This is a genomic window from Flavobacterium gawalongense (assembly GCF_007097265.1).
Taxonomy (GTDB): Bacteria; Bacteroidota; Bacteroidia; order Flavobacteriales; family Flavobacteriaceae; genus Flavobacterium; species Flavobacterium gawalongense.
The window spans coordinates 1-57,671 of sequence record NZ_VJZP01000006.1 but is presented as its reverse complement, the minus strand read 5'-3'; the positions used below and the strand labels follow the sequence as shown (position 1 = coordinate 57,671).

At 35.4% G+C, this 57,671-nt stretch carries 41 protein-coding genes and 1 pseudogene (1 of these 42 running past the window's edge); 8 read left to right on the top strand and 34 right to left on the bottom strand.

The features are described 5' to 3' along the window. From FNW38_RS05195 to FNW38_RS05145, 11 genes are all read right to left on the bottom strand, one after another. Positions 1-2,468, bottom strand: partial view of an alpha-L-arabinofuranosidase C-terminal domain-containing protein gene (locus FNW38_RS05195; RefSeq protein WP_144064644.1) — the 5' portion only. 154 nt of this gene lie to the left of the window's left edge; the window shows 2,468 of its 2,622 coding nt (coding positions 1-2,468); it begins with the start codon at positions 2,466-2,468; its stop codon lies beyond the left edge, outside the window. A gap of 1 nt (position 2,469) precedes the next feature. Beyond that, entirely contained in the window at positions 2,470-3,501 is a 1,032-nt protein-coding gene (locus tag FNW38_RS05190; protein ID WP_218043826.1) for a family 43 glycosylhydrolase, read from the bottom strand. Beyond that, positions 3,474-5,933, bottom strand: coding sequence for a family 43 glycosylhydrolase (locus tag FNW38_RS05185; protein WP_144066634.1), 2,460 nt, complete (start codon positions 5,931-5,933; stop codon positions 3,474-3,476). The genes FNW38_RS05190 and FNW38_RS05185 overlap by 28 nt, the downstream gene beginning before the upstream one ends. Before the next feature lie 303 nt (positions 5,934-6,236). Continuing rightward, positions 6,237-7,373: a GntR family transcriptional regulator gene (locus FNW38_RS05180; protein WP_144064642.1), complete on the bottom strand. Its 1,137-nt coding sequence runs from the start codon at positions 7,371-7,373 to the stop codon at positions 6,237-6,239. A 907-nt stretch (positions 7,374-8,280) separates the two neighbouring features. Beyond that, a complete protein-coding gene (locus tag FNW38_RS05175; protein ID WP_144064641.1) occupies positions 8,281-9,768 on the bottom strand; it encodes a RagB/SusD family nutrient uptake outer membrane protein in 1,488 nt (495 codons plus the stop codon). Positions 9,769-9,790: 22 nt separating this feature from the next. Beyond that, positions 9,791-12,877, bottom strand: coding sequence for a SusC/RagA family TonB-linked outer membrane protein (locus tag FNW38_RS05170; RefSeq protein ID WP_185963083.1), 3,087 nt, complete (start codon positions 12,875-12,877; stop codon positions 9,791-9,793). 937 nt (positions 12,878-13,814) lie between these two features. Next, positions 13,815-17,978: a hybrid sensor histidine kinase/response regulator transcription factor gene (locus tag FNW38_RS05165; RefSeq protein ID WP_144064639.1), complete on the bottom strand. Its 4,164-nt coding sequence runs from the start codon at positions 17,976-17,978 to the stop codon at positions 13,815-13,817. 545 nt (positions 17,979-18,523) lie between these two features. Further along, a complete protein-coding gene (locus tag FNW38_RS05160; RefSeq protein WP_144064638.1) occupies positions 18,524-19,039 on the bottom strand; it encodes a cupin domain-containing protein in 516 nt (171 codons plus the stop codon). A gap of 219 nt (positions 19,040-19,258) precedes the next feature. After that, positions 19,259-19,930, bottom strand: coding sequence for a bifunctional 4-hydroxy-2-oxoglutarate aldolase/2-dehydro-3-deoxy-phosphogluconate aldolase (locus tag FNW38_RS05155; protein ID WP_143386294.1), 672 nt, complete (start codon positions 19,928-19,930; stop codon positions 19,259-19,261). Between the two features lie 10 nt (positions 19,931-19,940). Continuing rightward, positions 19,941-20,963, bottom strand: coding sequence for a sugar kinase (locus tag FNW38_RS05150; protein ID WP_144064637.1), 1,023 nt, complete (start codon positions 20,961-20,963; stop codon positions 19,941-19,943). A gap of 116 nt (positions 20,964-21,079) precedes the next feature. Beyond that, positions 21,080-22,453 (bottom strand): MFS transporter, encoded by a 1,374-nt coding sequence (locus FNW38_RS05145; RefSeq protein WP_143386296.1) that lies wholly within the window; start codon positions 22,451-22,453, stop codon positions 21,080-21,082. Between the two features lie 876 nt (positions 22,454-23,329). Here FNW38_RS05145 and FNW38_RS05140 point away from each other — a divergent pair. The 7 genes from FNW38_RS05140 to FNW38_RS05105 all read left to right on the top strand — a co-directional run bounded on the left by FNW38_RS05140 (position 23,330) and on the right by FNW38_RS05105 (position 30,077). Then, a complete protein-coding gene (locus FNW38_RS05140; RefSeq protein WP_144064636.1) occupies positions 23,330-23,797 on the top strand; it encodes a single-stranded DNA-binding protein in 468 nt (155 codons plus the stop codon). A 152-nt stretch (positions 23,798-23,949) separates the two neighbouring features. After that, the gene (locus FNW38_RS05135; protein WP_143386298.1) at positions 23,950-25,431 is read left to right on the top strand and encodes a Fic family protein; all 1,482 of its coding nucleotides are present in this window, start codon (positions 23,950-23,952) and stop codon (positions 25,429-25,431) included. Between the two features lie 673 nt (positions 25,432-26,104). Then, positions 26,105-26,569, top strand: a complete 465-nt coding sequence (locus FNW38_RS05130) for an Arm DNA-binding domain-containing protein (protein WP_144064635.1) — start codon at positions 26,105-26,107, stop codon at positions 26,567-26,569. Between the two features lie 392 nt (positions 26,570-26,961). Further along, complete coding sequence (locus tag FNW38_RS05120; protein ID WP_144064634.1) at positions 26,962-27,792, top strand: helix-turn-helix transcriptional regulator; 831 nt, start codon at positions 26,962-26,964, stop codon at positions 27,790-27,792. A 79-nt stretch (positions 27,793-27,871) separates the two neighbouring features. Beyond that, positions 27,872-28,435, top strand: a complete 564-nt coding sequence (locus FNW38_RS05115; protein ID WP_143386301.1) for an ester cyclase — start codon at positions 27,872-27,874, stop codon at positions 28,433-28,435. Between the two features lie 70 nt (positions 28,436-28,505). Continuing rightward, on the top strand, positions 28,506-29,339 hold the full coding sequence (ygiD, locus tag FNW38_RS05110; protein WP_143386302.1) for a 4,5-DOPA-extradiol-dioxygenase: 834 nt from the start codon (positions 28,506-28,508) through the stop codon (positions 29,337-29,339). Between the two features lie 69 nt (positions 29,340-29,408). Continuing rightward, entirely contained in the window at positions 29,409-30,077 is a 669-nt protein-coding gene (locus tag FNW38_RS05105) for an alpha/beta hydrolase (RefSeq protein WP_143386303.1), read from the top strand. Between the two features lie 1,047 nt (positions 30,078-31,124). On the opposite strand, the gene pckA is transcribed toward FNW38_RS05105, so the two are convergent. From pckA to FNW38_RS05020, 17 genes are all read right to left on the bottom strand, one after another. Then, positions 31,125-32,765, bottom strand: coding sequence for a phosphoenolpyruvate carboxykinase (ATP) (pckA, locus tag FNW38_RS05100; RefSeq protein ID WP_144066635.1), 1,641 nt, complete (start codon positions 32,763-32,765; stop codon positions 31,125-31,127). Positions 32,766-33,151: 386 nt separating this feature from the next. After that, complete coding sequence (locus tag FNW38_RS05095) at positions 33,152-33,691, bottom strand: TetR/AcrR family transcriptional regulator (RefSeq protein WP_143386305.1); 540 nt, start codon at positions 33,689-33,691, stop codon at positions 33,152-33,154. A gap of 34 nt (positions 33,692-33,725) precedes the next feature. Further along, positions 33,726-34,934, bottom strand: a complete 1,209-nt coding sequence (pcaF, locus tag FNW38_RS05090; RefSeq protein ID WP_144064633.1) for a 3-oxoadipyl-CoA thiolase — start codon at positions 34,932-34,934, stop codon at positions 33,726-33,728. Between the two features lie 11 nt (positions 34,935-34,945). Beyond that, positions 34,946-35,470 (bottom strand): FUSC family protein, encoded by a 525-nt coding sequence (locus tag FNW38_RS05085; protein ID WP_144066636.1) that lies wholly within the window; start codon positions 35,468-35,470, stop codon positions 34,946-34,948. A 62-nt stretch (positions 35,471-35,532) separates the two neighbouring features. Next, the gene (locus FNW38_RS05080; RefSeq protein ID WP_143386308.1) at positions 35,533-36,879 is read right to left on the bottom strand and encodes a 3-oxoacid CoA-transferase; all 1,347 of its coding nucleotides are present in this window, start codon (positions 36,877-36,879) and stop codon (positions 35,533-35,535) included. A gap of 3 nt (positions 36,880-36,882) precedes the next feature. Beyond that, positions 36,883-37,662 carry a 3-oxoadipate enol-lactonase gene (pcaD, locus tag FNW38_RS05075; protein ID WP_144066637.1) on the bottom strand — a complete coding sequence of 260 codons (780 nt, stop codon included), beginning with the start codon at positions 37,660-37,662 and terminating at the stop codon, positions 36,883-36,885. Positions 37,663-37,677: 15 nt separating this feature from the next. After that, the gene (benD, locus tag FNW38_RS05070; protein ID WP_144064631.1) at positions 37,678-38,466 is read right to left on the bottom strand and encodes a benzoate diol dehydrogenase BenD; all 789 of its coding nucleotides are present in this window, start codon (positions 38,464-38,466) and stop codon (positions 37,678-37,680) included. A 17-nt stretch (positions 38,467-38,483) separates the two neighbouring features. Further along, positions 38,484-39,503: a benzoate 1,2-dioxygenase electron transfer component BenC gene (benC, locus tag FNW38_RS05065; RefSeq protein ID WP_144064630.1), complete on the bottom strand. Its 1,020-nt coding sequence runs from the start codon at positions 39,501-39,503 to the stop codon at positions 38,484-38,486. Positions 39,504-39,513: 10 nt separating this feature from the next. Continuing rightward, on the bottom strand, positions 39,514-39,999 hold the full coding sequence (gene benB / locus FNW38_RS05060; protein ID WP_143386312.1) for a benzoate 1,2-dioxygenase small subunit: 486 nt from the start codon (positions 39,997-39,999) through the stop codon (positions 39,514-39,516). Between the two features lies 1 nt (position 40,000). Then, on the bottom strand, positions 40,001-41,350 hold the full coding sequence (locus FNW38_RS05055; RefSeq protein ID WP_144064629.1) for a Rieske 2Fe-2S domain-containing protein: 1,350 nt from the start codon (positions 41,348-41,350) through the stop codon (positions 40,001-40,003). A gap of 165 nt (positions 41,351-41,515) precedes the next feature. Further along, positions 41,516-42,442: a catechol 1,2-dioxygenase gene (gene catA, locus FNW38_RS05050; protein ID WP_143386314.1), complete on the bottom strand. Its 927-nt coding sequence runs from the start codon at positions 42,440-42,442 to the stop codon at positions 41,516-41,518. Between the two features lie 49 nt (positions 42,443-42,491). Then, entirely contained in the window at positions 42,492-42,782 is a 291-nt protein-coding gene (catC, locus tag FNW38_RS05045; protein WP_039109744.1) for a muconolactone Delta-isomerase, read from the bottom strand. 11 nt (positions 42,783-42,793) lie between these two features. Continuing rightward, complete coding sequence (locus FNW38_RS05040) at positions 42,794-43,915, bottom strand: muconate/chloromuconate family cycloisomerase (protein WP_144064628.1); 1,122 nt, start codon at positions 43,913-43,915, stop codon at positions 42,794-42,796. A gap of 355 nt (positions 43,916-44,270) precedes the next feature. Then, complete coding sequence (locus tag FNW38_RS05035) at positions 44,271-45,149, bottom strand: AraC family transcriptional regulator (RefSeq protein WP_143386316.1); 879 nt, start codon at positions 45,147-45,149, stop codon at positions 44,271-44,273. Between the two features lie 116 nt (positions 45,150-45,265). Then, entirely contained in the window at positions 45,266-46,651 is a 1,386-nt protein-coding gene (locus FNW38_RS05030; protein ID WP_144064627.1) for an MFS transporter, read from the bottom strand. 62 nt (positions 46,652-46,713) lie between these two features. Next, positions 46,714-48,024 (bottom strand): DcaP family trimeric outer membrane transporter, encoded by a 1,311-nt coding sequence (locus tag FNW38_RS05025; RefSeq protein ID WP_143386318.1) that lies wholly within the window; start codon positions 48,022-48,024, stop codon positions 46,714-46,716. A gap of 60 nt (positions 48,025-48,084) precedes the next feature. Next, a complete protein-coding gene (locus FNW38_RS05020) occupies positions 48,085-49,449 on the bottom strand; it encodes an MFS transporter (RefSeq protein ID WP_144064626.1) in 1,365 nt (454 codons plus the stop codon). 807 nt (positions 49,450-50,256) lie between these two features. Between FNW38_RS05020 and FNW38_RS05010 the strand changes: the two genes are divergently transcribed. Beyond that, positions 50,257-50,433 (top strand): helix-turn-helix domain-containing protein, encoded by a 177-nt coding sequence (locus FNW38_RS05010; protein ID WP_235890155.1) that lies wholly within the window; start codon positions 50,257-50,259, stop codon positions 50,431-50,433. Between the two features lie 130 nt (positions 50,434-50,563). On the opposite strand, the pseudogene FNW38_RS05005 reads toward FNW38_RS05010, so the two are convergent. From FNW38_RS05005 to FNW38_RS04980, 6 genes and pseudogenes are all read right to left on the bottom strand, one after another. Beyond that, positions 50,564-50,701 (bottom strand): annotated as a pseudogene (locus FNW38_RS05005) (xylose isomerase); the annotation flags it as partial. A 3-nt stretch (positions 50,702-50,704) separates the two neighbouring features. After that, a complete protein-coding gene (fbp, locus tag FNW38_RS05000; protein ID WP_144064625.1) occupies positions 50,705-51,724 on the bottom strand; it encodes a class 1 fructose-bisphosphatase in 1,020 nt (339 codons plus the stop codon). Positions 51,725-52,242: 518 nt separating this feature from the next. Further along, positions 52,243-53,118: an alpha/beta hydrolase gene (locus FNW38_RS04995; protein ID WP_144064624.1), complete on the bottom strand. Its 876-nt coding sequence runs from the start codon at positions 53,116-53,118 to the stop codon at positions 52,243-52,245. Between the two features lie 18 nt (positions 53,119-53,136). Next, positions 53,137-55,146: a glycoside hydrolase family 3 protein gene (locus FNW38_RS04990; protein ID WP_144064623.1), complete on the bottom strand. Its 2,010-nt coding sequence runs from the start codon at positions 55,144-55,146 to the stop codon at positions 53,137-53,139. 264 nt (positions 55,147-55,410) lie between these two features. Continuing rightward, positions 55,411-57,291 carry a beta-glucuronidase gene (gene uidA, locus FNW38_RS04985; protein ID WP_144064622.1) on the bottom strand — a complete coding sequence of 627 codons (1,881 nt, stop codon included), beginning with the start codon at positions 57,289-57,291 and terminating at the stop codon, positions 55,411-55,413. Between the two features lie 44 nt (positions 57,292-57,335). Continuing rightward, positions 57,336-57,671: SDR family oxidoreductase (locus FNW38_RS04980; RefSeq protein WP_144064621.1), on the bottom strand; the 336-nt coding region annotated here is incomplete at its 5' end.

Here is a 57,671-nt window from a genome sequence, read left to right as displayed (position 1 = left end):
TTTCCTAAAGAACTCAAATCCAGTTTGGCCTTCACTGACACAGGAAGCAAATTAACTAACTTTACGATATAGTCTCCTGATGCTTTATCGTGAACTACAGAAACAACAATACGTTTTTTTACAGCTTCTGATCTATCGGATAAATCCAATGAAGTGGGTATATAAGTGTCTCCTGCATTTTGTCCGAACAATTGCTGTACATAATAGCCAACGGTTGGTTTTACTTCTGTATTATTAAAATAAATCATATCCGGATTCCACTGGGTGAATTTCTCTTTAGCCAATAAAGGGGCATAAGAAGTCATGGCAACCACATCGCCGTTACGCTCTATATTTGCCAAGTGAAGCGCCTCAGCCAATGCCGACTCCAAGTTAGGACCTCCCTTAGCACGGGCTGCATATTCTCCCAAATATACCTTAGCTTTATTTCTATCGTAGCTATCATAAAAATCTTGATTATTAATATACCAACCCACAGACTGATAGCCATGCTCATCTACCATTGACAAGCCTAGTTTGTCTGCTATTTGCCAACCTTCTTCATAATCAGTTCCCTCTAAGAAAGGACCACTTGTTCCTATTACGGTAATTTCTGGATATTTCTCTTTGATAGCTTTGTAAATCATCGTAAATCGTTCTTCGAATACATCAGTTATCATGTCTTCATTACCCACGCCAATGTATTTCAAATTGAATGGTTTAGGATGCCCCGACTCCGAACGTATCTTACCCCATTTAGTGTCTACTCCTCCATTAGCCCATTCTATCAAATCCAAAACCTCTTGCACATATTCACCCATTTGCTCCATCGGTATTCCGCCTTGTTGTCCACCATTTGAATTTTGACAAGGTACTCCGGCAGCAACCACAGGTAAAGGTTGTGCACCTATATCTTCGCAGAACTGAAAATATTCGAAATAGCCTAAGCCTACAGTTTGGTGATAATCCCATATATTTCTTTGTGGTACACGAGCTTCCAATGGACCAATGGTATTTTTCCAACGATACATATTATTCAATCCGTCGCCATGTGACAAACAGCCTCCGGGAAAACGCATAAATTTTGGTTTTAGGTCGGCAATGGTCTGCGCCAAATCTGCTCTCAGTCCGTTCTTGCGACCTTTGAACGTTTTTTGCGGAAACAACGAAATCATATCCATCGCCACCGTTCCTTGAAAACGAGGATGAATTTCTAACTTCGCATCAGCAACGGTTTGAGTAGCCGTTAAAACAATCTCTTGTTTCTTCCAGTTTGCAGAGGTACAATTCAAGGTCTTTTCTCCACATACCTTCCCCTCTTTATCTACTAAACGAATCAGTACTTCTCCTCCTTTTCCTTCCAATATTCTACTAAATAGTGAGAAATTGTATTTATCACCAGCTTTTAAAGGAATCCCTTCAAAACCTTCACTTACTAAAGCTGCATCAGGACTTTCTAACTTTAATTTGGCATAATGTTTATTGTTAGGATGCACAGGTGATATACTGTCTATTGTCCAAGAAGCTCCTTTCCCTTTCAATTCCCATGCTTTACGGCTATTCCAGTCTTTGTCTTTTCCTTCTTTGTCACTCAATACATATTCAAAATCACGGTTTTGAATCAACTCGGCATAAAGTCCACCGTCGGCGGCATAATTTAGATCTTCAAAAAATACCCCAATCAACAGATCACTTATAGATTTGCTTTCGCTGGTATTTAAATTTACTTTGGCTTCTAGCTGTTTCAAAGAAGCAAAACGGCTACTATCATCCTTGGTTGATTCTCCATTCAATATCCCTTTGTAGGCAACCATTTGTTGTGCTTTCATTAATCCATCAACAACACTCCACTTCACCTTATGCACCGTTCCTGTCGCACTTTCTCCATTGATATTTAAAGTAGTACGTAGATTTGTATTTGCTCTGGAAGCTATTTCTTTCACCCCCGAAAAGTTTTTAAAATCTTGTGTAGTACCCGAATATATTTTCTCTTTTCCACTTAGTTTACCTATCCAGCTTACATCATAGCTATCTCCTTTTTTGACTGCCTCAATTGATAGACAATTATCATTCGACAACATCTTATTATACGATTGGCTTTTCCACTTTACTAGATCTTCCGAAGTTGTATGAGCTAAAAGTCCTTCTCTTTCGTTCAAGGTCCAGAAACAATGCCAAATTCCTTGTTCATCTCTCAACAAAAAAGGCTGTATAAGGGTTTTATCCCTGCCATAGTCGCTTTTCAAATACCTGTATTCAGATCCTATAGTATGCCATTTTTTCCCATCAGCACTCCAAGCAAACATTAAACCGTTTGCTCTTTTTCCATCCTGTTTTGTATAGGCAAATAAATAAACCGAATCTGGTTCTTTAGCCCAAATAGATGAACTGAACTGTGCTGTAAAAAAAATCAACAAGAGTATTAAAATCCTTTTCTTGTTATTCGTTTTTTTACTATCCCTAATTATTAAATCTTTTACTTTTTTCATTTTAAATCGTTGGTTTAACCTTTTTAATTGTTCCGTCTTTATTAAATTTTAATTTATCGATGCATACTTCGCGATTGAAACCTGCATCTTTACCCATTTTAATCGCATCAGGTCGTTGAAAACGATGGTATACAATATACCATTTGTCTTTTCCCGGTATCTGCAAAACAGAGTGATGACCTGTTGCAAATATGCCTTTCTTAGGTTCTTTTTGTATGATAACTATACTTTGAGAAGGATCTATAGGTCCTAGTGGCGATGCTGCCTTTACATACCGAACTTCATAATCTTCACTTCTTGTGTCATTTTTTGACCAGGAGAAATAATAAAAGCCATCGCGATAAAAAACAAATGGAGCTTCACTGTAATAAGTATCGTCTTTTATTATAATACGAGTGCTATTGGGTTTCACAGAAATCATGTCATCATTTAGCTCACAACCCGCCATAAAATAATTCCCCCAATACAAATAGGATTTCCCAGTTTTGGGATCAGTAAAAACATCCGGATCAATATTTTGTCCGCGATTCATTCCATCAGGAAATTTATCAATCAGCGGCTTTCCCGAATCTATAAAAGGTCCTGTAGGATGATCCGCTACAGCCACACCAATTTTTTTATTCGCAGTGAAATAATAGTAATATTTGTATTGACCGTTTTTGTCTTTTTTCTCTACAATACTTGGTGCCCAGGCATTGGCATTTGCCCATGAAACATCCTTTTTCAAATCTAATATAACACCTTCATCTTTCCATTTTTTTAAATTATCGGAAGAGAAAACTTTAAAATAGGTTCCAGACCAATTTTTAAATCCATCAGATGTTGGGTAGATATAATATTTACCGGTCTTTTCTGCATATAATACATGCGGGTCTGCGTACAGACCCGGCAATATTGGATTTTGAGCGTAAATACTAAATGCGCAAAGCAGTAGTAGTACTAGCTGAAGATTAATTTTTTTCATGATTCTTACATTCATTATACAATTTGGATTGAACCCTCTGTTTATTTGAATTCCAACTGAAGTTTCCATTTTTCAGCAAGCTTTTCTGCTTCTTCCTTAGTCAAATGAATTACTGCCGCATGCTTTGGAGAAGTAAAGTTTGTGGTTTTCATCACCCCTTCGTTGAAATGACCAAGGTCTTTGAAATTCACAAAATCAGAAGTTTCACTGAAACCAAAGTTATGAGGATCAATACCGTAAATATCGTACATCAACACCCATTTATCTTCACCAATTCGTTTCCATACAGTTGGAGCTTCACATTGTTTAGGTTCCGGATCATACCAACGTGGATCGTATTCATATCCTCCGTTTATTTGATCCGAAACAGCCTGCTTAATTCCGGCACTTCCATCATGTGACACATAAAACATTCTGTATTTATCCTTCACTTTTGTAATATCTGCATCAATGGCCGAAACTTTATAATCAGGATATTCAAACAACAATTGTGGCATTGATTCTAGTTTATCAAAATCATCGTTAACATACGCATAATACAATTTGTTTGCTTCGTTTTGAAAACGCATCGTAAAATAGATCATTAATTTCCCTTTTTCTTCATCATAGATTACCTCTGGCGCCCAAGCACAACCAATTTCGCTAAATGCCGCTGAAAATTCATTAAGGTAAATATTCTTGCGCTTCCAGTTAACCAAATCCCAAGATTTCATCAATACCAAACCTTTATTATTTCCCCAACCGTATTTTGCTTTATCACGCTCCCACTCGGTATCGCGGAAACCATCTCTTTTTGCAAATACGTGAAGGTCTGTCATGGCCAAATAAAATGCTCCATCAGGACCACGATAAATATGTGGATCACGAATCCCTTTTTGACTGGATATAGTATCGCCTCCAATTATTGGTTTACCATCATTTAATGCGGTAAAACTATATCCATCAGTACTCAAAGCCATGTGCAAACTATGTGTTTCATCTTTATGAAAAACCATCAAATAAGCACTCATGTCTTTCTCTGTAGGAGTAGCATTTGCATAGCGAAAATCTTTGAAAATGCTTTTCCCTTTTCCATAGGATATCAAACCTGGTCTCAAGGCATAAAATCCTTTGTAATTATTATGATGCATTTTAGAAACATCAATATCCTTGGCCACAACTGTCCACTTAAGACCGTCTTTACTCGCCGAAAAAGTGCAGTTGTTTCCTTTATTCAATATTTTTAAGAAGAAGTGTTTTCCAAATTTATTTGGTATTTTGGTATTGTGTTCCGCATCTTTATAAACGGTGAAATTCTTGCCGTCTGAAACAATACCCGAAAAAGCTTTTTCATTATAAAACAGAATTAATCCTGCCTGATTGTCTTTAGCAACTTGAACCTCAACCTGAGTTACATAAGATTTATCAGTTGGGGTGATCAATAATTTTCGTGCATCGGCTGGAGAATCTCCGTTTGCTTTTACCGTAAGTGATTTATTTTTTAACATAAGAGCTTCAGGCGCATATTCTTTCCAAAATGTCCATTGTAAACCCAGTTCAGAACCTTTGAAATCATCAGATAGATCAAGTCCTTGTTTTATTGTTTTATTTGATGCAATCGGATTTGCCTTTTTCGTGCTGCGATACCAACCATCTAAAGTCCACTCAATAGGCTCAATTAGTGTTTGACGCCCTAAAGTATGATAACCATTTGCATAAGCATGATACACAATCCACCAATTTCCGTTTACATCATCTACTAATGTACCATGGCCTTTTGACCACCAATTGTCTCTTTCACTATAAGTATGCACAATTGGATTATACGGAGAATTTTCCCAAGGACCTGTAGGATTCTTAGAACGTGCCACAACAACCATGTGACTTGTTGCCGGACCGGCTGTTCCTCCTTCGGCCGAAGTCATATAATAATACCCATCTTTATAAGTCAACTTAGGAGATTCTAAACACATGCATTCTGTTTTCCAACCTTTAGGATATACCCATCCCTCATAAACTGATTTGCGTTCGCCAATGGTACTTAAACCATCATCAGAAAGACGAATTACATATCCCTCATTAACATATAAAAAACGTTGACCATCTTTCCCTACCACATGCCCTGGATCAATACCCGGAACTTTCAAATCAATAGGTTTACTCCATGGTCCTTTGATATTATTGGCCCAAACAACCCAGTTTGTTCCCGCCGCAGGATAATAAAGATAAAACTTACCGTTGTGTTTTACAAGATCAGGTGCCATAGCTGAACCTTCATACTCGGGTATTACACGAGTAATGGGTTCCCAGTTTACCAAATCCTGAGAATGCCAAATCAAAAAGCCTGGCTTATAATAAAATGGAGAGTGTGTCATGTAATAATCCTTTCCATCACGTAGAATGGTAGGATCAGGATAATCTCCTGACAAAATAGCTTTTGGATATTCCTGGGCTATTACTGTTGAAGCACAACAAAAGATAATGGATAATAAAAGAAGAAAAAGTGTTTTAATTTTAATCATTTTTTAGTAATTGTTTAGGTAATAGAATTAAAATTATATTCTATCTATTGCAACCATAGCAGATAAAATATAATTTTTAAAAGAGATGTATAGTCGTTTAAATTATGGTAAATTGATTTAGTTTATTGTTAATTATATGAAAACCCATTAAATGATTTTGACTTTTAATTATATAAAATTATCGAATATAAATTTATTGACATATTGAGAGTCAATGTTAATACTGTTATTTTGCTTCAGTTAAGTTCAACCAACAACTCCAATTGATACTGTCCTTCATATTTTATCAAAAAATAAAAAAGATTACAACGATTTTCTTACAATAACATTAAACGGATTACTGATTTGTTCCCTTTCATTTTTTAAAACCATATTTGCAGCATGCTCTCCTAATTTATCGAAGTCTGTTGAAATTACGGTTATTCCATCAACCAATACTTCCTTTAAAGGAGTATCATTATAGGAAATGATTCCTATATCTTTACCAATAACAAAATCATTACTTTTAATTTGTTTAATCAGACTCACTAAATCCTCTTCTTCCAAATTTATATAAACGGTATGCTTTTTCATTTTCTCATTATCTGTGTCCTCAATAATACTGGATTCATAACCGTATTTAGTACAAAAATTTAAAAACCCAGTTTTTATTTCATTTGGCAAGCAACTATTTTTTGGAAAAACTAGTTTAATAGTATTATACTTTTTTGACAAAGGGTTCAGCTCCACCAGAGCTAAAAAAATATCTTTTTCAAAATCTTGATATACCCCGGCAATAGTACCCAGTTGATCCATTTTTTTATCAAGTAGTATCAACTTTTCTAATTGGATTTCTTTTTTAAGAAACGCAACAACATCGTGATCGTCATCAACATCGTGATCCTCAACAACATCGTGATCCTCAACAACATCGTAATCCTCAACAACATCGTAATCCTCAACAACATCGTAATCCTCAACAACATCGTGATCCTCATCAACAAAATGAGTATTCATAACATAATGTGTATAATCTTTAGATTTGCTGTTTAGTATATGCTTTTTGAATTGAGCAAAATCATTTTGATATATGTATAAATCTATTGTAGCAAATTCAGTAAGAATACTGGAAAAAGCATCATAATTTCTTTTTTGAGAAGGACTTAATTTATGGATTAATAAAAAAACCTTAGCTTTTAAATCATTTTTCACCGACTTTACATAATATCCTTTTCCCGGAACGGAATCTATGATATTATGCTCTTTTAGAAAAGCATATGCCTTAACAACCGTATCCCTTGAAATGTCATATTCAACCGCCAGCTTATTAACCGATGGTAATTTATCATTTAACTTCAAAGACCCTATTGTAGTGGCACTCATAACAGAATTAACAATCTGCTTATGCTTACGAACTCTAGAGTAATCATTAATTGATATTATATCTTTAAAATTTTCCATTTGAATACTGTTATTAAGATTTTCTAAAACTACATTCTTTTCTTTCCTCTTAGGTATACAACCCGCATCTCAGTTTTTTTATCGCTAGGTAACATTCCTTGAAAAGAACGCTCGCGACACCACCCTTTAAAGGTTGGCTTTTCATTTGGTTTTACAGCTGCCGATAGCTAATACCGGCAACTGCGATGTAAAAACACAAACCAACCAAAATTTGTTTCTTCAGATTCCAACCATCTTATCAATTCCGTTTCTTAAAACAGATTGATACAATTGCAATTGCATCTATTATTATTATTTTTATTTCACCTCTTAATTTTAGTTTTACAAAATGCACTCAGTAATAGCTTTTACTTAATTATGATGCACATTAAAAAATGTAATTATCGGTTTCAATGTTTCATTATGAACTTTAATATCACAAACCCTTTTATTTCACACTTACGATTCCGTTAAATTTACTTTACTATATCGTTAAGTTTACCTTATTAAGAGTTTACCAAATTTACTTAGAATGATTGCTTAGGACGATAAATTATAATTCATTATGCATAAATTATCATCCATTTTTAATGGTAAGTCACAAAAAAGTAGGATTTTTTTAATATAATGCATTTTTAAAGAAAAAATATTGCCAAATAAAAGATATAGGACAGTTCTTTAAATTAACCTAAAAAAGGGGGTGTATAAATTCAGTTTCATCTAAAAGCATATTTTGATGACGTAAAATAGAAGTCCAAATGGATTTATATTCAAAAAAATACAGAAATAAGCTGTTGAGGATAATCATTAAAAAGTCAGTCCGAAGTTTGATTCTTTTTAAAGAATAAACTTCGGACTGACGAAAATTAAACCTATAACTGACACTGAAAAGTAATATAAATTGACTGATAGTGACAATTTTTAAAAACTATTGCCAATTAGGGTTTTGTATCAAAACACCATTTGAGTTTGTAACAAATGTAGACGGAATTGGAAATTTACTGTTCTTATTATAATTAAAATTGGATCTGCCCAGATTATTCATAATATTGGTTGTATAACCAGGAACAACTTTTTCATAGCGAACTAAATCAAACCAGCGATTACCTTCAATAGCAAGTTCTACTCTTCGTTCTTTCCAAATAAGCTGACGCAATTGAACCTTATTAGTTTCCGTAATTTGTGGCAGTACACCAGCCTGCAAGAACGTTTTATTACCACGAGCTCTAAAACGCACCTGCTCCAGTGCATCAAGTGCATCTCCACTATTACCTAATTCATTGGCTGCTTCTGCATAAATAAGTAATAAATCGGCATAACGCAAAAATGGAAGGTTAAGCTGCTGCTTAAAAAAATCTGCATCAGGCCATTGTGTCGCTGGCCAAATAACTTTTTTATTCGCGTATTGAAACCCTGCTTTCCAGTTTATTGCCCCGGTGTAGCCTTCGATAGTTTCCCCTTTGTTAAAAATAGAAGCGGCTTTACGTGGATCATTAACTTCAAAACTGTTCACTAAATCATCAGATGGAGCAAAAAATGCACTTCCAAGGCCCGATCCCGGAATCCCCTGAAATTCTACATAAGGATTTCTTAAACGGCCTGCAATATTCTGATAGATGTAATGCCCCGGCATCATACTTTCAACGGAGTATTTGCCGTCTATAGAGAATAGATTTCTGTAGTTAGGATCAAGACTGTATTCGCCACTTTGTACTAACTGTTTTGCATACTTATAAGCATTAGTGTAATCCTGTCTGTAAAGATAAACTTTAGCCAATAATCCCAATGCTGTACCTTTGGTCACACGCCCTAGGTTGCTGGTTCCCCATACTTGTCTGGTAGGCAGATTCTCTGCTGCGTATTCAAGATCACTGATGATAAGCTTGTAAACATCTTCCTGTGGGCTTTTAGGAATATTAAATTCGTCCGCCGTTGGTACATGATCACGTATCACTACATCTCCAAAAACATTTACCAGATCAAAATGCCAATAGGCTCTAAAGTAACGCGCCTGCGCATTGTATTGTAAAGCTTTGCTGTCATTATACTTACTTGCCAGCTTTAAAACCTGGTTACAGTCATTAAGATACAGATACCATCTTTCCCAAAGACGCTCCATATATATATTGGAAGGGTTATTGGTGAAGGTATAGGCTGAGGTAAAATTGACATCAGCAGTATTCATTATCACATCATCCGAAGAAAATTCATGTGATGTGAAATACATGGTTCCCAATCTGAAGAAACGCCAGTTGACTGAAGAATATACCCTGTTTAGGGCGTCATCTATACTTTCTTCATCAGAAAAATAAACATCAGTAGTCAGCTGTGCCTCAGGAGTAACATCAAGGAAATCATCACAGGAAACCAAAAGGCTTAATCCGGCAATGGTTAATATATATTTTAGCTTTTTCATACTTAATGAGTTTTATTATTAATTAAAAATTAAGGTTCATACCAAATTGCATACTGCCTGAGATAGGAAAAGAATTATAGTCAAGCCCATCAGCCAATTCCGGAGTAAAACCTTTGTACTTAGTAAAATATAACAGATTGGCTCCAGTGAAATAAAATCGCAATCTGCTTATTCCTGTTTTTTCAATAACTGAATCTGGTAGCGTATAACCAAGGGTTGCATTTCTCAATTTTACATAGTTACCGTTGAACACCATAATATCGATGGTTCTGTTCATGTTTACAGATCCTGCAGCCAGACGCGGCATAGCTGCTCCGGTATTATCAGGAGTCCATGAATCCAACCAATCTGTATGCATATTATTGTTAGGCGAGGTAAAATCGTTATAAGAGTTATTCATCACCTTTGCTCCAAAACTTCCGGTAAAATCAAAATTAAAATCAAAATTTTCATACTCTGCATTCAAAGCAATACTCCCTGTAAATTTAGGGAACGGACTTCCAATATTAGTCTGGTCAACCGGAGTTATCTGACCATCTCCATCAGTATCCACATAAATCATATCTCCTAATTTCGCGGTTGTATGGTAAGCTGTTTTTCCCTTGCTTACTGCATAGGCATTCCAACTGTCAATATCGGCTTGTGTGCGATAAATCCCCTGGGTTTTGTAGCCATAGAAATAATTAAAGGGCTGACCTTCCTGTATGCGGGTTTGTAAATTTGTAGAGAATGTTGTATTGGTAGTAGTAAGGCCATTCCAGTCAACAACTTCATTTTTAAAAGAACTTCCAGTGAAGCTGACTCCATATTCAAAATTATTTTTGTTATCCTGCCATCCTATCATTACCTCATATCCTTTATTTTGTACTGAGCCGGCATTACTGTATGTCGGAGCTATACCTACAGAACCACCCTGTATAGGCAATATCATCAGTAAATCTTCTGTTTTGCGGTTAAAATAGTCAAATTCAAAAGTAAGTCTGTTATCCAGTGCAGTCATTTCCATACCTAAGTCAGCCTGAACATTGTTTTCCCATTTTACATTAGGATTATAATCATTTACGATACCGGCCCCAGGGTTCACCTGGTTGTTGAAAATCGCATGAAATTCATCGCTCTGTGTTACCAGTGCATAAGCTACGTTATTAAAAATTTTGTCATTACCGGTCATACCCCAGCTTCCTCTTATTTTTAAGTTGTCAAGCCAGCTTAGCTGTTTTAGGAAACTTTCTTCACTGATTCTCCAGCCTAAAGCTGCAGAAGGGAAATACCCCCATCTGTTATTGGGACCGAATTTTGAGGAACCATCGGCACGGATTGTTGCCGTAAACAGATAACGATCCTTTAATACATAATTAGTTCTGAACCAAAACGATTCTCTTGATGATTTTGCCGGCAGAAACGCATTTACTGTCCTGTTATTTATACTAGCCGAATATATAGAAACATAATCCAGATTATCCACAACATATTTTTTACCTGTGGCTCCCAGACCACGCAACTGGCTCGCTTCTGAACTCTGGCCGGCAAGCAGGTTTAGACGATGGCTTTCATTAAATTTTTTATCATAGGTTAGTGTATTGGTCCATAACCATGTATTATTAGTACTGTAGTTTTCAGTATAGCTGTTTGGATTATTGAATTGGAATGAAGGGTTTATGCTGTACTGCGGCAGAAACTGATCAAATCGTGTAAGCATCCAGTCTTCTCCAAACGATGTCTTAAACTGAAGTCCGTCTATAATGTCCCAGGTTCCCCACAAGTCCCCTACAAAACGAAGATTATTTGTATTGGCTTCCTTATTCAAATCTAATTCTGCAGCAGGGTTAATAAGATCATTGTTCTGCATCGGATTCCATGCTCCTAGATTGTTTTTAGGAGTAATAAGCGGTGAGCCTGAAAGAACAGAACGTACTGTTCTATAAGTCAATGCCTGACCTGTATTTGCGCTGCTGACATTGAAATTATGCCCGATTTTTATCTTGCTGCTCAGTTTGTAGTCATTATTGATCCGTAAGGTCCAACGGTTATAATCTGTATTGTTCCAAACCCCTTCCTGTTCAAAATACCCTAAGCTTATATTGTAGCTTACATTTTCAGTACTTCCTGAAGCAGATATCTGATGATCGCTCATCAAGCCCGTCCTGCTGATTTCGTCCATCCAGTTGGTTCCTTTTCCATACTGCGAAGGATTTTGGTAGGGCTGTGCCTGCCCGGCCGTGAAAGCAACTGTATTCATCAGCGTCGCATATTGACTTCCGTTGGCTACCTTGTAATTATCAAGTACAAATTGGCTACCGACACTTCCTGAATAGGAAATAATGTTTTTCCCTAATTTTCCTTTTTTTGTTGTAACCACGATTACCCCATTCGCTCCTCTGGAACCATAAATAGCTGTAGCCGAAGCGTCTTTCAATACACTCATTGATTCAATATCTTTGGGATTCAGCCAAGTTACATCATTTGTCATCATACCGTCTACTACATAGAGCGGAGAAGAATCGCTGTTGGTACCGATACCACGAATTCTAACTACAGGACTTGTACCCGGTGATCCTGATGACACTACAGTTAAACCACTTTTACCTTGTAATGCTTCCGCAGCATTACCTCCTCTGATACCATTAATATCTTTTGCTTTCACCGTCGTAACAGCACCAGTAAGATCTGTTTTCTTCTGCGAACCATACCCTATCACAATTACTTGTTGAAGTTGTTCAATGCTCAACGCACTGGATGTCATGGTTATATCAATTACTGATCTGCCCCCTACTTTAATTTCCTGCTGGGTCAAATCAATGGAAGAAAACACCAGTACGTCATTATCAGAACTAACTTCAATCTTATAATTACCTTCAAAATCCGTAACAACAGATTTGTTTGTTCCTTTTACGACAACAGTAACACCTGGAATTCCATTATTATCTTCAGAAGAGATTACCTTTCCTGTAACAATTTTTTCTTGTTCCATAACCATTCTGACCTCTATACTAGATTCAATAGTATTTTCTTTGGCCTGTAACAAGTTTGTCGACACCAGTGCCATGGATAGCACAGTTAAACTCCATCTTTTACTGAGTAAATTAGGAATCAGGTACTTTTTTCTCATTTTTTTAATCATATTTAGGTTAATTAAGGTTAATTCCGTTATTAAAGTAAACTTAAACAATTAAATTTTTAAATAAATTTTCGAGTTACTGACATAATGACTACTCAATGTTCCCGTGATTATTGAGGCTCAGAATTTATTGAAATGAAAAAGGATATATCTAAATTTTTTAGATACACTATCATCAATTCTCTACCTAAATATTCACTTATGTTACAAGTGTTTTTTAAGTAAGTAAGTCGAATAAATTATTTAAACAAAATTTTATTTAGATCCTTGCAATTATAGGTTGTTATGAAATTGACTTCTTATTTTGGTATACAGCTGCCGACATAAAAACATCGGCAACTGTTATGTAAAAAAACTACAAACCAACCAAAATTTGTATTTTGAATTCCAAACTCAACTTGTTAAAAAAATTAAAATCCAGAAATGTTTAATCTTTTCTATAATATCAATACTAATACCCATAAACTCATTGACAATTCATAATGCATTAACCTTAGATTAATAATTTATTGGCTTATCAACATATCAAAATTACCCAGAATAGCCAGATTTGAAGATAAATTATAATTCATTCTATATAAATTATCGTCTATTTTTAATGGTAAGTTACAAAAAAGTAGTATTTTTTTAATATAATGCATTTTTAAAGAAAAAATATTGCCAAATAAAAAATATAAGGCAGTTCTTTAAATTAACCTAAAAAAGGGGGTGTATAAAATTCAGTTTCATCTAGAAGCATATTTGATGACGTAAAATAGAAGTCCAAATGGATTTATATTTTAAAATAAGAAGGAAATAAACTGTTGGGGAATCATCATTAAAAAGTCAGTCCGAAGTTTGATTCTTTACAAAGAATAAACTTCGGACTGACGTAAATTAAGCGTTAATTATCCCCTAACGATAAGAAGACAATTAGAAATTATTGATCCTATTTTTGTTCCAGATACTGGGTAGGAGTTAAACCAAAAAGCTCTTTAAAGGTTTTGGTAAAATAGGCAGAAGAATTAAAGCCGCACATGTGTGTTATTTCTTTGACAGAATACTTTTTACTCAATAATAATTCCGAAGCATATTTTAACCTGACAGTTCTAATGAAATTACTCGGATTTTGTCCAGTGATAGAACTAATTTTTCTGTAGAATTGTGATCTACCTAACCCCAGTTCTTTTATTATATCTTCCAATGTAAAATCAGGATCAGAAATATTGTCGACCACAATTTTGGTAGTTTTATCCAGAAACATTTCATCAATCGAGTTTGTTGTAACTTCACTGGAAGGAAGAATACCGCCAATTGAGGCAAAACGTTCTCTTGCTCTTTTCCTAGCTTCCAGCAGGTTTTTAATTCTGGCTTTTAAAACATTTATATTAAATGGTTTGGAAAGATATTCATCTGCACCGGTATCATATCCTTCGATCCTATCCTCTTCTAAACTCCTAGCGGTTAATAATATAACAGGAATGTGACTGGTCTCTAAGTCATTTTTAACCTGTCTGCACAATTCAAAACCATCCATCTCCGGCATCATCACATCACTAATAACGATATCCGGATAATATTTCCTGACTTTTTCTAATCCAATGAGTCCGTTTGCGGCTTCCTTAACTTGGAACTGATTACTCAATTCGTTTTTGAGATGATTCCGTAGTTCTTTATTATCCTCAACAATGAGAACAACCGGTCTGTTTCCTTTTTCAGACTCCAAAGAAATTGTATCATCCTCTTCATTAGATATTGCAATTTCGTACTCAGCAGATGTTAAAGAGTTTCTGTCTATTTCGTAATTGCCTGTCTGATACAAACTAACAGACTCTTTTTTATCAGCGGGGAGATTCGCGGGCAATCTGACAATGAAGGTAGTTCCAATGTGATATTCACTCTCCACTACAATCTCACCTTTATGCAATTCAACTAAACTTTTAATAAAATTCAGTCCGATTCCAGTGCCTGTTTTAGAGGTATCCGCATGGAAAAATCGTTGAAAGACTTCTTTTAACTGTTCTTTTTTCAAACCTATTCCAGTATCTGAAACTCGGATTTCAAGTAGCCTTTCCCTCCTTAATTTTCTAAAAAACCATAATACGGTCTTACTCTTTTCTTGATTTAATTCGGAAAGAGACAATGTCACCGTGCCGCCTTTATCGGTAAATTTAACCGCATTTGACAGCAGATTGGTTAGAATTTTTTCAATTTTATCAGGATCGAACATTCCATAAATTTCTTTTTTTGACGCATCAAACACAAACCGAATACCTTTTGCCTTTGCCAGATCTTCAAACAACAAAAAAATGTCTTTACTGAACTTCACTATATTCATACGGGTAAGTTCCAGTTCAGTTTTTCCAAGATCCATTTTTCTCAAATCGAGAAGCTGATTTACAAGATGTAAAAGGCGTCTGCTGCTTCTTTGAATTATAAGTGCCGATTTTTTAACTTCCTCAGGATCGTTGTAAGCAGAGAGAATTTTATCAACAGGGTTTAAAATTAGTGTTAGGGGTGTCCTGAACTCATGAGAGACATTGATAAAAAAGTTTAATTTCATTTGATCTAATTCCTGCTCTTTGTCTTCTCTTACCTTTTTAGTATAATAATATATGGAGAACCAAAGTACCGAAACAAACGCCAACACATAAATGCTATAAGCCCACCAAGTTTTCCAAGGCGGTGACAGTACCGTAATTCGAATAGAAGATTTTCTAGCCTGCTCCCACTGCCCGTCGACAGAAGCCATCACTTCAAAAGTATAATTCCCCGGTTCCAGATTAGAATAATTGGCAATCCTACTATTTCCTGCATTAATAAAATTCTCATCCAACCCATTCATCTTATAGGCATATTTAACCCGTTCCGGGTTTTGGTAATTCAGCGCCACAAAACTGAAAGAAATGTATCCTTCATCATACTTAAGTTCTATTTCTTTAATCTTTGTTACAGATTTATTTAAGAGTATTCTGCCATTAACGGTATCACCCGCATTTATTTTCTTATTGAACAACCTTATTTCAGTTATAACCGGGTTTACAATATTTGATTTTAATGAAATATTGTTGGGATTAAAAATATTAAAGCCATTTATCCCCCCCACAATAATACGACCGTCTTGAATTTTGGCTATCGATTTACTTTGAAATTCAGTTCCCTGCAATCCGTCATGAGCATTGAAATTTTTAAAAGTTTGTGTTTTGGGATTAAGTAATGACAAACCTCCCTTCGTGGTGATCCACAAATTCCTGTTATTATCTTCCTGTATACCCACAACTAAATTATTAGGCAATCCGTTCAGCGAAGAATAGGAATGTTTCAAATTTAATTCAGGATCTAGTTCATATAACCCCATATCGGTTCCAACCCATATATTTCCTCTATAATCCTCGGTTATATAATTAATCCGGTTACCCTGAATGTTTTTTATTTTGATTTCAGTGAATTTTATTTTTTTAGGGATGTCTCCTTTTAGTTTGTTCAACACCGTAAAAGATAATCCCTGTGAGGTACCAGTAAAAAGGCGGTTTTTTGAATCAATAAAAACTGAAAACACAAAATTGCTTATTAAGCTTTGCGAATCACCCGGAATATTCTTGTATTGGTAGAATTTTTCATTAACAGGATCAAACAAATTTAAACCTGCGGTTGAAGTACCCAACCACAACCTTCCCTGAAAATCCTTTTCGGCACTCCAAACAGTGTTTTGCCCTATTGAGAAAGGATTATTCCGATTGTATTGATATGATTTAACGATTCCTGTATCGGTATAAAACTTGTTCAATCCACTATCCCAAGTACATACCCATAAAACACCATTATCCCCTTCCAACAGATATACAATTTTATCTGAACTCAACGAATTGGGATCTCCTGGTCTTGCCCTGAAATGCTTAAAAGTACCATTTTTCTCATCAAAAAGATTCAAACCACCACCATCAGTACCAATCCAAATTCTCTTTTTACTATCCTGTAACACCGATTGTGCGATTTTAGCACTCAGCCCTTCATTACTTTCCTTTTTATAAAAATAATGCCCAAAAGAGGTTTTAGACATTGCTAATTTATTAACCCCGGTATTATAGGTGGCAATCCAGTAAATCCCGTTTTTATCCTCCAAAACTTTTGAAGGCTGATTGTTTGACAATGAAAAAGGATCATAAGGATTGTATTTCAGGTGCTGGAGCAAACCTTTCTTTTTGTCCATCAGAAAAATTCCACCTCCATCCGTAGAAACCCAAACAATGCCTTTTTTGTCCTGATAAAGGTGAAAAATTGGAATACTTTTATTCTCAGGGGAAATATCTCTAAAACTCCGTTTCTTAGTATCAAACAAAAATAAATGGGAGATATCATTTCCTATCCAAAAATCCCCTTCCTTGTCTACAAGAATTTGCTTAGGCAAATGATTCAAATATTGACTGCCTTTGAAATCGATTGGAAATCTTATGAAATTATTAGTTTTAGGATTATACTTATGTAAATGGTTTCCTTTAGTTCCTAACCATATATTCCCACTATTGTCTTCTATAACATTAGTTACATCATCACTGTCTATCGATCCTTTATCTTTTGGATTATGGATATAATGTGTAAACTTAATGGTATCATAAGAACCGCCTCCAGTATTGTCCAGCAACAATTTAATAACACCATTTTTAGAAACTACCCAAAGCGTATTCGTTTTTTTATGGTACAGAAGACCATTTATAACTTCACGGAAATTTGCTTCGCCTGCCTTCTTCTGATATAAATCAATCTTATAGAATTGCTCTGTATTCTTGTCAAAAACATTCAATCCATTACCGGTTCCAATCCACAAACGTCCATAACCATCTTCAGTTATTACATTTATTCTATTATTACTGATTGAATGTGGATCGTCCAGAATAGTTCGGTAAACTTCAAATTCATAACCATTGTATTTATTAAGACCATCAATGGTTCCAAACCATAAAAAACCCTCACGATCCTGAAAGATATCAACGCAGGTACTACTCGAAAGCCCTTTTGATGTATCGAAATTTTCAAACTTTAAATTTGAAAATTGGGCATGAGAGAAACAGGTAACCAAAAAAAATAGAACCCAAATTAACTGTTTGCTTTTCATTACATTTCTTTCTCCAAGTAGTTTAAAATGAATTTAGTGTTCGTATTATGACTTTCAAAAATAATGAATAAAAAGGAAAAATTATAAGGGGAAATACTAAAATTTGTTATTTAACTCAATCCAAATCTAATTTTTAAAATAAAGTATAGTGCACTTAGCGGTTTTAATTTAGCCAATATATGGAAACCAAATAGTTATATTTTATTTATGTAAATAAATAATGTCCTTATAATAAACACTCTAATAATATCTATTAAAAGTAAAACTTCCCGTTCCGTGAAAATAAACTGACAAACCTTTTTTGTGATTTATTAAAAAACTATAAAAAAAATTCGTTATTGATATAAATCTTTTTAATTCTTTATTTAGTGAGTACCTACATCCGATACAATTTTTTATTTCATGCCTGATAATTTTGGTTTGTATTTGATTCTAATTGAAAAAAGTGCAGCTTGTTTAACATCACACTTTTCCTAATTAGAATCCCAAATTATTAAATCAGCTTACTAAATTTAAAACCACCATACACCATGTACTTTAAATCCTTATCTTCCAAAATCATCCTGTAAACGAACAATATCATCTTCATCAGATGGGTTTTCCGGATCTGTGTGTTGCCAAATTTCAGCTACAATCCCCCAAGAGTCCAAACCAATTAAGCGATGACGCTCTCCTTTTTCCATTTTAATAAAAGTTTCAGGAGCAAGTTTCTGAATCTCCCCTTCTTCATCAGTGGCACTTGTCTTTACACCTACAATGCCAGAAAGTATTTTCCAAATTTCAGATCTTCTAAAGTGATATTGCCAAGACAATCTTTTATTTGGGGCAACAACCAAAATCTTAGGACTTAACTTATTTGTAATCTGAATCTGCGACATTTCAAGATGTGGAAAAAATTTTACGGCAAAAGATTTTGCTTCACTTTCATCAATTACAAAAAAACCACCCCATGGCCTAGTTTGATCCTGCGTAATAACTGTAAAATTTTCTTCTTTTAAGAAATTAGCAATTTTTTCAAAAACTGCATCTTTTTTTAATTCTGGTGATAAATTAAAATCCATATTTTTATTTGTTTATTTTGGTGAATTTGTTTAGAAAAATAAATCGGGGCTTAGACTACCCTTATAGCCCCGAATAAAAAACTAAAAAAATCTAAAACATCTTATATCCACTCTGATTCAAGAATGGTTTTGTATTTCACTTTATTTTATAGTAAGCCCATATATTTCAACTAATTCTAACGAATTAGAATAGTTAAAAATGCAATGAAATGTTAAGGTTTACTTATTTCTGATTTTATCAATTATAGCTAAGGTTTCTTGTACTTTCAGCTTCAATCCATCATAATCTTTATTTGCCAAGATTTCATTAGAAATAAGTTGAGATCCAATTCCTACGCAAGTAACTCCTGAATCAAACCAACCTTTTAAGTTTTCTTCCGAAGTTGATACACCTCCAGTAGGCATGATGCTAGTCCAAGGACAAGGCCCTTTTATTGCTTTTATAAAATTAGGTCCGTAGATATCTCCTGGAAATAATTTTACAATCTCACAACCCAATTCTTCTGCTCGTGCAATTTCAGTAAGCGAACCACAGCCCGGAGACCACAATACTTTTCGACGGTTACAAGCAATAGCAATATCTTCTCTTAAAACTGGAGTTACGATAAAATTAGCTCCTAATTGCATATAAAGTGAAGCTGCCGCTGCATCAGTTATAGAACCAACCCCCAAGATCATTCCCGGTAATTCTGCTAATGCATATTTATTAAGCGCTCCAAAAATTTCAAAAGCAAAATCACCTCTACTGGTAAATTCCATTAGACGTGCTCCACCATCATAACAGGCTTTTACAATTTTTTTTCCTAGTTCAACATCGGTATGAAAAAACAAAGGAACCATTCCCGTTGCTGCCATTACACTTGCTACTTCTATTCTTGAATATTTTGCCATAATTTTTTATTTATCTTGAAACTAATCCGGCGGAATCACCATCTAGCATATTTTCAACTTCTTTTAAGGTAACTAAATTGTAATCTCCTGCTATTGTATGTTTTAAACAACAAGCTGCAACTGCAAAATCTAAAGCTCTTTGATCATTATTTGGATATTCCAACAAACCATAAATTAATCCACCCATAAAAGCATCTCCGCTACCTACACGGTCTACCACGGGAGTCACTTCTTTTACAGCTGCATTATAAATAGTTTTTCCGTCAAATAAAACACCTCCAATTCTTTGATGAGAAGCACTTACAGAATAACGTAATGTAGTTGCCACTGTTTTTAAGTTTGGGCATAATTCAAACAACTTAGTATACAAAGCAGGAAGTGTTTTTTCATCTTGATAATTAGGATTTACTTTAGCTTCTCCTAACATAAAATAAGCCGTATCAATATCTCCCAAAATCACATTACTGTATTGCAATAGTTCAGGCATAACATCACTTGGTGTTTTACGATATTGCCATAATTTAGATCTGTAATTTAAATCGCATGAAATAGTTAAACCTAATTTATGAGCTATTTTAACCGCTTCTAAACATGCTTCAGCTGCACTCTCAGATATAGCGGGTGTAATCCCACTCCAATGAAACCATGTAGCTCCTTCTAAAACTTTTTCCCAATCAATAGCTCCCTTTTCAATGGTTGCCATGGAACTATGAGCACGGTCATAAACTACATTACTCCCTCTAGTCCCTGCACCAGTTTCAAGAAAATAGATTCCTAAACGTTCTCCTCCATAAATTACATTTTTAGATTCTACGTTCATTTTCCTCATTTCTTTTAGCGCACAAGCACCAATTTCATTATTGGGAAGCCTTGTTACAAACTCTGCATTTACACCATAATTAACTAAAGAAACTGCCACATTAAATTCACCTCCACCATAGGTAGCCGTAAATGCCTTTGCTTGCTCAAAACGCAAATGCCTTTCTGTTGAAAGACGTAACATTATTTCGCCAAAAGTGATTACTTTTTTCAATTTAAAAATTTTAATCAATTAGTATTCTTATTTTATTTAACTCTTTACAAGAAACTTAGACTACTCTTTTATTCTTATAAAGTTATTAAATTACTTTATATAACCTTTTTTGCTTATTATAAGTCTGTTATTGGGCTATATTTAGGAACCAACGTTTTCATAATACCCCATGCAGTTAGATAAGCCAAAGCACAAATACCAAACATAATAGTATAACCAGTTTGAATATGTCCTAATCCTTCATAATAATCAAATAATGCACCTCCTAATTTAGTTATCAGTACTCCTCCAATTCCACCAGCCATTCCTCCTATACCAACTACAGAACCAATCGCTTTTTTAGGAAACATGTCAGAAACTGTAGTAAAAATATTAGCAGACCATGCCTGATGAGCAGAGGCACCAACACCAATAAGTAAAACAGGTATCCAAAAGCTAATATACCCTAATGGTTGAGCAAACAATACAACTACAGGAAAGCATGCTATGAATAACATTGCCTTCATCCTTGCGTCATATGGATTGTGTCCTTTTTTAATGAAATATATGGGAAACCATCCGCCAGCGATACTACCAATCATCGTCATACTGTAGAGCACTGCAATAGGAAATACAATATCCGTTTTTACCATCCCAAATTGAGCTTCTAGATACTTTGGTAACCAAAACAAAAAGAACCACCAAACACCATCAGTCATAAATTTACCAAATACAAATGCCCATGTTTGTCTATATCCTAATAGTTTAAACCAAGCCACTTTTCCTTGATTCGAAACTTCTTGATTTACAATTTCAGATTCATGTCCGGCATTAATATAATCATACTCTATTTTAGATAATCTTTTTTGTTTTTCTGGTTTTTCATAAAATATAAACCAGAAAAACATCCATATAAAACCAATAGCACCAACAAGAATAAAAGCAGTTTGCCATCCCCAGTTTACAGCAATCCATGGAACTGTTAATGGTGCTAAAATAGCTCCGATATTTGATCCGGAATTAAAAATACCTGTTGCGAATGACCTTTCTTTTTTAGGAAAATATTCAGCAGTTGCCTTAATTGCCGCTGGAAAATTTCCGGATTCCCCGAAACCTAAAATCGCTCTTGAAAGCATAAAACCTGCAATTGAAACCGGAACAGCACTAATTCCTACCCAAGTTAGTACATTTGAAAAAACACCTCCAATTGGGATTGCATAGGCATGCATTATGGCACCAGCGGACCAGACTATTATGGAAAGCATAAACCCCCATTTAGTCCCCAACTTATCAATTAATCTGCCTGCAAACAACATTGAAAAAGCATACACAAATTGGAACACAGCAGTAATATTGGCATAGTCAGTATTTGTCCAATTAAATTCTTTTGACAAACTGGGAGCTAAAAGGCTTAATACCTGTCGATCTAAATAATTAATTGTTGTAGCAAAAAAAAGTAGTCCGCAAATTGTCCAACGGTAACTTCCAATCGATTTAATTGATTCGTTCATATAAGTTTGTAAAAAAATTAAAATTAATAATTAAATTATTTATTCCATAAATCCTCTATTCCGATTGGTAAAATATCATCCCACAAAACAAGACATAGAAAAATACAATCGATTGTACAAAAATAGTTTTTATTACTACATGTTTTAAATTTATAAAAAAATATTTATAACTATTTTTTTACAATACTGAATATCAACATATTTTAAGCAATAAAATAGAAAAAGAACGAAAATCAATAAGCAAAAACAGGATGTTTCAACTGAATAGGCTGATGAGTTGAGCGCATAAAATCAAGAATAATATTGTGTTTTTCTTAAGTATGAAAAAGAATGCAGAGCAACCAATGGATAGTTCGCTATTTATCCTAAAAAAAAATGACTTTTTTAAAAAATTTATTGCACTCCTCGTTTCAAATTATTGAATTTGGTGAGTTAAAACAGATTCTACAATATTCAGATTCAACTTTAAATATTCACTAATAAATCAATGAATTTAATCACAACCATTGGCAGTCCAATATTTTCTATAGGTAAGAATCAAGTGATGGTTATTTGCATACTGTATACTACTGTTCTTATTCCTATTAAAATGCCCGTATACCTAATTCCGAAAACATAAGATTTTTTTTAGAAATTTTAAGTAATATTTTCGTTCGAAACGGACTAAAAGGCAGCTAAGATAGTGTCTTAGGAATGTTGCAAGCGCATAATGGCTGCGTTGCACTTGTCACCCTTCGGGACTTATAGCTCTACACATTCTTAAGCCACTTATTTCTTGCTTTCTTTTTCTCCGTTTTTCCTTTTGAAAATATTTTGAGGGACAGATGGCTAAAGGAAAAGAAATGTAAACAATATTAATTATTAAAAAATCAAGTTATGGAAATCACAGGAAGAGTAACAGCTGACGCAGTAGTTAACAAAGTTAACAGCGACAAAGAAGTAGTCAATTTTAGTATTGCTATCAATGACAGCTACAAGCCTAAAAGAAGTACCGAAGTAAGAGAAGTTACAACCTACATCAATTGTTCCTATTGGCTCAATTCAAAAACGGCACAATGGCTTAAGAAAGGTGCAATCGTACAATTGTTTGGACGCATAAGCTTAAACGTATATAGCAGTACCGAAGGCAAAGCAATGGGAAGCCTTACGTTTCACATCAACAGCCTTAAATTTTTAGTCTTTGCCAAAAGTGCAAATTCCAGTGATATTGACCACATTTTTTCTGGGAGAAGATTACGAGGAAGAACTATTTGCCACCCAGATGAAGAAAAGGAGAATTATTTTCTTCACTATCTATATTTTTTTGTATATACAATTAATTTAGCATTAAAAATTTGTATTTAATCGTAATATTTGTTTTTATAATCTTAATAAATTAAATACCTAATCACATATAGCGCTAAAAATTTGTAAAAAACCAATATTTTATCATCAAAAATTTGTCACTATGGGGTAATATACTTAAATTGCCTTGAAAAATTTGTAGGCATATAATCATGGAAAAAGGTAAATCATTGCATCTGCAGGAGATTATATTTTCATCCAGCAACCCAGAAATCAGCAGGGCTATTTCAAGACTCTTAAAAGAGGGGCATATCAGGAAAATAGCCCCGAAAATATATACCCCAAATCTGGAGGAAGACCCATCTGTCATTATACGGCGTAGCCTGTTTCGAATTATAGGGCATCTCTATCCGGGGATTTTATTAAGTCACCGTTCCGCCCTTGAATTTGCCCCTACCAAAACAGGGGACATCTTCCTGACCTACACATACGAAAGAAAAGTGAAATTACCGGGCATTACCCTGAATATCGTAAAAGGGCATCCTCCAATTGCCGGGGATAATCCAATGAGTGATGGATTATATGTTGCGCAAAAGGAAAGGGCCATGATTGAGAACTTCCAGGAATCCAGAAAGTCAGGTGAAGAATCAAAAACCCTGGAGCGCAGGCAAATTGAAGATAAACTGGAAACTATAGTCCGTGTCCAGGGAGAGGATGGGCTGAATGCACTGCGCGACAAAGCACGTGAAATTAGTGAGGTACTTGGCATGGAAAAGGAATTCAACAAACTTAATGCCGTAATAGGCTCTATGCTCGCCACGCGAAATTCCAAGATCCTGACCTCCCCGATAGCTATTGCCAGGGCATTCGGGCATCCTTACGATCCGGACAGGCTCAACCTTTTCGAAAAGCTATTCGTGGAACTTCAGCAAAGGACATTTGCTGATATCCCGGACAAGAATACAACCCAGGAATTATTCCGCAATTTTGCGTTTTATGAAGCGTATTTCTCAAATTTTATTGAAGGGACACGGTTTGAGGTGGAAGATGCACGTAGGATCATAGAGACACAAAAGCCCCTGCCGGCAAGGGACGAGGATTCCCATGATGTATTGGGTACTTACCAAATCGTTAGCAATCGGCAGGAAATGTCCATAACGCCAAAAGACGCGGAAGAACTGATAACAATACTCCTATACCGGCATAAGATCATGCTCAGTGCCAGGCCCAACAAAAATCCAGGAACTTTTAAAGATCGCAACAACAGAGCTGGGGACACTGAGTTTGTAGATTACAACCTTGTAAGGGGCACACTTATCCGGGGCTTTGATTTTTACCGGGGATTGGCACATCCTTTTGCAAAGGCAGCCTATATGATGTTTTTGGTTAGTGAGGTACACCCTTTTCCAGATGGAAACGGAAGGATTGCACGGGTGATGATGAACGCCGAGCTAGTAAAGGAAGGGCAGTCAAAGATTATCATCCCAACTGTATTCCGGGAGGATTATCTTGGAGGACTAAGGCAATTGACCAGAAGGAGCGAACCAGATACCTATATCAGGATGCTCCAGCGGGCGCAACTATTCAGTACTTCCCTTTCGGGACAGGATTTGAACGGTATGAAACATGTACTTGTCCAAAGCAACGCATTTAAGGAAGGAGATGAGCATATCCTCCGGATTGTCGGCGAATAGACAAATGTTTATCCCATCGGTGTTGTAGCACAAGCTATCAAGGAATTGAACCAAGAAACTATTATCTTAGCGGAGAGAACTCCGCTCCTACTTTCCTGCGAAATATTAGTAGCAACAGTTTATCAATAAACCGGAAATATTATGAGGGATGAAACCAAAATGTTTGTAAAGTGTTCAACTGTAAAAAAGAGTTCGACAGTCGAACTCTCACGCCTCCTTTAGTTACAACTTTTTACCTTTAAAAAACTTAGAATTATTAAAAAACGTTAAAAACACGTAGTTAAACATTTTAAACTTAAAAAGTAATCATCAAAAAAAAAATTACTTAAAATACTTAAAATCAATACATTAATTCATAATTTTAAGCTATCAAAAAAAGTTAAGATTTGTATAAGGTGTTCGATTGTAATCCAGGCGACTCCACAAATTCATTTTCAATTGAAACCAAAAGCCTGTAAATCTTAGGATTTACAGGCTTTTTCGTTTTTATTAATTTCAAATATCATCATTAAATCATAATCGTAAGGGTGCAAATTCGGGGACATAAATTAATTTAAAAAAAATGTCCCCGATTTTCAGATTAGACCTTGTTTAATAAGGGGTTTGAATACTGAACATCTTGACAATAGAATATTTAAAGTCGAAATTTAATAACTTCAAAAGTCACCACATTATGAAAAACAAAATTGCAATACTTTTTTATACAAAAAGTTCTAGAGCATTAAAAAACGGTTTACTACCGATCTATTTAAGAATTACGATTGACGGAGTTCGAATTGAAATTAGCACATCAAAGTATGTTAAAAATTCAAAATGGTCAGTAGCAGCAGGCAAAATTAAAGGCAATTCAGAGGAAGCCCGTACAATTAATAGTTATCTAGATATTCTAAGAAACAAAGTTTATGAAACCGAAAAGTCAATGATTAACAACAATCAAGAAATTTTTGCCAATAGTTTCAAAAACAAGTTTATGGGTGTGAAAGAAAAAAAAAGAATGTTGATTCCTATTTTTCAAGACCATAATAAAAGAATGGAGGCATTAATTGACAAAGAATATGCATCCAGTACCTCAAAACGATATGAAACTACACTAAAACATGTAGAGGATTTTATTAAACATTCCTACTTATGCTCATAGGTAAAATATTATTCACCATAATTTTTAAATCAGTTTATTTAAGATAAAAAAGGATAATCAGTATAACCTTTTTCACCTGTAGTGTAAAAAGTTGAGGAATCTGGAGTATTTAAATCTGTACTTAACTGATATCTCTTTACAAGATCAGGATTTGCGATAAATGGTACGCCGTACGCTACGAGGTCTGCTTCTCCATCTTCAAGTACTTTTGTTCCGGAAGCCTTATCGAATGACTTATTAATGATTAGCGTCCCATTGTAAAGAGGTCTAAAATGCTTTGCAACATGTTTAACTCAATACAACAAGAGTCTAATTCATCCTTGCAAAAATGATGATCAGCTAGAACTTATTATAAATATAATTACCTTTAACATATCCTTAGAAAACAAACCATGACGGAAATATTTAAAATGTTTCGCATTACAGCTGCAGAATCTGAGAAGATAATGCATTCTGTGAATGAGCCCCATGCCCACAATTTTGAAGAACTAATTATCGGTGGACAAGGTCAGCTGGAACATTTTATAGATTTCAAATCTCGCTTGATGGACGCGCCTTTTATTAGTTTTGTAACTCAGGGAAAAATCCATCGTATCAAGCCGCTTCTTAAAGATGGCCAATGTGATATGTGGGTATTAAGGTTCAAAAGTGAATTTATCGCAGAAACTACCTTTAGCCTTTATGCATCATTCCATGATAAAGCCAACATCTCAATGCAGAGCAATAAATGTTTTGAGAAGTTAGACACTATATGTAAAATAATTTATGATGAATACCAGCAGGATGCTCCTGACCTGGCCGTAATCAAACAATTACTAAGTGCCCTTTTTACCATGATAGAATCTGAACGCCGAAAACTCAATCTGAACGATGATGAGTCTAAAAAAATACAAAGCAGCACTTTTAAAAATTTTCTACAATTATTGGAAGAACATTATAAAGAACCAAAGGATGTAAATTTTTATGCCGATAAACTTTTCATGACTTCGCGCAACCTGAACCTAATTTGCCAAAATATATTACAGCAGAGCGTTTCGGAAATTATCGAAATCCGTAAACTTACTCAGGCCAAGAATCTTCTTATGTCCACCGACAAAAATGTGGCTGAAATAGGTTATGAACTTGGTTTTAATGAAAAAACCTATTTTACCCATGCCTTTAAGCGTAAAGCAGGTTTAACTCCAACGGAATTCAGGGACGAAATTCAGAAGCAGCTTTCCTAAAAACACAACCTTTCTTCCGAAAAGTGTTACCCCAACCTTGTCATTAAGTCCCAACTTTGCATTATAAAAATGATACATTATGAAAAATTCAATTACAAGACAGGTAGCTGGTGCAATACTTGTTTTTACAGCTCTGAGTACTACAGCTTTTGCACAAAAAAAAGAAGATAAGGCATCTTTGGTAAAACAAATTAAAGAGCTTACCGCTGCTAACGCTCAAGTAGCGAAACACCTTGAAACTTTTGACACTTTAGACTATACGGTTTTCAGTAACCGTGACTGGACACGTCTGCACGAAAGCCATGCAAAAAATATTAAGGTACACTTTCCTGACGGTCATACTGAGGTGGGTCTGGAGCAGCATATCAAAACTCTTGATGCTATGTTTGTATATGCTCCAGACACCCGTATTAAAGAGCATCCTTTTAAAATTGGCTCAGGCAATATTACTGCCGTAATGGGTTATATGGAAGGTACGTTTACACAGCCTATGCCCGCAGGAGATGGTACTTTTATACAGCCTACGGGTAAGAAATTCAAAATTCCAATGGCAACCATCGGAGTTTGGGAAAACGGTGTAATGCAGGAAGAATATCTTTTCTGGGATAATAAATCCTATATGGACCAAATAGTAGGAAAATAAATAAAGCATAAAAATGGATAGAAAAAATTTTCTTAAAACCATGGCTATTTTACCACTGGGAGCTGCAGCAATGCAGCTCAGCTCCCTTAAAACAGCTACGAATCCTTTTAGTCCTACAGAAAGAATGCCCGTTCTTTTTCTTGGACACGGTAATCCGATGAATGCTCTGACCAATAACAGTTTTACCCAAGGTTTTCAGCAGATGGCCAAAACATTGCCAAAACCAAGGGCTATTCTTTGTATATCAGCTCACTGGGAAACCAAGGGTACTTTTGTAACGGCAATGCAAAAACCAGAAACTATTCATGATTTTGGAGGTTTTCCTCAGGCACTTTTTGACGTTCAATATCCTGCACCTGGAAGCCCGGAGCTCGCATTGGAAACACAAAAACTAATCACTTCAACCTCTATAGGGTTGAGCAATGAATGGGGGCTAGATCATGGCTGTTGGACAGTTTTAAAATTCCTGTACCCCAATGCCGAAATTCCTATTGTCGAAATGAGCATTGACTATACCAAACCTACTTCTTATCATTATGAATTGGGAAAAGAGCTGGCAGCATTAAGACGCAAAGGTGTTCTAATTGTTGGAAGCGGTAACTCGGTACACAATTTACAATTGGCAGCATGGGATAAAATGATGCTACCCGGATATGCTTACGAATGGGCTCATATTGCGAATGAAAAAATAAAAAAAATGATTCTAGAGAATGATCACCAGTCTCTTATCAATTTCGACAAACAGGGACGTGAGTTCCAGCTTGCCGTGCCCACTCCTGAACACTACATTCCGATGCTTTACACACTCGCTCTGAGGGAAAAAGACGAAAAGGCTACTGTTTTTAATGACGCCATAGTAGCCGGATCACTCAATATGCTTTCTATAAAAATAGATAAGGCATGATGATAAAAAAAAATTTTTTGGATATGCTTTAGCATCCTAATTTTAATTTCAATTTTTAGTTTTACCATTATGAATTCCAGCAAAGAAAAAACAACGCTGCATTACCTTGTGAGACAGCCAAAAACCAAAACAACAAATCCGCCTTTACTGTTACTATTACATGGGGTGGGTGGAAATGAGCAAAATCTTTTTTCTTTTGCCAACGACCTGCCGAACAACTTTTTAGTAGTATCAGCACGTGGGCCACTTACTCTGGGACCGGAAAGTTTTGCTTGGTTTCAGGTAAATTTTACCGGTGGACACCCCCAGATCAACGAGCAGCAGGCCGAAGCTGCCAGAGTAACTATTCTTGATTTTATTGAAAGTCTGAAAAATGAACTTGATTTTGATGATAAACAGGTTTATTTGATGGGCTTCAGCCAGGGAGGTATAATGAGTTACAGCGTGGCTCTTACTGAACCTGAAAAAATAAAAGGAATCGCTGTAATGAGCGGCAGGCTGCTTCCGGAAGTTAAACCTCTTATTGCGGATGAAAAACGTTTAGATAAACTTAAAGTTTTCGTTTCCCATGGCAGACAAGATGCGGTACTTCATTTTCCTTTTGCAGCTGATGCCGTATCGTATCTTCAAACAAAGGGTATAAAACCCGAATTCCATCAATACGATGAGGGCCATACTGTCAATAAACAAATGTTTGATGACGTAAATTTTTGGTTAAAAACAAATATTACTCACTAATAACTTGCTGTACTACTCCTAAAACGATTCTTTTATAATAAAAGGTTCCATATTAAGGAATTGATTTAAAAGTGAGGCTGTTATGATATTATCAAAATAAAGCATGGATAGTTTGAAGCTATAAAAATCCAATACAGGAGAAAAACAGGTATTGGGTTTTTGCTTTTTCAATATCAAATACAACCGTTACACCTATTTTGTTGGTTTGCTGATGTTCTCAAAGTTTTCTTTTCGTAAAAATGCATTTTATAAACATTTATGGCTATGGGTTTTCCTGAAAAGGTTTCTGCGGGTGTATTTCCTTGCAATGAGAATTGCGGGCTTATCGTGTTGTAAGATAATATATTTCCTCCTAAAGCAGTTTCAAGTTATTCCCTGTTGGTTAATTTTTGGGGCAACAAAAACTGGTGTTTAATGATTTTATTCACACCTCGATTTTAGAATTGGAAAAAGGAATGTCTTTTTGAGTAATTAAGTCTTTGATGTCTTAATTGGTTGTATCTAAAAAAAATATGAACTGTGGTGCGAATAAAATTATTAATTACCTGAAAAAAAACAAGTTGATTTTTTTATTCCGTATAATATGTATCGAATCGAGCAAACTAGAAAATACAAGAAAAACGTATTTCATGCCAAAACCTTTTTTATCACTTAGAACATGACTTTTTAGTAATAAACATCTTGACAATAGAAAATTAAGAGGTTGTTCAAGATAACAACCTCTTTTAATTTTAGATATAATATAACTATATTCATTAAATATTATTCAATCAATCTCTAACGTAGTAGTCATTATGAAATGGTATACTGGGTATATCAGTGTCTATTAAAAATCACCTTATTTTCATGTATCGCCAAACAAGGCTCAGACACTCCAGGAGAATAGGCTAGTCCCAAATCACGTTGGGCTACATACGGTTTTGTTGATCCGATTTTTATCTTTCCGGGTTGCAGTTAGGCATGGTAAGCCAAAGCTTCACTTCTTAATTTTCTTTACTCATAATAATATTTTTTTTATAGATTTATATGCTTTTTTTTATCAAAAATCTAAATTTCTATTTTTTGAATTTGTGGACCAGCGTTTATCAAACTTACACCTTCTTCATTATCAGTGTATTGTTTAAAGTTTTTAATAAAACGAGAGGCTAAATCAATTGCTTTATTATTCCATTCAGAAACATTCGCATAAGTATTTCTAGGATCTAAAATATCAAGCTTTACATTATCTAGAGACGTTGGTACTTCTAAATTGAAAACTGGAATTATTTTGGTTTCTGCTTTTTCGATCGAACCGTCAAGAATTGCATCGATAATAGCCCTAGTATCTTTAATAGAAATTCTTTTTCCTGTTCCATTCCAACCTGTATTTACCATATAAGCGGTGGAATGGTGCTGCTTCATTTTTTTTACCAGCTCTTCTCCATATTTTGTTGGATGCAATGATAAAAATGCTTTTCCAAAACAAGCTGAAAATGTAGGCTCTGGTTGCGTAACTCCAAGTTCCGTCCCCGCTAATTTTGAAGTAAATCCAGAAAGAAAATAATATTTAGTTTGCTCTGGTGTTAGTTTTGAAACTGGTGGCATCACTCCGAAAGCGTCAGCTGTTAAAAATATAACTTTGTTAGCATGTCCAGCTTTGGAAACTGGTTTTACAATATTTTGAATATGATTAATTGGATAGGAAACTCTTGTATTTTGAGTAACCGAGCCATCTTTAAAATCTATAATCCCTTTACTATCTAAGGTTACATTTTCCAATAAAGCATCTCTTTTTATAGCATCGTAAATATCAGGCTCATTTTCTTTGCTTAAATCGATAGTTTTAGCATAGCATCCACCTTCAAAATTGAAAACACCGTCGTTATCCCAACCGTGTTCATCATCTCCAATTAATTCCCGTTTCGGATCTGTTGATAATGTTGTTTTTCCTGTACCAGATAATCCAAAGAAAACAGCAACATCACCCTCTTTTCCTTTATTAGCAGAGCAATGCATCGATGCAATTCCTTGTAATGGTAAATAATAGTTCATCATGGAGAACATTCCTTTTTTCATTTCTCCTCCATACCAAGTACCTCCAATTAATTGCATTTTTTCAGTCAAATTAAAAGCAACATATACTTCCGAATTCAATCCGTGATTAGTATAATCTTTAAATGAAGTTTTAGAACCATTCATTACAATAAAATCCGGCTCACCAAAATTTTCTAATTCTGCTTTCGTAGGACGAATAAACATGTTAGTCACAAAATGAGCTTGCCAAGCAACTTCCATAATAAAGCGTACCTTTAAACGTGTATTTTCATTGGCTCCACAAAAAGCATCAACTATATATATTTTTTTACCGGATAATTGATTAATTGTAGTTTTTTTTAATGCATTCCAAGTATTTTGTGTAATTGGCTTGTTGTCATTCGGTGCTTTTTCAGAAGTCCACCAAATAGTATTTTCAGTAATGTTATCTTTAACAATATATTTGTCTTTTGGCGATCTACCCGTAAAAACCCCAGTCATAACATTCACGGCATCGAGTTGAGAAATTTGTCCTTTTTCATAACCTATTAAATTAGGATCTAACTCATAATTGGCTAACTGCTCGTAGGAAGGATTATGAATAATTTCGTGTACATTTTTAATCCCATATTTTTCTAATGAAATCGACTTCTTAATTTGATTGTTATTCTTCATAGAAATTTAGTTTATTTTTCATAATTAGTCCTGTTGATATCATTATTATCTATATTGCCTGTGGATAGCACGGTAAACTAAAACGATAGTTCTTAATTCTTTGGAACTACTCTTTTTATAATTTTTTATTTAAAAAATAGTCTAAATGCTAAATGTTGTGTTCTTAATAACCACCGCATAACTCATTCCTATACCAATACACATCGTACATTGTAAATTCCGGAGATATTGACCACTCAGTTCAGATTCAATCTAGTAGGCTGTTAGAACATTGGATGATATAGAATTGGCTGTACTTTTTGTGTTAGTAGCTTCTGGTGGATCAACAATTACTTCCAGACGATAAAACTTAATTTATTGTCTATGTAGTTTTTTTGTTTTTTACCTTAATTTACATCTTTATATTTCTGCTGTAATAATTTCGTGAGGGCACTTTCGGTTTTGGAATCCAATTGTTGCGATGCAAAATGTTTCCACATTCCATCGATATAAATCAGTAGCAATTCGGCTTCCAAAGTTGGATTTTCATACTGCAATTTCGAAAAAGCTACTGTTAGTTTTTCGTAACAAGGCTTCATGAAAATATCGTGGTATTTTTGAGAAAGAGAATTTAACGCAATGATTTTATGTTGCATTTTCCAAAAATTGGGATGAGAATCTACCAAAATTCGGGGAACCTCAACAATTTTCAAAATGTATTGCAATCCGTTTTCGTCATTCAAATAATTGCAAATTATTTTTGCCGCTTCTTGATAGCCATGTCTAATAATCTCCTCCAGTAATTTTTCTTTGGTACCAAAATGCCTGAAAATCAAAGCCTCTGAAGTTTCCGCCTCAGAAGCTATCGATTTTGTAGATGTGGCTCGCTCCCCATTTTCTGTAAACAGTTTGAGAGCAGCGTCAAGTATATCCTTTTTTTTGCTCATCTGGAAATTATTTAGATTGCGAGCGTTTTATAATTTAAACTCTTTCAATGATTACCGCATACCCTTGTCCAACACCAATACACATGGTTGCTAAAGCATATCGTTTTTGTAAACGTTGCAATGATAAAGCAGCGCTGTAAACTATTCTGGTTCCTGACATTCCCAGTGGATGTCCCAAAGCAATTGCTCCTCCGTTCACATTAATTCTCGAATCATTGTCTTGAAGTCCCATAGCTCTTGTACAGGCAAGTCCTTGTGCTGCAAAGGCTTCGTTCAATTCAATAATGTCGATATCATTCAATGTTAATCCGGCTTTCGCCAATGCTTTTTGCGTTGCCGTAACGGGACCAATTCCCATAATTCGAGGCTCAACACCTACAACGGCCGAACTTACGATTCGGGCTAACGGTTTTAAATTGTATTTTTTTACCGCCTTTTCAGAAGCAATAAAAGTAGCTGCAGCACCGTCATTCAATCCCGAAGCATTTCCTGCAGTAACCGTTCCATCTGCTTTGAAGACCGGTTTTAATTTAGCCAATGTTTCTATAGTTGTATTGGCTCTAACGAACTCATCTTCAGAAAAAACAATTGGTTCGCCTTTTCGCTGCGGAATGCTAACCGGTATAATTTCTTGCGCTAATACACCATTTTCTTGCGCTTTGGTCGCCTTCATTTGTGAATTGTAAGCGAAAAAATCTTGGTCTTCCCGACTGATATCGTACAAATCCACTAAATTTTCGGCGGTAATTCCCATAGGATCTACGCCATACATTTGTTTCATTTTTGGATTTACAAAACGCCATCCAAAACTGGAATCTTCCATTTTAGAATCGGTTCCATACGCTTTTGATGATTTTGAAATCACCAATGGACCATGTGTCATATGCTCTACTCCACCGGCAATAAAAATATCGCCATCCCCAGCTTTAATTGCTCTTGAAGCTCCAATAATTGCAGACATTCCTGATGCACATAATCTATTAACCGTTTCTCCTGGAACTGTAACTGGTAATCCCGCCAGCAATGACGCCATTCGAGCCACATTACGATTGTCTTCTCCTGCTTGATTGTGACACCCTAAAATGACATCATCAATCGCATCGGGTGGAATATTTGGATTTCTGTTTACTAATGCTGCAATGACAATTGCCGCCAAATCATCTGCTCTGACAGCAGAAAGTGTTCCGCCAAAACTTCCTATTGGCGTTCTGATTCCATCAATTATATACGCTTCCGTACTCATTTTTATTACTTTTAAATTATAATTCTTCTTGCGGAAGGTTTGCTTTTTTTTCTCCAATAATTAATTACTGCCGATGTAATAATGGTTATCGACAATCCAATGAAACATCCGGTAGTAACCGATATAAACCGTTCCACAGCTCCTATCCATGACATTTGTGTCTGTTCATGAATTAATACAATTATGAGTGCTACAATTGCGGTTCGCGCCACATTCATTAGATTAAAAAAATAACAAGTGGCTATTGAAAGTATAATACCCAACAATAGCATATAGACATTTGGGGCATGAATAAAATAACAAAACAATCCAATTCCGGAACCAATTAGGTTCGATTTAAACCGTTCAATCGATAAACGACGCGCATCTTTTGCTTCGGGCGATATAACCAAAATAATAGAAAGCATCGTCCAATACAGTTCATATTGAGGAAAGCTCAGATACAATTGATAACCGATTAAAAACCCAATGATGCATTTGAATCCATAAATAATTAAATCAGATCCGATACTGTATCGTATTAATTTGTTTACCATTCGATTATTATTAGATTCATTAGAATTGAAAAACTAAAGGTAATCCAATTCTATCCCGCTTTTTATGCTAATTGTTCCACAAATTTTGCTTCTGTTTTTTCTCGAACTTCTTCTAATGTTGCTCCAGGCATTAATTCTATTAAAGTGAGTTTGTTATCAATATATTTGAAAACAGCCAACTCTGTAATCACCATATCTACCGAATTCAAAGTTGTTAATGGCAATGTACAAGTGGGTACAATTTTAGAACTTCCATCTCGGTTGTTGTGATTCATCGTGATAATCAGCGTTTTTGCACCTGAGGCCAAATCCATTGCTCCGCCAACTCCCAATAAAGGTTGCCCCGGAACGGCCCAATTTGCCAGATTTGCATGCTCATCCACTTCTAAACCGCCCATTACAGCAATATCAACATGTTTCCCACGTATCATTGCAAAAGATTCGGCACTGTCAAAATAACTACTTCCTGGTACTGCCGTAACTGGAATTTTTCCCGCGTTAACAGGATAATTCATTGCCCCTCCGCCGTCTACAGGTTCTGGACCAACGCCTAACATTCCGTTTTCAGTGTGTAAAATAACACCGTGTTTTAGTGTAATTAAATCAGCTACTAAGGTTGGAATTCCGATTCCCAAATTGACTACATCTCCTTTTTGCAATTCCTGTAACGCGCGTTTGGCCATATTCATACGGTCTTCACTCACTTTTTTTCCTTTACTCACTGATGCCGATGAACCCAAATCTTCCAAAGTAAGTGTCGCCTGAACCAAGTAATCGATGTAACATCCCGGTGTGTGAATGTAATTTGGATCTAAAGTGCCTTCCGGCACAATTTCTTCCACCTCAGCCACAACCAAATCAGCTGCTGTTGCCATTGCCCGATTGAAATTTTGCTCTGTCATACGATAGATTAAATTTCCTGCCGTATCCGCTTTCCACGCTCTGATAAAAGCAACGTTTCCACGAATTCCTTTCACAAAAACCTGTTCCACACCATCAATTATTTTAGTCTCTTTCCCTTCCGCAATAGGCGTTCCGGCTGCGGTTGGCGTATAAAAACCTCCTATTCCTGCCCCTCCGGCTCTTAAGGCTTCCGCCAAAGTTCCTTGCGGTATCAATTCATATTCAACAATTCCATCCTGAGCAGCTTTCACCGCTTCGGGATTACTGGTAAAAAAAGAACCAATCATTTTTTTTAATTGTCCGTTTCGCAACAAACGTCCGCCCCCAATTCCCGCTTCGCCTACATTGTTTCCAATGAAAGTGATGTTTCTAGTTTCAGTTTTCGATAAAGCATCCATTAAATGGACTGGATTTCCCGTCATCCCAAAACCACCTTGCAATAAGGTATCGCCATCTTTTACGAATGCTGCGGCTTGTTCGGTTGTTATTTGTGGAACTGTTTTCATAATTTAATTTTTAATAAATTCAATAAGTAGTTTTGTAAAATCATCAGCCTTTTCAATATTTGAAATATGAGCCGTTTTTAAGGCAGCCAAAATCGAATTTGGAATTTTTTCCATTAGAAAATCACCATCTTTTACGGTTGTTACCAAATCTTCTGTACCTGAAATGATTAAAGTTGGCACCGAAATTTTTGAAACTTCATTTGTAAAATCAGCATCCCGAACGGCGGCACAACAAGAAATATATCCTTCTAATGGGGTTTGTACAAACGTTGATAAAACCGAATCAACCTCAGCTTTATTTTCGATTACAAATTCAGGTGTGAACCAGCGTTCTTGCGTTCCTGAAACGATACTGTCCAAACCATTTTTTTGAACCGTTTCTATTCGGGTATTCCAGCCTTCATTGTTTCCAATTTTTACGGCAGTATTACAAAGTATCAGTTTGTTCAACCGTTCCGGCGCATGAATTCCCAACCATTGTCCGGTCAATCCGCCAATGGATAATCCGCAGAAATTTACTTTTTCAATCTTCAGATAATTCAATAAATCCAATACATCGTTCCCCAGCATTTCAATAGAATATTCCCCTTCGGTAGCTTCGCTTTTTCCATGACCGCGAGTATCATACCGCAGCATATTAAATTCCTGTCCAAGTAGTTCTATTTGTTTGTCCCACATCGTCAAATCAGTTCCTAATGAATTAGAAAAAACCAATGTTTGCTCCTTCTTGAAATCATCAAACAAGTAATTCAGTGTTGTGTTCCGCATTTTTATTTTTGACATTATTTCATTTTTATATTAACCCAAATCACCGCCCGCAACCGGAATTGTAACTCCTGTGATATAGGAAGCTTCATCGGATGCCAGAAAAAGTATGGCTGAAGTTTGCTCTTCAATGGTTCCGTAGCGTTTCATTAAACTCGATTCGGTGGTTTGATCCGCCACTTCTTGTCTCCATATTTTTTCCTGTTCCGAATCAGGAGTTTCATTACGGGGAATCAAGCGTTCCGGAGCTTCGGTTCCACCTGGTGCAACAGCATTCACACGAATATTTTTTTCAGCATATTCGAAAGCCATAGCAGCCGTAAGGGCATTTACACCTCCTTTTGCAGCAGCATAAGGAACACGATTAATTCCTCTGGTTGCAACCGAGGAAACATTTACAATGACCCCTCCTTTTTGATCCAACATTACCGGAAGAACTGCACGACAGCCCCAAAGCGTTGGGAAAAGGGAACGGCGAATTTCTTTTTCTATTTGATCTTCTTCGTAGGTTGCAAAAGGTTTCATCCAAATTGTTCCTCCCACGTTGTTAATCAAGATGTCTATTCTGCCAAACTTTGCAACGGCTTGTTCTACTACCGACTGAAAGCCTGAAAATTGTTCCAAATCAGCAACAACTGGAAGTGCTTTATTTTTGTGGTCTTCACTCAATTGTGAAGCTATTTCATTTACTATTGGAGAACGATCGACCATTACAACTGAACCAGCTTCCTGTAAAAGTTGAAGTGCAACCGTTTTTCCTATTCCTTGAGCAGCACCGGTAACAAGGGCCACTTTTCCTGAAAATCTATTGGGGTGAAGCATTTTTACTGTTTAAAAAATTATAATTGTACATTTTCCTGACCAGTTGGAACAAATTTTTCCATGTAAAAATTAACATGTTGAATCGCCTCTTTATCAAGTGTTGTTTTTACCGCTTCTACCATGGCATTTGGTCCACAGATATAAATATCATAGGCTTTATCGCCAAGAAGCTCTTTATTAATCCATTGCGTAACAAATCCTTTGTCATGACCTTCTGCTTGTTCGTCAGAAGTACAAGTGAATAGTTGCAATGGCATAATTGCACTAAACGCTTTCAAACGTTCCAATTCCACTACATTCTCCCCTGTAGTTGCTCCGTAAAACAAATGAATAGGAGTAGTATTTTTTTCTGCTTTTAGTTTTTCAAGCATCGCCATAAAAGGTGCAATACCTGTACCGCCTGCAATAAAGATTAAATCACGTTGAGCCTCTCTTAAATAAAAACTTCCTAAAGGAGTTACAATGTTTAGTTTCCCTCCTACAGTCGCCTCCTCTTTTAGATAAGTACTCATCAATCCTCCAGGCACTAATTTGATTAAAAACTCCCCTTCAGCTGTATCAGGTTGTGAACTGTACGAATACGATCTGGTTTGTGGAGTTTCCGGAACCTCAATATTTACATATTGTCCCGGAAGAAATTGAAAAGAACTCCCGTCAGCAGCACGCAATTTTAATTGATAAATTTCGGAAGACAATCGGTTTAATTCCTTGATTTCGGTAGTGACAGCCGTAGATTTTACTTTACAGGCAGCAGAACTTGCCAAAATATCAACTACAAGGTCTGATTTTGGTCTCACTTGACAAGCAAGCGCAAAACCTGCCGCCGCTTCTTCATCTGATAAGGCTTCTTCGATATAGTCTCCCGCATCGAAATTTCCTGATCTCATTTTACATTTACAAGTACCACAAGCGCCATCAGCGCAATCTAACGGAATGTTTATCCCAACACGATACGCAGTTTCTGCTACAGTTTCATTGGGTAAACTATCTATAAATCGGGTAACTCCGTCCTCAAAGTTTAATGCTATTTTTGCCATTACTTTTGTATTAAATATGATATATGTCAAGCACCTGTCGAATGTAATCGTTCTTAAGGATGACTTTTTTATTAGTGATTAAAAATGAGTCTTCCACTTTTTTCAAAGTGTAGAAGGAAACGCCAAAAAACTGATCCAATTTATTGTATCGAAAGCTTAATGTATTCCAGTTAAAACGTATTTTAACTTCATCGTTGTTTTCTTCCAGAATTTCAAGATTGGTGCAATTATGGCTTGTTCTGGTGTCCGGTAAAGTAGCGCTCGAACGTTCGGTTCTGATTCTAAAAACACGGTCTTCCAAACCATTTCTGTTTGGATAATAAATCAAGGAGATTTCAGTTTCGTGATTTGTTGTCAATTTATCCTCATCATCCCAAGATGGCATCCAAAACGTTACTTTTTCATCGTATAACTGAAGCCATTCATCCCATTGTTTGTCATCTAAATGTCTTGCTTCCTGATAAACAAATGCCTGTATTTTATCGTAATTAGTCATCTTACAAATTGTTTTCTAGATTAATCAATTCTTCTTTTGCCAAAGCTTCTTTCAAAGTTTCTGCCCAATACTGGTGTTGCATCAGGAATAATCCTTCATCTTCGGTTCGGATTCCGCTTAATTTTGGATTGATACCCATGGCGGTAGCATGTTCGTCCGGACCGTAAACCCAATGTTCTGCTCCACGGCTGACATCGTTCCAAGGCATGGCTTTTGCTAAATAACTTTCCTGACAGGATCTGAATTCTTCCAAATCATCAGGAGTTCCCATTCCGGTTACATTGAAGAAATCTTCGTATTGGCGAATACGTAACGCACGGTCTGCTGCAGGTTCATTTTTTGGTGCTATACAGTAAATCGTCACTTCCGATTTATCGACAGAGATCGGTCGAACCACACGAATTTGAGTCGAAAACTGATCCATCAAATACACATTTGGATAAATAGCCAAGTTGCGGGTTTCGTTGACAATGAAATTGGTTCTTTCTTCACCAAGAGTGTCATTCAATCGATCCAATTGACTGTAAAGAGGACGTACTTCCGGATTCAGCATTTTTGTCCAAAGTAGCATATGACCATTTTCAAAACCATAAACACCACCAATACTTTTCGACCATCCGTTAGGATCTACCGCTTTTACACCATCTTCTTTACGGTTCCCCATGGTAGCAACATAATTCCAGTGCACCGAGCTTACGTGGTAGCCATCAGCACCATTTTCCATTTGCATTTTCCAGTTTGCATCATAGGTATACGTAGAAGCTCCTCTTACTACTTCCAATCCAAATTCTGCCTGATCCACCATTTGATCAATAATCTTTTTGGTATCTCCGAGATAGTCTTCCAATGAAGAAGAATCTGGATTTAAGCTGCCAAATAAAAATCCTTTGTACGATTCAAATCTTGCCACTTTTTTCAAATCATGAGAACCTTCTGTGTTGAACTGTTCCGGATATCCAGCCCCTTTTACATCTTTTACTTTTAGTAATTTTCCCGAATTATTAAAAGTCCAACCGTGAAAAGGACACGTATACGTTGATTTATTCCCTTTTTTATAGCGACAAAGCTGCGCTCCTCTATGGCTGCACGCATTAATAAAGGCGTTCAATTCGCCTTCTTTGTTGCGAGCGATAAAGATGGGTTGTCTGCCAATATGAGTAGTGAAATAATCGTTTGCTTCCGTTATTTGACTTTCATGAGCCAAATACACCCAATTGTTTTCGAAAATATATTTCATTTCCAATTCGAACAACTCCGGATTGGTAAAGGATTCTCTGTTATGACGATAAAGACCTTCAGAAACGTTGTGTTCCAATAGGCTTTCTACATATTCTTTATTTAATTTTTCCATTAGTGTTGTTGTTTAGTAGTCATAACCTAACCGCTCCGGAGTTATTTTGGGATAAAACCACCATGAGGATGATTAAAAAAAATCAATTCGATTTGTTCCTTCTCACGGGGATTCTACAAGTCCAAAAAAGATTCGAAAAATGGCAATAGACCGTTTCTTTTTTTATTATGCTACAGATTCAGCTCTCAATCGCTCTACTTCTGCATCATGAATTCCTTCAATTTCACTATGTAATGTGAAGTCGAAATCGATTGAGGAAAAAGGCTTGTCTAATCCTTTTTCTTTGATTTTTTCCGCATCAGTAATTACGGTAAGATCCGGAACCAAACCTTCACGAGTTGCGAAAGCGAAATCATCCCATAAGTATGGATCTCCTTCAAAGTTAATTTGTGTCGTTAATTTTCTGCAGCCTGGCGCTGAAACAAAGAAATGAACGTGAGACGGACGATTTCCGTGACGACCAATGGCACTTAAAAGTGTTTCTGTTGATCCACCAGGAGGAACTGCATATCCAGAAGGAAGGATACTGCGGAATTGATAGTTTCCGTTTTCATCCGTTTCTATCGTTCTGCGTAAATTGAAATCACTTTGTGATTGATCAAAATAAGAATAATTCCCTTTCAAGTTGGCATGCCAAACCTCTACAATTGCATTCGGAATTGGATTGTTACTATCATCCAAAACTTTTCCTTGCATGAAGAAAATTTCCCCTTGTTCCGCTTCAGTTCCGTCGTCCAGACGTGCAAACCCTTTTGATTTTGGTGCTCCTGCAACATAAAGTGGTCCTTCAATAGTTCTTGGCGTTCCACCGGTCATTCCAGCTTTTTCTTCTTCTTCATCCATGCGTAAGTCTAAGAAATGTTCTAATCCTAAACCTGCAGCGATTAAACCATATTCTCCATTTTGACCCGCTTGCGTTAAGAAATTAACTGCTGTCCAAACTTCATCCGGTTGAATATCTAAATCTTCGATAGTATAAAACAAATCGCGAAGGATTCTGTTTACAATTGCTTTTGCTCTGTCGCTTCCACCTTCTATTTTTTCAGTACTTTCAATTTTTTGAAGTAATCCGTCTATTTGTGCTCTAGTCATGATATTGATTTTTTAATTTATTATAGTTTTTTTTGATTATTTAAAATGGTTATAATTCTCCTTCTTTAATCGAAGAATAATGTTTGCATAATGATTTTACTTCGATTTCCATAAAAGGAAAAAGGGGTAAATTGCTTAGAATGTCATGAAGTTCAGCCGGACTTTCTACATTGAAAATACTGATGTTGGAATACTTCCCGACGATTCTCCAAATGTCTACCCATTTTCCGCTGCGTTGCAAATCTTGGGACATTGCTTTTTCTTTTGCTTTTAATTCGTTTACAAAATTCACATCTGAATCATGTGGAATTTTTACGGTCATTTCTACGTGGAATAACATAGTGCTAATTTTTATTTGCGTTTATATTGGTTGAGTTTTTCTAAATCTAATTCCAAGCCTAAACCCGGACCTTGTGGGATTTTCATCGAAGCATTCGAAAATTCTACTTTGGTTTTAACAATATCATCCGTTAATAATAATGGGCCGAAAAGTTCCGTTCCCCACGACATTGTTTTCAACGTACTAAAAGCATGTGCCGAGGCAACAGAACCAATTGTTCCTTCCAATAAGGTTCCTCCATACAAACTGATATCAGCAGCTTCTGCAATCGCAGCCACTTTTAAAACATTATGCAATCCGCCTGATTTTCCGATTTTTAATGCAAAAACATCTCCTCCTCTTATTTTGGCCAATTTGTAAGCATCACTACTATCGTTCAACGCTTCATCGGCCATGATAGGTACTGTAAACATTTTGGTCAAACGAGCCAAACCTTCAAAATTTTCTTTAACTATAGGCTGTTCGATCAAATCAATTCCTGCTTCCTGAAGTTTAGCAATGCTAATTTTCGCGGTACTTTCGTCCCAAGCCTGATTCACATCCACTGTTATTTTTGCTCTGTCTCCCATCGCTTTTTTGATTGCGGCAACGTGAGCGATTGAAATTTCAGGAGCTTGCCATCCAATTTTTAATTTAAAAGTAGTGTGTCTTCCAATAGCTAAAAGATGTTCGGCTTCTTCAATATCCTGTTGTGTATTTCCGCTGGCCAAAGTCCATAAAACGGGTAAAGTTTCAGTAATTGCACCTCCTAATAATGTAGCGACAGAAACACCCAATCGTTTTCCATGCGCATCTAAAAGTGCCGTTTCAATTCCTGATTTTGCGATTCGGTTGCCTTTAATGTTTTTTTCAATCCAAAACATTGCTTTGTGAATATTAGTCGCATCCTGACCCACTAATAAAGGAGCAAAATACGTATCGATGTTGAGTTTCATGCTCTCCGGAGATTCCTCTCCGTAACTCAATCCACCGATTGTTGTTGCTTCTCCAATTCCTTCAATTCCATCACTGCAAAACAAACGAATGATAACCATAGTTTGTTTTTTCATTACGGTCATCGAGAGATGATGCGGACGAATTGTTGGCAAATCAACCAAAATGGCTTCAATTTTTTCAATAATAGGATTATTCATTTCTTAGTATCTAAATTTATTTGATTTCGACAGGAGTAAGTACTCACTCATAAATAATTGAGTGCTCACTTACTGTTTGCTTATCACAAATTTATAGCTAAAAGCAGGGTCTAAAATTGGATTAATTTGCTATTAATGAGACAAATCAAACAAATAAGCAAAAAGCATAACTATTTGTTTACGATACCTTTAAACAGTAAAAACAAAGATAAAAAGGTGTGATTTATTTAAAAAAGCAGGACTAACAAAATTTTCTGTAGAAAGATTGGAAATGAGGTTGTTATGAACACCTAATTTATAGGATTGACAGTTATCTCATTTAAATAATTAAAGTGGTAAAAGACGAATGAAGTGATTACTTACGTCCTAATTGACTTCTGAATTCTTTGGGAGTTAGCCCGGTTTTTTTCTTAAACAAACGCGTAAAATAAGCGGGATCTTCGATATCTAATTCATACGAGATTTCGGCAATTGACATTTCAAAATTGCGCAGGTAAATTTTAGCTTCGTCAATAAAAAAATTAATAACAACATCTTTTGGCGACAAGCCGGAAACATCCTTACAAATTCGGTTGAGATGTCCGCTTGAAATAGCTAAACGAGCCGCATAGTCTTCAACGCTTACTTTAAAAGATTTTTGTTCCTTAATTAATTGAATAAAACGCCTGTAATACATTTTATTCTTATTATCGGAAAGATGAACAGCCGCAGAAGTTACAAATATCCTATACAAGCGCAACAACATCATTCCCACTAAGTACTGTAAAGCGTGTTGCTTACCCGGTAATTCAGAATAATATTCATCGATACATTTACGAATCGTTGTCAAAGCATCATTGATTAATTTATCATCTTCGTCCAGTTTTGAAATATGAATTTCGTCTATCTTATTGATGATATCGGTATCGAGTTTTAACATATTCTCCAAGGATTTATCATAAAGTGAGATTACCCATCCTTTAGTATCCGCATTCATGCGTAAACCATGACTGATGTTTTTTGGAATAGAAAAAAAAGAAACACTTTCCACAATTTGACTTTCGTCATTAAGTATTAATTCTAAAGAGCCGCTTTCTACCACAAAAATTTGAAAAAGATCACTGTGTACATGAGGTTTTATATACCATTCGTGGCGTTTACCAGTTATCTCCATAGGAGTAATATGAATAATATCCCTAACCATATCAATAGAGTTATCACCATAAATCCCCTTAAAAAATAATTTACTTCTCATGAATTATTTTAGCTCAAAAAATATTTTGAAATCTATCAAAGATAATAAAAATACAACTATATCGTTTGAGTATTATTTAACATTTTTCAGATAAAAGAAAAAAGCTTTGTACTATTCTAAGACGGATTGGTTGTATTCAATTTTGAAAGTCGGTATAAAAATAGCGCTACAAAAACCAAATAGACAATCGCCATACTCATAGCAATGCTATAGCCATCCAGATGTTGTTTTAAACTATAAAAAAATACACTCCCAATAATACTGATTCCAAAAGCAGATGAAAATTGCTGTACAGTTGAATACACACCTCCAGCCAATGCGGCATAATCTGCTGGAATTTTTTTAAGCGCATAATTTAAAATCGACGGTAAAAGTATCCCCTGTCCCAATCCATACAATAAAAGAAAGCAAGGAATGTAATCCACATTTGCCGGATCTCCAAGAGTAAAAACCTGTAAAACCAAAGAAATAATCATTAGAAAACAGCCTATAATCAATAATTTGATTCCATATTTATGCAATAATTTTAAAGCAATAAATGAAGACATCAAAAAACCAATACCATTAAAAGTAAAATACTGGCTGGCAACATAAGGATCCAGATGTAATGTTTTTTGAAACTGAACCGCACATATTAATAAATAAGAATTGTGTGCTCCGAAAAAAAACAACGCTACCAGTAAAACCAAATTGAAACTTTTTATTTTAAAAAGATTCGTGTTCATTAAAGGACTGCTTTGCTGTTGGGTTTTCCTTTTTTGGTTCTTCCAGAATATATATAGAAAAATCCCGGATAAAAACGGCAAAAGCAATACTAAAACCGAAAGTCCTTGCTCTGGTACTAAAGTGAGTCCATAAATTAAACTTCCTAAAGCAATGGTCAACAATAATACGCCAAGCATGTCAAATTTACCTCCTTTATGCAGACTCGTTTCTTGCAAAAAGAAAAATGAAAGAACAACAGTTACTAAACCAAACGGAACATTTATCAAGAATATCAACCTCCAACTTTCTTCAATATAATGGTGTGCCACAAAATAGCCCCCTAAAAATTGGCCTAAAATAGAAGCAATACCCAACGTAATTCCGAAAAAACCAAAGGCCGTGTTTCGTTCTTTGGCTTCTCGAAAAGTAACTTGTATTATCGTCAAGGTTTGAGGAATCATAAAGGCCGCAGCCACACCCTGAAAAAACCTAAAAAGTATTAATTGTAAAATTGTTACTGCACAACCGCATAAAGCAGAAGTAATCGTGAAGGACAGCGTCCCAATAATGAATATTTTCTTTCGTCCAAAAAAATCTCCGGCTCTTCCTCCTGTGACTAAAAAAACACAATATCCTAATAAATAAGAACTGATCACTAATTCTGTATTACTGTCTGATGTTACATACTGTTGTTTGATTTCCGGCAAAGCCATATTCACAATATACACATCGATTACTGAAAGTAAAGGAGCTACTAGTACAATAATTAAAGACAGCCATTTATTGGTTTCATTCATAATGATAACAAAAAAATTGGGTGTAGTTATCTTTCAATAATTACACCCAATACATTAAAAAATTAAAATTTAAGAACCGTAGCAAATACAACTCTCCAAGTTCCTATCAAATTCAGATTGCTTATTGCTCTTCCGCTATTATCCGCATTTCCCCATTCGGCAGCCGAATATTCTGCTTCCAAACCAAATTTCAGATTTTTAATAGGCACTTCAATTCTTGGTGCCAATCGATAAATATAATTAATAGTTCTGGTAGTTGTATTTCCTGATGCCGCTATACCTCCTACCATGTTTGAAAATCCATAAGCTACCGCTTTTCCAGAAAACGGATTAGTGGCACCATCATTTTGGCTAAAGCCAGCAAAGAATCCAGGAATTATTTTTTTAGTTTTCCCGGTTAAATCAATCCAAAAAGACTGTGTAGCCATTGTAGAATAGGTTTCTAAACCCGCACCTGAAGTGGGTGTATATCCTACATATCCTCCAAGCATAATGAATGAAGTGGCGTTTTCACCATACATTGCTTCTGCTTTTATAGTCATGGGTTTCGTTTCAAAACGGCCATACGCCATAACGGAAACACTGTTGAGTCTTTCATTGGAAAAATCATTGGTCAATCCAGAACCTGTTTTAGGACGAATTTGTTCAAAATGCCCTGCTAAACCTACGAGAGCATTTTTACTTTTATAATTTACCTGAACATGTCCCGAAGGAAGTGAACTGTTTCTGTACGGAGCCGTATTCGAAGTAAAATCTCTTTGTGAAACGGCGGCTACAATAAAATTAAAATTCGCATCTAACTTTTGGGTAAAACGAATCTGAGGGTTTCTGTTATATGGCATATAAGGCGCACCCCCACTGAAATTAACTACTCCGGGAAACATTTCCGGAATGGTTAGCGGATGCCAAAATTGACCTATTCCCAACTGGCTTTTTTTCCAGTCCAATGTAATATAGGCATGTCTCAAACGAAATTCATTGATTCCTCCTTCTGCATTACCAAAAAAATCACCTTCAAGGAATCCGGCAGTTTTTGCACCCAAAACATCGGGAGCGCCTACTTTAACTCCGGCTCTGGATAATACATTCAGCATTTGAAACTTGGAAGCGGAGTTTCTGTCTTTCCCATTGACATCAAAGTCAACATCTTTTCCCCAAAGTACCACTGCCGCTTCTCTTACATCAACAGTCTGACGGGAATCAAACACTGCATCATGTCGAATAAAACCCGAGAACTTAACATCAAAAAGCGGTTCTTTTTTCTCTGGTTTAATAGCTGGAATGCTATCCTTTTTTTTAATGATTTCCTGAGCATTAAGCAGCACTGTTGTCAATAACAAACCAGTGACTGCTACTATTTTTTTTAACTTCATTTCTTTATATTTTATTTTAAAAACCCTAAATTATAGCGGATAAATACTTCTATTTTAGGTTTATTCGTCGGCTACAATAGGATCTAATTGAATTGTTTCTTCTTTATGAAACGCCACTTTATTATCATGACTGTGTTTTACATTGATAAAGCAAACGGCCAAAGCACCTATAGCTCCGGGAACAGCAAATGCAACAAAATTCAATTCAAAAGGCAATCCTAAACTCAATAAAGCGCCTCCTAAAATTGGTCCTAAAATAGCGCCTGTTCTACCTACTCCAGATGCCCAGCCAATACCGGAAGATCTAATGTTTATAGGATAAAATTGCGCTACATAAGCATAACAAAGTATTTGGGTTCCAATAGTTGTTGCTCCTGCAATTGCTATTAAAATGTATAATACCAACGTAGAATTTTTGAAACCAAGCAAGCTTAAAGAGATTGCAGCTACGGCAAAAAAGGAAATCAAAACGGTTTTTAAATTAAATTTGTCACCAAGCCATCCGCCACCTATTGCTCCTATCATAGCTCCAAAATTCAGTACCAACAAAAAGGTAAGACTGGATCCTAACTCATATCCTGCTTTGTTCATTAATTTTGGCAACCAGGAATTCAGACCGTAAACCATCAAAAGACAAGTAAAAAAAGCGATCCAAAACATGATTGTACTCTTTGTTCTATTTTGTTTAAAAAGTTGGGAAACACTGGCTCCGGCAGCTTTTGCTTCTCCAGAATCCAAAACATCACCTGTGGCAGGAAGATACGTTGGCTCAATAAGTGAAAGTATTTTTTTGGCCTCCTCTGTTCTTTTTTGTTTTGCCAAAAAACCTACAGAATCCGGTAAAAATTTAATGATTAAAGGCAACAAAAGTATTGGCAATAATCCAACATAAAATACGGATTGCCATCCAAAATTTGGTATCAAAAAGATTCCTAATCCCGCCGAAAGCATTCCTCCTACTGAATAGCCGCTAAACATGAGTGTTACCAGCGTACTTCTAATTTTCTTAGGTGAATATTCAGTCATTAAAGCCACAACATTGGGCATCACTCCCCCAATTCCTAATCCGGCAATAAAACGACAAATCCCAAATTGCAAAGGAGTCTCTACAAATCCATTTATAAAAGTGAATCCACTGAAAATAGACACACACATGATGATTGCTTTTTTTCGTCCAATACGATCCGAAAGTGTTCCAAATATCAAAGCGCCAAACATCATCCCAAAGAGTGCATAACTCCCCAAAGTTCCCGCTTCAAGGGGTGATAAATTCCACTTTTCCATAAGTAATGGCAACACTACGCCATAAATAACCAAGTCATACCCATCAAAAATGATGATTAAGGAACACCAGAACAATACAGTCCAGTGAAATCGATTAAACTTGGCGTTATCGATTAAATTATGAATATCTATTTTTCGCATTTTTTTTTAGTTATTGGTTATTGGTTAATTAAGCATTATAAACACTAGGCTGTTATTATGGTTAAGCCTGTTTTAACAAATTTCTCCATATAAAAATTTGTATGTTTTAACTGGATTTATGCCAAGCTTTCTTTTGGATTCGTCCACTATATTTATGCATCATTTCGCGATGCTGTTTCTCATTTTAAGAACAACCTAATAGCCATTCATCCAGAATTCTTTAGTTAAACACTATATCCATTCTGTAATACATTTACACTATAATTGATATATTGTCAAGAAAAATCAATTATAATTATACAAAACATAATTATTAACTGTTTTTTATATTGATATGCAAATATTAAAATTATTCAAGATTAAAAATTGTTCTTTTAAATCAAAAACAGGACAAATCAAATGTTTTGTAGAAATTGAAGATGTAAAAAGAATATTTAAATCCTTTTTTACCAATAATGAAAAGGGAGAATGTAAAAAACAGAATCGAAAATAGAAGTTTGCAAATCAGACTTATAAGAATAATCTTAACCACTTTGCCTTCGTTGTGGCAGCAAAAATGAATACCACTACAAATTGAAAGCAAGAAGAGTATTTATGTGTCTTTATAAATACAAAGATTGTAGAGCAAGATTTACTATTAGAGTTGGAACAATGTTTGAAGACTCACATGTATCGCTACGCAAATGGTTCATGGCTATCTACATATTTACATCTCACAAAAAAAGAAATCAGTAGTTTACAATTGCATCGGGATTTAGATGTACGTTTTGAATCTTAACGTAGTCTCAGCCATGGATTCAAATAAACTTGCTCTCCGAAGTCAGAACACTTTGGTACAATCAAATCAGGGTGGATAGAAAAGCAGGAGTGGGACTTCGTTTTGTTCGTGATTTAGAACAAGGCAAAGAAACGGTGCGTTTAGATAAAGTAAACCAAGTACTGCAATTATTTGGCTACCAAGTAGGAGCTGTTCGTACAAACTAAAATTCTCTTTTAGATGATAAAGGCTGAAATAAAAATACACAATACAACTGCGGGTTGGCTTCCACAAGATGAAAATAGATATCCTTTTGTGCACGACCCAACCTATATGGAAATCAACTAAGTAACACTAAGCAAACGTATCTGTTCCACCAATGTGTGCTAGAAAAACATCTTTTATATCGGCAGAATTTCTTCTCAATTTCGCATCAAAATTCTCTCCACCACCTTGAATACCTCCTGCTTTTAGGAAAACCAACATAGCGTCTGTAAACTAATATTTACTCCATTTTGCCTTGTGCATAAATTCTTCAACTTTCTCAACCATGTTATAACTACCACAAAAGAAAGGAGTCCTCTCATGTAAGGCAGTTGGCAAAATTTCCATTACTCTAGAAAATCCATCAGAAGCTTTTCCTCCTGCCTGTTCTACAATAAATGCCATAGGGTTACATTCATACAACAATCGCAATTTACCTTTGGATGCCTTAAAACTCGTTGGGTACAGATAAATTCCTCCTTTGATCATATTCCTATGGATATCGGAAACAAGACTACCGATATATCTCGAAGTGTAAGGTCGATCCTCTTCTTCTAATTGGCAATATTTAATATAGTTCTTAACACCTTGTGGGAAATGAACATAATTACCCTCATTTACCGAATAAATAGTACCATCAATTGGAAATTTCATATTTGGATGAGAAAGATAAAAAGTGCCAATGGCAGGATTTAATGTAAATCCGTTTACGCCATGACCCGTAGTATACACAAGCATAGTCGAGGTCCCGTAAATCACATAACCGGCAGCAACCTGATTGATTCCAGGTTGTAAAAAATCTTCCAAGGTTACTGGTGTTCCATTTGGTGTTATTCTTCTATAAACAGAAAAAATGGTACCTACAGAAACATTAACATCAATATTTGATGAACCGTCCAGCGGATCTATTAACACGATATATTTATTGTTGTGATCATTATCTACACCTCCAACAGTAATGAAATCATCGTTTTCTTCAGAAGCAATCCCGCAAACAATTTCCCTGTTTATTAGAGTTTGAATAAAAGTCTCATTAGCATAAACGTCTAATTTCTGCTGGTCTTCACCTTGTATGTTTTTCTCCCCTACAGCTCCAACAATATCTACCAGTCCCGCTTTATTAACTTTATAACTAACCACTTTTGCGGCCAGTCGAATAGAATTAAAAATTCGCGATAATTCACCCGACGAATATTTAAAATCATTTTGGTTTTCAATAATAAATTCTCCTAAAGTTTTGTTGCTTTCCTTCATTTTTTAAGTCTTTATGACCTTTTTTTTAACAATTAGTAGTCTGGATTTACCATGCTAAAGCTGGCGTTTCAATTATAAAAACATAAACCGTGAGATAAATACTTCGCAAATACTTACTGTGCAAACATCCAAATAATTAATGTTTAGACAATTTAACAAACCAAAATATAAATAATTACTCCATTTTTTCATGCTCGAAACTTAGACTTGTAATCCATACTTATCATCTTGGAATAATTCTTTACAAATAATCCAGTTTATGAATCTTTATTAAATTATTTTTCATTGGGTTTATAAATTAAGATTTGTAATCTGATTAATTTTGGATATTTTAGTCCTGAACATAAAAAATAAATAAAAGCGGCTTAAAAAACCGCTTTTATACTAACAAAACATAAAAACCAAACCAAACATCTATTTTAACCTTTCTATTAGTTTAACATATTTATACAAACCCTAATCTTATTCACAAACCCACTTAATAATGGGTATAGTACCTTTATTCTATTTAGCGTCTATTACAATAAACCTTGCAAACCCAGCCAATCACCAAAACGATCAATCCAGCTATCAACCGGCAAATTGTTTTTACTCATACCAAAACCATGACCTCCTTTAGAATAAATATGCAATTCAGCAGATTTGCCCGCAGCTATCCAATCATTATATAATTTTGTGCTACTGGTTGCCGGAACCAACAAATCATCAGTGGCGGCCGCAATAAATGCAGGTGGCGCATCAGATGGAACTAAAATTTCTTTAAACGGATCAGTATAGGCATATATAGCCGCAACAAAATCAGGACGACTCCCAATTCCATCAGGACTAAATACGGTTCCTGTTGCCACAGCTCCTCCCGCTGAAAATCCCATGATACCGATTCTGTTTTTTTCAATAGCATATTCAGCTGCGTGTTCTCGTACATATTTTATTGCTATTAATGCATCAGTAATAGCAAATGAAACAACAGGTACAATTATAGAATCAAATTTTTTTCTATCATCCAGTGAAAAGGGAATTTCTTTCCCAGAAGTATCAAATTCAGTTTTTACCAGACGGTATTTAAATACAAAAGCGGTTATTCCTTTTGAATTTAACCATTTAGCTATCCTAGTTCCCTCCTTATCAATAGCCAGATGATGAAAGCCTCCACCAGGACAAATAATCACTGTTGTTCCGTTATTTAAAGCTTTATCAGGAGAATAAACCATTAGTGTAGGTTTAGTCACATTATAAACGGTATGCAATTGATTTACAGGATCAGATATTATTTCTTTTTCCTGCCAGCTCCAGTTTTCAGAACCGGGTACTTTATCCCGATAAAGAGAAAGCACATTTTGTGCCTTTGAAATAAAAATATTAAAAAGCAAAATAATTAAAATTTTATTTTTCATTTTCTAATAATATAAAGATTAATACCCCACCCCTTCATTAAACTTAAATAATGCGTAACCATTAGGTTTTAAATATCCTGGAACATCCGATTGATTATCCAATACTGCCTGACGAGATTTAGGGGTAGTAAAAGGCATTTTTCCGGTTGGATTATATTTTCCCGTTAAAACATCTAATAAGGCATCTGAAGATGTTCCAAAAGTAGCCAATACAGTTTGTAAATTTTTAGTGTCAATTTCATCAATCACCCATGGATTCGAATAATTTATAACCACTACTGTAGGTTTACTGGAAGTAACTTCATTGATATACGCGACATCAATTTTATTATCTGATAATTGTAATTTTATTTCAGATCCCGTACTACTAAAAAGACTTCCTGCAGTGGGTGTTACCGTTAAAACAACAAGATCGGCATCTTTTTTATCTTTGACCAATTCAATACCCCAATCTTTAGACTGAATATCTGAAATGGGAGTATTTGATTTGCTATTATTATACAATGATTCTAGATATACTTTAGTTCCTTTTTTAATTGGCAGTAATTTCGCATCATTTCTTAATAATACAATAGATTTTCTAAAGGCCAGATCTCCTCTTTTCTGAAATTCACTGTTTCCAACGGTTTTTTCGGCATAAGAAACATCAACATACGGATTTTCAAATAAACCTAATTCAAATTTTTCGGTTAAAAGCCTTTCTATTGATTGATTGATTCTCGATTCAGATACCATACCCTTTTTAACAGTTTCCAACAATAAGGTGGGATCTCCCGTTCCTGAAAATAAATCTACACCACAATCAATCGCTTTTTGATAACGTTCTAAAATAGTTAAATTTTCAACACCCCAAGGCATCATTTCTATTGGCCCAGTATCCGAATTGATAATACCCTTAAAGCCCATTTTAACCCTTAAAAGATCATTAATAATAGCTTTATTATAGGCAAAGGCTACTGCTTCATATTTAGTATTGACAGGCTTTGCGTAATACGGCATAATCGCGGAAGTACCCGCATCAATAGCAGCCTGAAAAGGTTTTAAATGATAATCAAACATATTCCCCGGATAATGTTGATCTTGACCCCAAACAAAATGCGGATCTTGACCATCTACCTGTGGACCTCCGCCTGGAAAATGCTTTGTCGTCAAAGCTACAGAACCAGTCCCTAATTTATTCTTTTGAAAACCTAAAGTTATTTCGCGTATCATTGAAGCTGCCAAATCAGCATTTTCCCCAAAGGTCCCTTCCACTCTTTGCCAGCGCGGCTCAGTAGCAAGATCAGCCATATACATATATCCTTTACGAAGACCAACTGCAGCCCATTCTTGTCTCGCAATATCTGCAAACTCTCTTGTCAATTCTAAATCTCGCATTGCAGCAAGCCCTAATTCACCCGGCCATTTTGAGAAAATCGTAGTTCCTACACTTAGACCTAAAGAGGCGTCAACAGTTATGTGATTTCTTGGATTTGAAGCAACTATAGCCGGAATTCCCAATCTGGAAGACTCGCAAAGTCGCTGCAAATTATTACTCCATTCCGCCATGTTTTTTGCAGTAGTATTAGCTCTGAGAATAAAATGTCTGAGATTATATTGCGTTACAGCCTTGGTAGTTCCAACAGCTGACATTACTGGCGCTGGTAATGGTTTTTTGGAAAACATATTAATGTTTTGAACCAAGTCCTCTTCATTAAATCCACTTTTTATTTCTGCTTTTGGAGCATCCTGCTGAAATGCGTAATCACCTTCCATTCTTGTGGTACTGATGAGCATAAAACCTACTTTTTCTTCCAAAGTCATTTGAGAAATCAAATCTTTAACTCTAGTTTCATTTGGTAATCGCCAATCTTCATATTTATCCAGTTTACCATTTTTATTCAAATCTTTAAATTCGTACCCTTGTGATTTGATGATTTGAACCCCTTGGTTTTCTAATTTTGGTTGTATAGGACTTTGAGCAAAAGTGGCAAAAGACACCAAAGTAAATGATAAAATTCTCGTAATGTTTATGTGATAATTAATCATAATCGTATTTTATGAGATTAATGTCTTTAGAAAAAATTTGATATACTGTTTTAATTTCAATATTTAATATAATGGTTCTACCGGAAAAGATGTGATACATTTTTAAGTGTAGTATCTTTTTCTTAACATGTTAGGAATACAAGGGCATGTATTATTAAAGCATAAAAATGATTTTTATTTTCACAAAAAAACCAGAAGAACCAATTTAATATTAAGAGTTATAGAGCATGTTTTATAAGATAGTTTTTAAATTTATAACCGTTGTTATTTTTTATCTTCCGGCTTTTTGGTCCATCTTTCTCTTAAATAATGAGCTGCCATTTTGGGTTTTCTGTCCCTTGTGAACACCCCTTTGTAATTAATTCCTCCAAATCGAATAACCGCCTGACCTGTTTTAAAATCAGCAAAAGCCCAAACATGCATTCCTGCCACAAAATCTTTTGTATCTGCTACATCAAGATAAGCCTTAATGAATTGTACCTGATATTCTTCCGTAAACATCTCTGCCTGATCTGCATGCATTCCAGGAAAGGTGTCTGCTCCAAACTCCGTAATAACTATTGGCTTCTTTAATTTACTATATAAATCATCTAACTCATCGCTAAGCATCTTGGCTCCGGTTTTAATATCACCCTGATTCGTATACCAACCCCAATAGCGGTTAATACATACCACATCAGATAATGCCAACCATTCTACTGGTCCACCCATTACTCCAACAAGTGTTTTTAGTCTGGTGGGATCCAATTTTTTTACAAGGTCAAATAATTCTTTAAACAAAATCACTGATTGTGGATCTGCTTTTTTTACATCTACAGGTGAAAAATTCATCACTTCTGGAAAAGGTTCATTAGCAACACTCCACATAACTACTGATGGATGGTTTTTATCTCTTGTAATCAGTTCCTCAATATACTTTTTACAGGCTATTTGTCTCAATTTTAATTCTTCCTTATCTCCATGAAAATACAAACCAACAGCCGGAATTTCATTGATGATTAATATTCCTTCTCTATCGGCCATATTCATATATTCTTCATCGTATGGGTAATGTGAGGTTCTGTAAGAGTTAGCGCCTACCCATTTCAACAAGGAATAATCTTTTATAATTACCGGGTTTGCTGTGGCTCTTCCAAAAATAGGAAAATCTTCATGTTTGCCAAATCCTTTTAGAAATACAGGTTTTCCATTTAAAAGTATTTGTTTATCATTCGTTGAAATCGTTCTTACCCCTGTTTCCAATTCATAAATATCTATAATACGATTCGCATCACTGATACTAACTGAAACTTTATAAAGAAATGGGTCTTCTGTGGACCATAGTCGTACTTCAGGAATTTTCACAAGCACATTTGCAGTATTGCCATTTAGACTAAATTCTGATTCATATACTTTGTTATTTCCAGAAATAGTAACTTTACCCTTGGTCGCTTTTCCTTCTGTATCTACTTTTACACTAACAGAACCAATGGTATTTTCAAATCCTGTTTGTACCGTCAGATCTTTAATATTAGCTACGGACTGAACGCTATATAACAATACATCACGCTGTAAACCCGCATAAGGGAAAAAGTCAAAATTAGCTTTTGGATTGCTGGAGAATATTCCTCCGGCTACACCTCCTCCAGTGGGAACACGAGTTGGTTTTAATACGTTTTCCAATTGGATCGTTATTCTGTTTGCCACATTCCAATTTATAAGTGCCGATATGTCAAAAGCAAAAGGCAAATTTCCTCCTTCATGTGCACCTACTGGTTTTCCATTGAGATACACTTTAGAAGCATAATTAGCGGAACCAATTCTGATATAAATTTTTTGACCTTTCCAAGAACTAGGTATAAATATTTCTTTTTCGTACCAAGCAGTCCCAAGATAATCTCTACTATCCGTAAACTGATCGTTCCAGCTTCCCGGAACGGCTATAGAACGCGTATTAGGCAAACCATTCTTCCAATTTTGAGCTTCTCCAACATCTAGAGAATCTTTCTGAAATTTCCAAATCCCTGAAATATTCTCTTTATTTCTGAACTCATTTTGTTGCGGAAACAAAGCAATATCTTTAGTTTCTGCTGTTTTAAAATCCTGGCCTACCGCCTTAATGAACGAGACAAACAGAATCGCTGCTATCAAAATTTTAGTTTTCATAAATAATTTAATTTTTATTAATTTAATGATTGTTCATTCTTTGTTTAAACACCGCTATTTATTGTAAATCCACCGTCAACCCCAATATCCATTCCGGTTACAAATTTAGAGGCATCACTTAACAACCATACCAAAGCTCCGGATAATTCTTCCGGTTTCCCAAAACGTTTAAATGGTGTCTGCCTTAAAATTGATTCTGCTCTACTGGTATAAGAACCATCAGGGTTAGTCAGTAAGGTGCGATTTTGTTCGGACAAAAAGAATCCCGGTGCTATGGAATTTATTCTTATATTATCTCCATACCTATTAGCCATTTCAACGGCAAACCATTTCGTATAGTAATCTATAGATGCCTTACCCATGCTATAACCCAAAACCAT

What these genes read in the sequence shown, in the direction of transcription:
- FNW38_RS05180 (WP_144064642.1), bottom strand. Translation starts at nt 7,373, where the DNA reads ATGGAAAATTTTAAAGATATAATATCAATTAATGATTACTCTAGAGTT.
- FNW38_RS04995 (WP_144064624.1), bottom strand. Translation starts at nt 53,118, where the DNA reads ATGAAAAATAAAATTTTAATTATTTTGCTTTTTAATATTTTTATTTCA.
- uidA (WP_144064622.1), bottom strand. Translation starts at nt 57,291, where the DNA reads ATGAAAACTAAAATTTTGATAGCAGCGATTCTGTTTGTCTCGTTCATT.
- catA (WP_143386314.1), bottom strand. Translation starts at nt 42,442, where the DNA reads ATGACTAGAGCACAAATAGACGGATTACTTCAAAAAATTGAAAGTACT.
- FNW38_RS05095 (WP_143386305.1), bottom strand. Translation starts at nt 33,691, where the DNA reads ATGAGCAAAAAAAAGGATATACTTGACGCTGCTCTCAAACTGTTTACA.
- FNW38_RS05040 (WP_144064628.1), bottom strand. Translation starts at nt 43,915, where the DNA reads ATGAATAATCCTATTATTGAAAAAATTGAAGCCATTTTGGTTGATTTG.
- pcaD (WP_144066637.1), bottom strand. Translation starts at nt 37,662, where the DNA reads ATGTCAAAAATAAAAATGCGGAACACAACACTGAATTACTTGTTTGAT.
- FNW38_RS05080 (WP_143386308.1), bottom strand. Translation starts at nt 36,879, where the DNA reads ATGAAAACAGTTCCACAAATAACAACCGAACAAGCCGCAGCATTCGTA.
- FNW38_RS05030 (WP_144064627.1), bottom strand. Translation starts at nt 46,651, where the DNA reads ATGAATGAAACCAATAAATGGCTGTCTTTAATTATTGTACTAGTAGCT.
- FNW38_RS05130 (WP_144064635.1), top strand. Translation starts at nt 26,105, where the DNA reads ATGAAAAACAAAATTGCAATACTTTTTTATACAAAAAGTTCTAGAGCA.
- FNW38_RS05120 (WP_144064634.1), top strand. Translation starts at nt 26,962, where the DNA reads ATGACGGAAATATTTAAAATGTTTCGCATTACAGCTGCAGAATCTGAG.
- FNW38_RS05165 (WP_144064639.1), bottom strand. Translation starts at nt 17,978, where the DNA reads ATGAAAAGCAAACAGTTAATTTGGGTTCTATTTTTTTTGGTTACCTGT.
- benD (WP_144064631.1), bottom strand. Translation starts at nt 38,466, where the DNA reads ATGCTTCACCCCAATAGATTTTCAGGAAAAGTGGCCCTTGTTACCGGT.
- benC (WP_144064630.1), bottom strand. Translation starts at nt 39,503, where the DNA reads ATGGCAAAAATAGCATTAAACTTTGAGGACGGAGTTACCCGATTTATA.
- pcaF (WP_144064633.1), bottom strand. Translation starts at nt 34,934, where the DNA reads ATGAGTACGGAAGCGTATATAATTGATGGAATCAGAACGCCAATAGGA.
- FNW38_RS05170 (WP_185963083.1), bottom strand. Translation starts at nt 12,877, where the DNA reads ATGAGAAAAAAGTACCTGATTCCTAATTTACTCAGTAAAAGATGGAGT.
- FNW38_RS05115 (WP_143386301.1), top strand. Translation starts at nt 27,872, where the DNA reads ATGAAAAATTCAATTACAAGACAGGTAGCTGGTGCAATACTTGTTTTT.
- FNW38_RS05105 (WP_143386303.1), top strand. Translation starts at nt 29,409, where the DNA reads ATGAATTCCAGCAAAGAAAAAACAACGCTGCATTACCTTGTGAGACAG.
- FNW38_RS05055 (WP_144064629.1), bottom strand. Translation starts at nt 41,350, where the DNA reads ATGGAAAAATTAAATAAAGAATATGTAGAAAGCCTATTGGAACACAAC.
- FNW38_RS05085 (WP_144066636.1), bottom strand. Translation starts at nt 35,470, where the DNA reads ATGGTAAACAAATTAATACGATACAGTATCGGATCTGATTTAATTATT.
- FNW38_RS05190 (WP_218043826.1), bottom strand. Translation starts at nt 3,501, where the DNA reads ATGGAAACTTCAGTTGGAATTCAAATAAACAGAGGGTTCAATCCAAAT.
- FNW38_RS05135 (WP_143386298.1), top strand. Translation starts at nt 23,950, where the DNA reads ATGGAAAAAGGTAAATCATTGCATCTGCAGGAGATTATATTTTCATCC.
- FNW38_RS05175 (WP_144064641.1), bottom strand. Translation starts at nt 9,768, where the DNA reads ATGAAAAAGCTAAAATATATATTAACCATTGCCGGATTAAGCCTTTTG.
- fbp (WP_144064625.1), bottom strand. Translation starts at nt 51,724, where the DNA reads ATGAAGGAAAGCAACAAAACTTTAGGAGAATTTATTATTGAAAACCAA.
- FNW38_RS05025 (WP_143386318.1), bottom strand. Translation starts at nt 48,024, where the DNA reads ATGAAGTTAAAAAAAATAGTAGCAGTCACTGGTTTGTTATTGACAACA.
- FNW38_RS05020 (WP_144064626.1), bottom strand. Translation starts at nt 49,449, where the DNA reads ATGCGAAAAATAGATATTCATAATTTAATCGATAACGCCAAGTTTAAT.
- FNW38_RS05145 (WP_143386296.1), bottom strand. Translation starts at nt 22,453, where the DNA reads ATGAACGAATCAATTAAATCGATTGGAAGTTACCGTTGGACAATTTGC.
- pckA (WP_144066635.1), bottom strand. Translation starts at nt 32,765, where the DNA reads ATGAAGAATAACAATCAAATTAAGAAGTCGATTTCATTAGAAAAATAT.
- catC (WP_039109744.1), bottom strand. Translation starts at nt 42,782, where the DNA reads ATGTTATTCCACGTAGAAATGACCGTAAAAATTCCACATGATTCAGAT.
- FNW38_RS05035 (WP_143386316.1), bottom strand. Translation starts at nt 45,149, where the DNA reads ATGAGAAGTAAATTATTTTTTAAGGGGATTTATGGTGATAACTCTATT.
- FNW38_RS05185 (WP_144066634.1), bottom strand. Translation starts at nt 5,933, where the DNA reads ATGATTAAAATTAAAACACTTTTTCTTCTTTTATTATCCATTATCTTT.
- FNW38_RS05160 (WP_144064638.1), bottom strand. Translation starts at nt 19,039, where the DNA reads ATGGATTTTAATTTATCACCAGAATTAAAAAAAGATGCAGTTTTTGAA.
- FNW38_RS05140 (WP_144064636.1), top strand. Translation starts at nt 23,330, where the DNA reads ATGGAAATCACAGGAAGAGTAACAGCTGACGCAGTAGTTAACAAAGTT.
- ygiD (WP_143386302.1), top strand. Translation starts at nt 28,506, where the DNA reads ATGCAGCTCAGCTCCCTTAAAACAGCTACGAATCCTTTTAGTCCTACA.
- benB (WP_143386312.1), bottom strand. Translation starts at nt 39,999, where the DNA reads ATGACTAATTACGATAAAATACAGGCATTTGTTTATCAGGAAGCAAGA.
- FNW38_RS04990 (WP_144064623.1), bottom strand. Translation starts at nt 55,146, where the DNA reads ATGATTAATTATCACATAAACATTACGAGAATTTTATCATTTACTTTG.
- FNW38_RS05155 (WP_143386294.1), bottom strand. Translation starts at nt 19,930, where the DNA reads ATGGCAAAATATTCAAGAATAGAAGTAGCAAGTGTAATGGCAGCAACG.